The following is a 56,967-nucleotide window of genomic DNA, read 5'->3' on the forward strand; positions in this document are numbered from 1 at the left end:
TCCGGGCTTGTTTTGTTCTCTGGTAGAGCAGAACAGGCTCAGGGCTACTGAAAGCCCGCTCCGTACCGCTTAGCGGTCGGAGCCGGGTAGTTTACTCCCAACAGCACCCACCCACTTACCCTGCGGGTGGCTCAGGACATCTACAACGGCAGCGGCCAATTGGCGATTCCAGCAGGCAGCGAGGTGCGAGGCAGCTTGCGACCGACTCAGGGAGGGGCCAGGTTCTTCGGCACAGCTTTGATTGCCAATGGGCGACTTTACTCGGTGCAGATGTCTTCTGATTTGATCCACTGATTTGATCCACACTGAGAAAGACCCGCGCCACTATTCTGCCGAAGCGATTGCTCAAGATGCAGCCATTGGTGCTGTGGGGGGTACGGTGCTGGGCTTGCTCACAGGAGGCGTTTCTGCCTTAGGGGTCATTGGCGGAGCCGGAGCCGGAGTGGCGGTGGGCAATATCACAGCACCTCAAGTCGTGGTGTTGCGCCCTAACCAAACGATTAACTTGGCTTTGGACAGTCCGGTGCGTCTGTGATCGACAAATTTTTGATCTGGTTTTGATTTGGTTTGATCTGGAAGCAAAAAGGATCCCGGTTTTAGGCCGGGATCCCTGTTTGGTTTTAGGGATTTTTTCGAGGAACACCACCTTCAGTGCAAGTAGGTGTAGGCCCGCAGATTGTCTTCAAAGTGCTGCTGCAAGGCGCGGGCTTGATCCAGCGTGATCTGCCCCCGTTGTAGGGCGGCTTCGGTGGCGTGGTGGAGGGTCTCCACCAGATCTTCGCTGTTGTACTGCACCCAGCTCAGCACTTCGCCAATGGTGTCCCCCTTGATGACTTGGGAAACGTGGTAGCCGCCGGGGCGGGAGCGGATATGCACCGCGTTGGTATCGCCAAACAGGTTGTGCAGATCTCCGAGAATCTCCTGGTAAGCGCCCCCCAGAAACACCCCCAGCAGGTAGGGATGTCCGTTGGGGTCGTGCAGCGGCAAGACCGAGGTGATCTGCCCATCTTCGCCGAAGAAGCGGTTGATCTTGCCGTCGCTGTCGCAGGTGAGATCCGCCAGGGTGGCCCATTGGCGTGGCTCCTCATCCAGACGATGAATCGGCATGATGGGGAAGACCTGGTCGATGGCCCAGCTATCCGGCAGGGATTGGAACAGGGAGAAATTGCCGTAGTAGATGCTGGCCAACATTTCGTCCAGATCCAAGAGATCCACCGCCACCGGATGCCCCGCTTGGTGCTGCTCGTAGGCCAAGGTGCAGATCTTGTCGGAGCAGTTCCAAAACAGGCGTTCCACCTCGGCCCGCTCCTGCAAGCTGAGGGATCCCTCGGTGAACTGACGCAGGGCGGCCTCCTTCAGCTCCTGACAACGGCGATAGTTGACCACCAGAGTATCGGGCTGGATTTGGTAGTAGAGCTGGTTTAGCTTCTGGATCACCTCTGCATCGGAAGTAAGCTGGGTGGGCATGGGGTAGGGGCTGGCGGCGTTGACATCTTGCACGTCAAACACCAGCACCGACTGGTGGGACATGAGGGCGCGTCCGCTTTCGGTCACCAGTACCGGCGGCTGGATCCCGTGGGGTTCCAGGGCGGTCAGCACGGTCTGCACCACGGTGGCGGCGTAGTCCTCCATGCTGTAGCTCTGGGAAAAAGGATTGGGGGACTGGGATCCGTCGTAATCGACCCCCAAGCCGCCGCCGATATCCAGGTAGCCCATGGGGGCCCCCAGCTTGACCAGCTCGATGTAGATTTGGCTGGCCTCCCGCACGGCCCGTCCATGCACGCTCACCATCGAGATCTGGGAGCCGATGTGGTAGTGCAACAGGCGTAGACAATGCAGCTTGCCCGCTTCCCGCAGCCGTTCCACCACTTGCAAAATCTCGGTGGCCGTGAGGCCGAACTTAGCCCGATCCCCAGCCGAGGTGCCCCAGCGTCCACTGCCCTGGGCGGAGAGCTTGGCCCGTACCCCCAAGATGGGGTCGATGCCCAGTTGGTCGGCAGCCTCCAGCACCAGCTCCAGCTCTTGCAGCCGCTCCAAAACGATGATCGGGGTGCGCCCCAGCCGCTGGGCCAAGAGAGCCGTCTCCATAAAATCCCGGTCTTTGTAGCCGTTGCAGATCAGCAAAGCCCCGGGAGTATCCAGCAAAGCTAGGGCAATCAACAGCTCCGGCTTGGATCCCGCCTCCAGGCCAAAGTGGTAGGCGCGACCGTGTTTCACCACTTCTTCTACCAGGTGGCGCTGCTGGTTCACCTTAACGGGGTAAACCCCCCGATAGACGTTGGGGTAGCCAAAGCGCTGGATGGCCTGCTGAAAGCTCTCGCAAATTTGCCGCATGCGGTCGGCCACGATCTCGGGAAAGCGAATCAAGAGGGGCAACTGCAGGCCCCGCGCCACCAGATCCATCACCAAGTGGTACAGGTCAATGCCCGGTTCCTGCTGCTGTAAGCCCTGTGGGGTCACCTCCACATGACCGGCGGCGTTGATACGGAAGTAGGGATCCCCCCAACCTGAGATGCGATAGAGCTTTTCGCTGTCTCGCAGTGTCCAGGGAGAACGAGTCAAAGTCGGCATAGTAGTCCCCCAGATACCGAGATGTGAACAGCGCAGGATTTCTGCACAGAATCCACAATATATTGCCATATTCCAGAATATGTCAAGATTTTTCTGGTGCGGGGGGACTCAGGCCCAAAAACCGCTAAGCCTTGCCAGACAAGGCTTTGGCTTGAGGATCTCTGTGCAACTGCCGCAGAACTCAGCTCGCTCAATCTCTTGTTTTCACTGTTTTTCTTGATTTTTCTCTTGAATTCTCCGTTTTCCGTCTCTCCTTTCTGAGCTTGGGTCGGATCCCGACTTTTGCTGGGAAGCGTAGCGAGGAATACGGGGATGGCGCAGAGGGAAAAGACAGCCACCTGGGGAAAGTGGGCCACGCACGGGATCCCAAGAGCTCTCGCCGGCAACCCTTGACAGGGCCCCGTGGGCAAGACAAGGATCGGGGCGGTGACCTCGGAGAACCTGAACCATGGCTCAACTGCCCCGCTTCCGTCGCCGAGAAGTGTTGCTTTCTTTATTGGCCACCGGCGCTACCTTGAGCGCCTGCCAAAGGGGATCCCGTTCTGACCAACCCAGCGGCAGGGATCCTGTTCCTGCCTCCCGCAGCCAGCCCGCCGACAAAGTTTTGCTGATCAACGGAGCCGGGTCCACCTTTCCGGCTCCTCTTTACTTGCGCTGGTTTTCCGATTACCGCCAGGTGGATCCCAAGGTGGAGATCAATTTCCAACCGGTGGGCAGCGCCGCTGGGATCCGGCAATTTATTGACCAGACAGTGGACTTTGGCGCCAGTGATGTGGCCATGACCGATGCCGAGATCGCCGAGGTGAAGCGGGGTGTGGTGATGATCCCGATGACCGCAGGCAGCATTGCCGTAGGCTACAACCTGCCGGGGATCCCTTCTGGACTCAAGCTGTCTCGACCCGTTTTGGTGAAGATCTTTCGCGGCCAAATCGACCAGTGGCGGGATCCGGAGATCCTGGCCCTGAACCCGGAGCTAACCATTCCCGATCTGCCCATCACCGTCTGCTACCGCTCCGATGGCAGCGGCACCACCGATACCTTTACCCGCCACCTGGCGGCCATCGATCCGGCTTGGGCCTCGGAAGTCGGTGCTGGCATGTCGCTGGAGTGGCCGGTGGGCATTGGGGTGAAAGGCAACGAGGGCATGAGCGCCCAAATGCTCCTCAGCGAAGGGGTGATCGGCTACGTGGAGTCGGTCTATGCCCGCGAGCTGGATCTGTCGGTGGCAGCTCTGGAGAACCGCCGCGGCGAGTTCATTCTCCCCTCCCCGGAAGCCTCGGCCCTGGCCTTGAGCGAAATTGAGCTGCCGGAAAACCTGCGGGCTTTTGTGCCGGATCCCGCTGGCCCTGGAGCGTATCCCATCGTCACCTACACCTGGATCCTGACCTACCGCCGGTACTCGGATCCCGCCATGGCCGCCGCCCTGCAAGCTGTGCTCGGCTGGGCCCTTACCGAAGGACAAGCCCTGGCCGAGGAGATGGGCTACCTGCCCCTGGCCGCAACCGTTGTGAACCGCGGCCTGGAGGCGCTGCAGCTTATCCAGAGCTAGCCTGGCAGCAGTCCCCCAAGAGTTGCCAATAGCTGCCAACCCAGGCCATACCCCAAGCGGCACCGAAAGCAAGGCTGCTGCAGGTACGGAGATCCGTAACCGGTTTGCCCTTCAGCCCCGAGAAATGGGCGGCATTCTCGCCCTGGCCTCGCCAACCAGCTGGTTAGGATCGACCCAGGAAGTGACCAAGCATCTGCCGGATTTTCACAGATTGGCTGCCCAAGCTACTTCACACAGGCTGGCGGCGGTAACCGAAGCAATGTACTCAAGAAGAGGAGAATAAGGAGCCGATGGGAAAAGTTGTAGGAATTGACCTGGGCACAACCAACTCGGTTGTCGCCGTAATGGAGGGGGGTGTCCCCACCGTCATCGCCAATGCTGAGGGTACTCGCACCACACCCTCGGTGGTCGCCTTCACCAAAGATGGAGAGCGCCTGGTGGGCCAAATGGCCCGCCGCCAAGCGGTGCTCAACCCGGAAAACACGTTCTACTCCGTTAAGCGGTTCATCGGTCGTAGGTACGATGAGCTGAATGCCGACTCCAAGCGGGTCTCCTACCAGGTACGGCGGGATGAGCGGGGCAATGTCAAACTGTACGCCCCCCGCCTGAACAAGGAATTTGCGCCCGAAGAGATCTCGGCCATGGTGCTGCGCAAGCTAGCGGATGATGCCAGCCGCTACCTGGGCCAACCGGTCACCCAAGCGGTGATCACGGTTCCTGCTTACTTTAATGACTCGCAGCGGCAGGCCACCAAAGATGCGGGCCGCATTGCCGGTTTGGAAGTGCTGCGCATCATCAACGAGCCGACAGCAGCCTCTTTGGCCTACGGCTTGGACAAGCGCAACAACGAGACCATCCTCGTCTTCGACCTGGGCGGCGGCACCTTCGACGTGTCCATCCTGGAAGTGGGGGATGGCGTTTTCGAGGTGAAATCCACCAGCGGCGATACGCAGTTGGGCGGCGATGACTTCGACAAGAAGATCGTCGATTGGATGGCCGAGCAGTTTAAGCAAATGGAAGGGATCGACCTGCGGCAAGACCGGCAGGCGCTGCAACGGCTAACGGAAGCTGCGGAAAAAGCCAAGATCGAGCTGTCCAGCGTTTCCGAAACCACCATCAACCTGCCCTTCATCACTGCCACTGCCGATGGGCCCAAACACCTGGAGCTGAAGCTCTCCCGCGCTCAATTTGAACACCTCTGTGCCGACCTGCTGGAGCGCTGCAAGGGGCCGGTGGAACAAGCCCTGCGGGATGCCAAGCTCACCAAGGCCGACATCAACGAAGTGGTGCTGGTGGGGGGATCCACCCGCATTCCGGCAGTGCAGCGGCTGGTGAGGGAGCTGCTGGGCAAAGAACCCAACCAAAGTGTCAACCCCGATGAGGTGGTGGCGGTTGGGGCGGCCATCCAAGCGGGTGTGCTGGCGGGCGAAGTCAAAGACGTGCTGCTGCTGGATGTCACCCCCTTGTCCTTGGGGGTGGAAACCCTGGGCGGCGTGGCCACCAAGCTCATCCCGCGCAACACCACCATCCCCACCCGCAAGTCGGAGATCTTCTCCACTGCCGAAGATGGGCAGACCTCTGTGGAAATCCACGTGGTGCAAGGGGAGCGGGAGCTGGCCCGCGACAACAAATCTCTGGGCCGCTTCAAGCTGGACGGGATCCCGCCGGCCCCCCGCGGTGTGCCGCAGATCGAGGTCACCTTCGACATCGACGCCAACGGCATCCTCAAGGTGACGGCCAAAGACAAAGGCAGCGGCAAAGAGCAGAGCATCTCCATCACCGGCGCCTCTACTTTGGATAGCAAAGAGGTGGAGCGCATGATTGCTGAGGCAGAAAAATACGCTGCCGAAGACCGGGCCCGCCGGGAGAAAATTGAGCGCCGCAACAAGGCCGACTCGCTGGCCTACCAAGCCGAGCGGCAGTTGAAGGAGTTGGGCGACAAGATCTCCTCCAGCAAACGCAGCCAAATCGAGACTCTGGTGCGAGAACTGCGGGAGGCCATCCAGCGGGAGGACGACAGCGCCATCCAGAGCAAAGAGCGGGAGCTGCAAGAGGCTCTCTACGCCATGAGCAGCGAGCTGTATCAACAGCCGGGGGCCTCCTCTGGCTCCACTCCCGGCTCAGGGAAAACCTCCGGCGGCAGCGATGATGTGATCGATGCCGACTTCACCGAGAGCAAGTGACTGCTCAGGGATCCCTCCGTGGGCCGCGGGCCCAGGGCGGATCCCGCCCTTACTTGTAGCGCCGATAATGAGGAGGGACGGGATGGGCGATGGCGTCTAGCCCGCCTCCTCATTTTCTTCAGTAGGTCGGAGGGAAGGAGCCCTTGCCGGGGACGCCTAGCCTCGTGGTTTTCTGCCCACTCTCAGCGATTTGCCTGCGGACGCCTCCATGCAAAACTTTAAGGACTACTACAAGATTTTGGGGGTCAGCAAAACGGCCACTGCCGATGAGGTGAAACAAGCCTATCGGCGCCTAGCCCGCAAGTATCACCCAGATGTCAACCCCAACGACAAAGCGGCTGAAGAGAAATTCAAAGACATTAACGAAGCCTACGAAGTTCTCTCGGATCCCAGCAAGCGCAGGCAATACGACCAATTTGGCCAATACTATCAGCAGGGCGGGTTTCGCTCCAGCCGCGATGCCTACACCTACAGCAGCAGCCCCTTCAGCCAAGACTTTGGGGGGAGCGGATTTGGGGGGAGTGGCGTCGATTTCAGCCAATTTGATGATTTTCAAGACTTCATCGATCAACTGCTGGGCCGGGTGCGCAGCCAAACCACAGACCGCAGCAGCGGATTTTCGGGATCCACTGGCAACACCAGTTACGATGCTGAGGCCACCATCCAGATCAGCATTCCAGAAGCTTTTGAGGGGGGCAAGCGCCGTCTGCGGGTGGGCGGGGATCGCGTGCTCGAGGTAAACATCCCGCCGGGAATTACGCCAGGGAAGCGGATTCGCCTGCGCGGCCAAGGCCACCCCAACCCCAACGGCGGTGCCGGTGATCTGTACCTTAAAATTGAGCTGAAAGACCACCCCTTCTATCGCCTAGAGGGATTCGACGTTTACTGCGATCTGCCCATCAGCCCCAGCGAAGCGGTTTTGGGCGCCCAGGTGGAGGTGCCCACCTTGGATGGGGTGGTGAAGCTGCGGATCCCACCTGGCATGCAGCCGGGGCGAAAGTTGCGGCTGGCGGAAAGGGGATTTCCCAAAGGCAACGGAGAACGGGGGGATTTTTACGTGGTGGTGCAGATCCATTTGCCCACCCAGATCTCCGAAGAAGAGCGAGAACTTTACGAAAGGCTGCAGCGGGTTCAATCCTACGATCCCCGCGCCACCCTTAAGCTCTAGCATTGATATTCTCCGATATTCTCCCACGGCCAAAGCCTCAAGATTCTTGACAAGCGCTCCGCGCCGCCTGAAAGCAGGAAGCCGCCCTTCTAGCTTGCTTCCGGTAGCGGTAGGGCGGGGCTGGAGGCCCAGCCTTGGGGTCAAGATGGGGTCCTGCTGGAATCTGGTTGCGTCGGCGGGACGGGAGCTGCATTTGCTTCCAGAGGTTCCTGACGAGAGCATCCCTGGCTCCATTGCAGTTGCCGCAGGATCCCGCGCAACAAGGCCACCTCGGCTACGGTCAGGCCGGCTCGCTGGAACAGGGCGCGAAACTTGAGCATTTTGCGGCGGGCTGTGTGGGGGTGCAGGTAGCCAATTTGCAGCAACAGCGCTTCTAAGTGGTCGAAAAATCCCTCCAGCAGCTCGAAGGGGGCAAGCCTTTGAGGCGAGGGCATAGGAGGAGCAGGGGAAGGGCTCTGGCAGACGAGGGTGTACAGCTCATAGCAACAAATGGCCACGGCTTGGGCCAAGTTTAAAGAGGGATAGGTCGCATCGGTGGGGATCTGGATCTGGCGATGGCAAAGGGCCAGCTCCTCGTTGCTCAAGCCGCGATCTTCGGGGCCAAACACGAGGGCGGCAGGGCCGGCGGCCAGCAGAGCGGGAAAGGCTTGGCGGGGGGACTGAATTTGCCATTCGGGTGGGTAGGTTTGGCTGCGCCCCGTTGTCCCGAAAACCTGCACACACCCTTGCAGGGCTTCGGGCAAAGTTTGCACCTTCTGGGCTTGATGGAGCAGGTCTGCCCCATGCACGGCTGTGGTGATCGCTTCCATATCGAGGGGATCGCATTGGGGATCCACCAGCACCCACTGCCTGAAGCCCATGTTTTTCATCACGCGGGCAATGGCGCCGAGGTTGCGCGGCCCAGCCGGCTGCACCAATACAAGCCGTACCTGCGCCAGTTGTTCAGGGCCAGAGTGGGGTAATATCGGCATCAGGTTGGGATCCCCCAGAGTGCCTAGAGTAGAGAAGAGGAGCTTGATTTTGTCATAGATTGCATCCATGGGATCCGCATACCGTTGTTGGCTGAGCTTGATTTGTCTGGTGTTGGTGGGATGCTGCTGGGGATCCCCGGCGTTGGCTGACCATTCGTTGCCCTCCACAGTGGCAGAGGCGGCTCAGGTGTCGCCCCAGCTCGCTCGCGATGGGGGTATAGAGCACCTTTCCCTGACCGTAGCGCGGCAGCGGCTGGAAGCCATTGCCGAGGCCATGCGCTCAATTCGCCTGTGCAACCGGCCCAACTGCCGCTACCGAGATATCGCTGTGGACGTGTGGCCTGTGGACATATCCATCCCCAATGGTGGTGCCGAGCCGTTCTACGAGGGCAGCATCGACGCCATTATCGACCGTCCTTCCGGCAGCTTGGATAAAGCCCACTACCGGCTGCAGTTTCGCCAGGGGCGCTGGCAGTTGCTGGGGGGCGAAGAGGTGTCCGATGTCTCTTCCTTTTTCTTTGAGGGAGATACCTACGAGGTGTTCAGCGCCTACGGCACCCGCAGCCACAAAGCCAAGTTGGCAGATGCCAGCAGCAACCTGCGCGTGGGCTATCGGGAGCTGTATTACCGCGTTTTCGACCAGGGCCAAGAGCGTTTGCACTAGCGCTGCGGAGCACGATGAGAGGCCGGCAACACACCTTAGCCAGCTCTATTGCCCTAGAAGGCGTTGGCCTGCACACCGGCCTGCCAATTGGCTGCAGTCTGCATCCAGCTCCTGCCGGCAGCGGTCGGGTTTTTGTGCGGGTGGATCAACCGGGATCCCCTGAGATCCCGGCTCGGTTGGGATCCCTGGCCCCTGCCCATCTCTGCACCCTGTTGCAGCAGGGATCCCCCTCTGTTCAAGTGCAGACGGTGGAACACCTGCTGGCCGCCCTTTACATCCTGGGCATTGACAACTGCCGCATCGAGGTGGAGGGGCCGGAGCTGCCGATTCTGGATGGCTCTGCCCTGCCCTTTGTAGAGGCCATTGCCCAGGCCGGGATCCAGGCCCAAGATCAGCCAGCCCTGCTGGGGGTGATCCAAGAACCGGTCACTGTCTGGGCGGGGGAAGCCTTTGTCAGCGCCCTCCCCCATCCTACAGCCCGCTTTACCTATGGCATCGATTTTGCCGATTGCCCGATTGGAGAACAGTGGCTGAGCTGGAGGGAGAACAGGCCGGATTTTGTCCAGTCCATTGCGCCGGCCCGCACCTTCGCCCGCCAGCAGGATGTGGAGCTGGCCCGGGAACGGGGGCTAATCCAGGGGGGCAGCCTGGAAAATGCCATTGTCTGTAGCCAAACCGAGTGGTTGGGGCCATTGCGCTACCCAGATGAGCCGGTGCGCCATAAGCTGATAGATTTACTAGGAGATCTCAGCCTCCTGGGCTGCCGACTGCAGGGGCACATTGTGGCCTACAAGGCGGGCCATGCCCTGCACCACCGTTTGGCCGAGCAGTTGCTCAAGAGTGGATCCCTGCTGATCCATGAAGAGCAAGGGGGAGAAAGAGATCCGGTTGCGTAGCCACAACCCTGCCATCCTCAGTTGCGACAGCGGTGCGGAGCACTTGTCTTCAAGGGGATCCCCAGGGTGGGATCCGCTTCATTCCCCTCCTTTCCGCAGCTCCCTGGGTGCTCTTTTGGCTGAGTTCTGGCCTGCCGTCCTGATACATTTACGCTGAACACTGCTGAACATCACTGTTCAACTATGCAGCGATAGCATTCTGTTTGTTTCCAAACAGAATGGCGGTATCCCGCAAAGCTTTGAGTAGAATACCCAAAGCGCAGTTTCCGTGTCGTCTTACTACCAATTTTCTGCTTTGCTTTGGCTACCATGTTGGCAGACTCGAAAGTAAACAGAAAGATCAACTGGTAGTAATCCGTACTGAACATATTATACATTATTTTCAGTATAGTTGAGCTTATTATTGACTAGAGTCATGCTCCCCGTCCGGGATTTGGTTTTGTCCTCTGCCTCTGTGGGTTCACCATGTCCTCTGATGTCTCCCCTCCTCCCCTCCTCTCGGCTGAGGCAGCCGCTCAATTGGCAACTGCTCCCCCTGTCTTCACAACGGAGCAGATTTTGGAGATCTTGCCCCATCGCTATCCTTTCTTGCTGGTGGATCGGGTTGTGGAGTATCAACCGGGGCAACGGGCGGTGGGCCTGAAAAACGTCACCTTCAACGAGCCCTTTTTTCAAGGGCATTTCCCCAACCGACCCATCATGCCCGGCGTCCTAATCGTCGAGGCCATGGCCCAGATAGGGGGGATCGTGTTGACCAAGTTGCCGGACGTGGCCGGGCGTTTGGCCCTGTTTGCCGGGATCGATGGTGTTCGCTTTCGCCGCCCGGTGCTGCCGGGGGATCAGCTGCTGCTCTCTGCCGACTTGCTCACCATTCGCCAGAGGCGCATTGGCAAGATGTTCTGCCGCGCTCAGGTGGGAGGGCAACTGGTAACCGAGGGGGAGCTGATGTTCTCCCTGGTGGATTGATGGGCCAACAGCGGCCATCCAGGAGGCGCTCCGGTGTGGGTGTTCTCGCAATTGAGATAAAGTGTTGGGATAGAAAGATGGCTCGGGGGCTGCTTGCGCCTTTCTGTCGGGATACGGTAGACATGTTGTCGCGACAGTGGGGCGTAGCTCTAAGGCTCATCTCCCCTGGAGTCGAGTCTTGGTGATCCTTCGCAGGGTTGGGAGCGTAACCACAGTTGCTGGCTAGGTTGGAAATGAGTTCGTTCGCTTCAGCGGGATCCACTCCCAACGCCTCTGCAAGTGCGCCGCACCGCTCACGCGAGCGGATTCATCCCACCGCGGTGATCCATCCGAAAGCTGAGCTACACGAGACGGTGCAGGTTGGCCCGTATGCGGTGATCGGCGAGCATGTTCGTATCGCTGCCCATACGGTGGTGGGAGCCCATGTGGTGATCGATGGCTGGACGGAAATCGGCGAGGACAACCACATTTTTCCGGGAGCAGTTGTGGGCACCGAGCCTCAGGATCTGAAGTACAGCGGCGCCCCCTCTCAAGTGGTGATCGGCAGAGGCAATCGCATCCGCGAGTTTGTCACCATCAACCGGGCCACCAATGAAGGGGAAGCCACCCTGATCGGAGATCACAACCTGCTGATGGCCTACACCCATGTCGCCCACAACTGTGTCATCGAAAATCAGGTGGTGATTACCAATGCTGTCTCTTTGGCCGGCCACATCCACATCGAGTCTCAAGCCCGCATCGGCGGCATGGTCGGGATCCACCAGTTCACCCGCATCGGGCGCTTGGCCATGGTGGGGGCGATGAGCCGGGTTGACCGCGACGTTCCCCCCTACATGTTGGTGGAAGGACATCCAGCCCGCATCCGCGGTCTGAACTTGGTGGGGCTGCGGCGAGCCCAAGGGATGGAGGGATCCCTGCCCTTGCTGCGGCAGGTCTACCGATTTTTGTACCGCTCAGGGTTGCCTTTGGAAAAAGCGCTGCAAACGCTGCGCAGCAGCCTGTGTGTCGTTTGTAACAGCGGTGCGGAGGGAGAGCGCCATGTCCTTTCCCTACAGGGGAAAGAGTGGGTGGACGAGACGGGATCCCTGCAACATCTGCTGCAATTTTTGGAAGACTCCCTCTCGCAGCCGCAACGACGAGGCCCTCTGCCGGCCCTGCGCGGGAGGGGGGAAGATCCGCCGGTGCAGAGCACTTCAGAGCTGGATGACTAAAGATTGGGGTCGGGAGCGTAGCTCTAGTGAGCCACCTGTTCATCTGCACGGGCGAGGTCTCAGGGGATCTGCAGGCCGGCCATCTGATTGAAGAATTGCTGCGCCAGCGCCCTCAACTGCGCATCACAGCGGTCGGGGGAGAGCGCATGGCTGCTGCGGGGGCCCGTCTGTTGCACCGCACCACCGAGATCAGCTCCGTTGGCATTTTAGAGGCTCTTCCCTTTATCGGCCCCGCCCTCTGGACGGAGTGGAAGATTCGCCGCTTTTTAGCCCAAGACCCCCCAGATGTGGCCGTGCTGGTGGACTACATCGGCGTCAACAGCCGCATTGCCCGTCTGCTGCAACGGCGGCAGATCCCTGCCGTCTATTACATTGCCCCCCAAGAGTGGGTGTGGTCGCAGGATGCCCGCCTCACCTACCAACTAGCCCAGCAGATGCGGCTGATGTTGGCGATTTTCCCTGAGGAAGCCCGCTACTACGCGGCGGCAGGAGCCCATGTCCAGTATGTGGGCCATCCCCTGTTGGATATTTTGGCCGCTGTGCCCAGCCGTGCTGCCGCCAGAGCCCAGTTGGGGATCCCTGCCGAAGCCACGGTGGTGGTGGTGGTGCCGGCTTCGCGTCGGCAAGAGCTGCGCTCGGTTCTGCCTGTCTTGCTCAAGGCGGCTCAGTTGTTGCAAGCTCACCTGCCTCAGGCACAGTTTTGGGTGCCCCTGGCCTCGCCCCGTTTTGCTGCCCCGATTGCGCGGGCTGCCCGCCGCCTTGGGCTCAACCTCACCCTTTTGGATCCCCAAGCTCTGCCCTTCTTCTCCCCCCACAAAGCCCATCACCTCGCCTTGGCAGCGGCTGATTTGGTGTTGGCCAAGTCCGGCACGGTGAACTTGGAGACGGCTATCTTGGGGATCCCCCAGGTGGTGATCTATCGCCTTAACCCCCTCACCTTCTGGATCGCCCGCCATTGGCTGAGGGTGTCGGTGCCCTTCATGTCTCCGCCCAACCTGGTGCAGATGCGCCCCATTGTCCCGGAGTTGCTGCAGGAGCAGGCCCAGCCGGAGAAGATCGCCCAACTGGCGCTGGAGTTGCTAACTCGGCCCGAACGCAAAGCCCAACTGCAAGCCGACTACGCCGCGATGCGGGCAGCCCTAGGAGAACCCGGCGTTCTGGCTCGCGCTGCCAAGGCCATCCTAGAGGTGTTGGATGGCGCAGCCGGCCCCCAGCGGCATCCCTTTTGCCGCTAACTCCGGTGACCCAGCACCTGAGGCACCGCCCGTCCTCCCGCCAAGGCTGCTGTTGAATCCGCCTCTTCCAGATACTCAGCATCTTGGTTGACCCGCCACCCATCGTAGCGCCGTTCCCCCGCCACAATGTTGCGAGCGGCCAAAAGGCCCGTCATCATGGCGTGATCCTGGTTATTGTAGCGGTGCATGCCGTTGCGGCCTGCCACCTGCAAATTGGGCAGTGCTTCTTCCAAAAAGGTTCGAATGGTCTGGATGTGAGCTTGATAGCCGTGATTGTAAACCGGGTAGGCTTTCGGGGCGCGAATGACTGTGCCGCCCAAAACCTTTGCCTTCCCCAGCAGGCCCAACCGCTGCAATTCCAGCGTTGCCAAGGCCATCAAATCCTCATCGGTTTGTCCCCAAAAGGGATCCGTCGCTGAGCAAAAATACTCCAAACCCAAGCAGGTGACCGAGGGATCCGGAACCATGTCCGCGCTCCAATTCTTGAAGTTTTGGATACGCCCCACCCGCACCGAGGGATCGTGAATATAGATCCAGTGATCTGGAAATAAGTTGGGCTCATCCACCAGCAAAGCCACCGTCAAAAAATCCCGATACCGCAGTTGTTCGGCAGCCTCTCGCACCGGCTCCGGTGCTGCAGGTACCAAAGCCCGCACCAGAGAGCGCAGCGGCATGGTGGAAATGAACTGCTCGCCGGTCACCCAAAAGGTCTCTCCCCCTTGAGAACAGGCTTGTACAGCTTGAACTCCGGCCCGGTTCCAGTGGATTGCCGTAACCTTGCGATCCAGTTGTACCGGCTGCCCGGCTTCTGCCAGCAAGGTTTGAACGCGCTCCCACATCTGGCCTGGCCCTAGGCGAGGATAGCGAAAGCGATCGATCAGGGTTTTGATCACCCCCTCTCGGTTGGGGAAAAAGGTTTTACGGATCAAAGAAGCCATCGACAGACCCTTGATCCGCTGGGCTGCCCAGTCGGCGCTGATCTCGTGACAAGGGATCCCCCACACTTTCTCGGTGTAGGTCTTAAAAAAAGTGCGATACAGCCGTTCCCCAAATTGGTTAATGACCCAATCTTCAAAAGATACAGGATTGGGCCTGGGAAAGAGGCGCGCCTTTAGGTAACTGAGCAGACAGAGGGTGGTAAACCCTGGCCCCAGTTTGGCAAAAACATCCGTAGGTCGAATTGGATAATCAAAGAAAACACCTCGGTAAAAAATGTGGGAAAGCCGACGGCAAACCTGCATTTCCGAGCCCAAAATCTCCGTCCACAGAGCCTCAATTTCCGCCGACTTGGAGAAAAAGCGGTGTCCACCGATATCAAAGCGATAGCCTTGGTAGGTTACAGTGCGGGATAGCCCCCCTACCTGCACCGGATCCGCTTCCAAAACCGTTACCGGGTAGCCCTGCTTGTTCAGCTCGTAGGCGGCACTCAATCCAGCTGGCCCCGCCCCGATCACCACTGTGGACTGCACTCTGGATAGCTGCCTTGAGGTACCATCTGGTAGTGGGGTCATTTCCTCAGAAATGTTCTCAGAAACAGTCATGGCAACTTCTCACACCACCTCGTCAATCCTAACGGAAATAGGTCTGTTCAAGGGATCCCCGGCCTGGGCGCGAAAGTGCTATGCCTACGGCACCCCGTCGGGAACCGCACCGCTAACGCGAAAGATTAAGCTGGAGACAGATTAGAGATCCCTTTTGTGTGCAAAGAAAGCCTTGGTGCTTCGCACCGCCGTCGCGAATGGCCGACTCTGTGGAGTGAATTTTGTGCAATCTCCCCCCATCCCCAATCCTGGACATCTGCTGACAAATGCTTCGCCGACAGTACTGTTGGCCGATGACGACCCATGCATACGCGGGTACTTGACCCACCTGTTGGTTCATGAAGGCTATCAAGTGGCAGAGGCTGAAGACGGCGACCAAGCCTTGCTGCTCTTCGGTCAAACTCAGCCTCAAATTGCCCTGCTGGACGCCCTCATGCCCGGCACGGATGGGTTCGAGTGTTGCCGCCGCCTGCGGGCTTTGGATGCGAATCTGCCCTGCTTGATGATTACCTCGCTCGAGGATCAAGCTTCCGTAGACAAAGCCTTTGCTGCCGGAGCCAGCGACTACATGACCAAGCCCATTCACTGGCCGATAATGCGTCAGCGCATCCAACACCTGATCAAGGCCCGCCAGAACTTGTTGAACCTACGCCAACAGGCGGCCCGCGAGCAAGCCCTGAACCGCATCGTCCGAGCCATTCCCACTTCTTTGCAGTTGGATCAAATCCTTGCTGCCGTCACCCGCGAGATAGGCCATCTGCTAGAGGCGGATCGGGTAAGCATCAGCATCTATCAGCCTCAGCAACAGCATTGGCGTATTGTCTCCGAGTACAGCACTCAACAGGATGGCTACCTGGGCTGTCTCATTCCCGATTCCGAAAGCCCCATTGCCCAGCAACTGAAGCAGGGGAAAGTGATGTTGCTGGAGGCAGCCGACCAAGCCAAAGGCTGGGTCTACATCTCCGCCATGGCCAAAGCCTATCCTGGCAGTTGGCTGCTGGTACCGCTCTACGGCGGCGAAAGCCCCGAATCTGACTCGGCCCACCCCACCCTTTGGGGCAGCCTGTGCCTGCAACTGAAAACGGCACGTCCCGGTTGGCTGGCCACCAATCAGGATCTGATCTTGGCCCTGGCCGATCACCTCTCCATCGCCATTCGGCAGGCGGAATTGCTCCAACAGGTTCAGGAGCTGAACCGCACCCTGGAAGAAAAGGTACAGGCCCGCACCGCCCAACTGGATCGCCAGATACAGGAATTGCAGCGGCTGGATCGCCTGAAAAATGACTTCCTTAGCACGGTGTCCCACGAGCTGCGCACCCTTCTTTCCAACATGAAAATGGCCATCCACCTGCTCAGCTCCGTCCTGCTGCCTGCCCAGGGCGCTCCCAGATCCCCGGATCTGGCCAAAATCTCTCAGTACTTGAAGGTGTTGGACAACGAATGTGAGCGGGAGATCAGACTGGTCGAGGATCTGCTGGAACTGCAGCAGTTAGAGGTGCTCAAGGGACTCCGTCCCGCTAACGCGAACGGTTCACAGCGGCCCTGCTGGTTGGAGCTGCAAGAGTGGTTGCCCCAGATCGCGGAGCCCTTTGCTCAGGAGGCCCATAGCCGCCATCAGCGCTTCAGCCTTGGGATCCCTTCAGGACTGCCTGCCATTTTTACCCTGCCGGGAGTGCTAAAGTCGGTGCTGGCGGAATTGCTGAAAAATGCATGTAAATTCACCCCTGCTGGGCACCTGATCAGCCTTCAGGCCACCTGCCATTCCGACCACCTGGACATCCAAGTCCTCAACACCGGCGTAACCATTCCCCTGGAAGAGCAAAAGCGGGTATTTGAGAAGTTCTATCGGGTGCCCAGCGCGGATCCCTGGCGGCAAGGGGGGACAGGGTTGGGGTTGGCCCTTGTGCGGCAGGGGGTAAGCCTGTTGCAAGGAAGCATTCACCTCAACAGCGAGGCCAACCACACCTGCTTTACCTTGCGGCTGCCTCGGGTTCTCCCTGTCTTTGGCCAAGGCAAGCCAGCTCAGCCTAGGGTGTAGGCGTCGGGGTGGCCGGCTTTGGAGAGTTGGAAGCTTCCCCTTCCTGCAAAACTTCTTGCAAGCGGGCCCGAACCCGCTGGTTGAGAACAGGATTTTCGTTCGCCAAGGTCATCAATTCGCGGTATTGAAGCACTGTCAGCCCTTGCTCCTCGACAATGCGGCTGGCTTGGGTTTCTGTGCGCTGCATAATTTGCTCGTACTCCTCCTCGTTCTGGGTTTCCCGCAGTTGGGCGCTCGCTTCCCGAATCAGGGGATCCAACTCCAACAGAATCCGCACCAACTGTTCCACCTGGGCATCGGTGACTTGCTCTGGGGTCAGAGTTGGAGATGCCACAGGGCTGGGAGTTGCTGTGGCCGGAGCCCCCCCCGAAGTCGGAGAAGCAGTTGCAGCAGGGCCGGGCGACGGGGTTGCTCCCTGTGCCCAAGCCGGCAGGGATCCCAAGCTGAGTCCCAGACCCATCAGCAACGCGAATTTCATCATGCCCAAAACTCCCCAAACCCAGACAAGATAGACCTAAGCCCTTGAGGTGCAGCCAAACCTGAAGCCAGACTAGCAAGATGCCTGAATTCCGTCTAATCGGTTCAACGCAGTCCTGGCAGCCCATCAAGCTCATTCCAGCTTGCCAGCACCTGAGGCGGGATCCATCCAATCCCTACGGTACCAGAACTCCTCACTCCAGGGCTCCCAGGATGAACTCGCGAAAGGGCTGTGTGGACATGCTGGGGATCTGCAGTGGATCTCTTGTAGAAACAAGAAGTTGGTTGTACAGTCTTACATGCGCTGTTCAACGGTAGCCCGGCACCGGAGTGCCCCTTTCTCTCCTCGGTTGAGCAGCTCCAGACTTGCAGCATTGGCAATTGACTTAGCACTTCAGCCCAAAGGGGGTTGTCTTGAAGCTGAGCTTAGGTATATGTTCTGTTGAGTATCGTTTTTGTTAATGTTAGGCTAGGGGCCAGATTTGATGCGGATCTCCCACATCGGCATCTGACTTTCTTCGCAGGTGTCAGAGCCCGTGGATCCCCTATCAATATCAGCAGTCAACCTAGCAAACGCCCAATCGCCAGCTCTCTTTGCAGGCGATTGTTGGAGGATTTTTTGTTCGGAGAAAGGTTCCCGATTAGATTTTTTTGGGCGCGTCCATAAGTAACCCTTCAAGGGCTTTGAGGGCGACTGCTGTCTTTATTGCCTTTGTAAAAGATGATAACAAAAATGGGTAAAAGTTATTGCTTTTCTTAAGCAGCGCTGATATATTCTTTGCGGTTGCGGTTGTTCGGTCATCCTTCTACGGGAGGCTTACATTGGTTAGGAGAAGAAAGCGTAAGAGTCGCCGTCGTCTGGAAGGGCGCAAAATTTTAGATCACATTCCTCAATTTAATTTGGACAGTGGTGAAGAGAAGTCTGTAACCGCTGCTCGAAAATATATTCAGGAAAAGTCTATTCAGCCCCCCGCACTTATTTTGGTGCGACGAAATGAACATACAGTTGATCGGTTTTTCTGGGCGGAGAAGGGGTTGTTCGGCGCGCAATATGTCGAGGAGAACCACTTCCTTTTTCCCAGCCTGCGAGCTTTGTTAGCAGAGGTTGCGGCTGAAAAGCCAGAGAAAAAATCCTCGAAGACCCTTGCAACTGCCGCTCGCTAGCTTCTGGCCAGCTTTTCCTACAGCAGGAGCCCAGGAAACAGCCCCCCTACCCTGGGGGGTTTGTTGCAGCCGCTCTCAGAAAATCAAGAAAATCAAAAGAACTGACCCTATTTAGGGGATCCCTTTCACTCAATGGGTTGAGCTTCTGATACCTCACTCCCCATGCTGGATCTGCTGGCGGCAGCGAGGGAGCCACGCGCTACCCTACAAGGGATCCCGTCGGGAGATGCCGGATGAGCCGACTGCCTCAGACCACTGCCCACATCCAAATTACCCGCCGCTCTTGGCAAGAGGGTGCCATTGAGGGGGAAGTCAATGCCAATGGTTGGGTTTGGCGCTTTTGCTGGCGCTTTCGGGCCGGGGAACTCAGAGTGGAGCCTTCTGTGGGGCGAGCTTTGATTTGCGAGCCCTTGAGCCGCTTTCTGGAAAAATCCGACTATCTGCTGGAACCGGGCAGCAACTACTCGTTTGTGATTCGCAGCAGCTTGTGAACTCTCAATCTGAGCAGATCTGAGCAGAGCTTTTGCCCAGCACCAAAGACCGGGGCTGAGCAATGGAAGGCACCTGCTACGGTGACCCAGAAACCAGGTCTCAAGCCCCGTGGGCGAAGAGTGCCTCCCCTCTCACTCCTGTCGCGCCCAAGCTGTTCGCACTTGAAAGAATCCTCGCCCTCTAGGCAGGGGGGTAGTCAATAAAGCTGCAGCAGCCTTTGGTCTTCGGCGGGGGAGGAGGCACATCCAGAGCTGGGTTGCACTCAAAGAAGCCCAGGGGCTTGAGCATAAAGCCGATGTAGCTAACCGGCATCACCGGCCAGTCTTCGGTGCGGGGGAAGTGATTGCAGCCAAAGCTATACCAGAGCACCAGACGGGTGTTTTCCAGGGATCGGTTCGCTTGCGTCCATTTCACCAGCCCTTCGCCACCGGGGTGTTGGTTGGGGTAGTCCCCTGCTGGGAACTTCTCGCCGGGATGGTAGGGCGTGGCCCAGAGGTGGTGGGCCAGATAGCCCGCCCGTCGGTGCAGCCAAGAGTTGGGGTGGGCCAAAAGCTGGACGTTTTCCCCCGGCATCAGTTTGTAGGCCACCGGCTGTCCCAGGCGGTTGTGGCGATTGGGGTTGACAATCTTCCAATAGCGGCCCCGCAAGGGATCCACCGTTTGCTTAGCCTCCTGCTCGGTTTTGAGCAGGGTGGAGCGGGCGCGAAAGGCGTTGCCGTGAGGGTTATCCGGCCCCAGAGGCAGAGGTTCTGCATGCACTTCATAGAGGGAGTTGCACGGCCCATCCACCGCCATATCCAGGCGAACGGTGAAAAAGTGCTGGTGGTTGAGGCCGGACAATTGGGGTGCCACCAAGACGCCGAACTCCGGCTCTTCCCCCGGCAACGTAGCGCAAGTGTTGATAATGCCGGTGAGCTTGGCTTCAAACTCCAGCGTGCCGTCTTGGTAGAAATACCAGAAAAAGCCGTAGTCGTAGTTGCCAATGGTGGTGAAAAAGGAAAGCACCAGCCGCCGCGAGCGCCGCACCTGCGCCCGTTCCGTGCGCCAGTCGGTGTGCTTCCAAAGGATGCCAAAATCCTCCTCGTGCATGCAGACGGCATTTTTCAAAAGCATGGGCTCACCGCTGTTAGTGGGCAGCCAGGCATCGAAGTAGTAGATTTCCCCCAGACAGTCGCAGCCCAGCTGCAGGGAATTGGCCTGCATGCCAATGCCGTATTCCCCCACATCAAAGGCATTTTTGCGGAAGTGGGGATCCCGCGGATCCCCGTAGGGCACCACCATCTCGGCTACCGAGGCGCGGTAGAGAATGGGGCGAAGGCGGCCTTGATCCTCGTAGCTCACCTGGTGGAGGACGAGCCCCTCTCGCGGGTTAAAGCTGATGCGCAGATCCCACTTCTGCCAGCGGATGTGGTGCCCCTCCACCTGGAAGCTCACCCCTTGGGGCTGGGTAATTTCTAGTGGCTTCAAATCTTGGCGAAAATCTTTGAAAAACAGCTCGTCGAAGTTACCGGACTCCGGCGGCAAGGGCCACAGACCCCGATCCTCCACCTTGACAACTTGCATGCGGTTGAGGTCAATCCAGGGGTAGAGCCCCTCGATGGGGCGGGCATAGCCGTTGTCGCAAGGGGAAGTACGTAGGAAACAAAAGCCTCGCACCAGCCGCCGCCCTTCTTCTTCCGGGATCCCAAAGTAGCCCACCGTCCAGTAGTCCACCATCACCAAATCCACATCGGCAATCCCCCGCCGCTGCAGAGCCGCCAAAAATTGGGGATCCTCCTTGAGCAGGCGGTCGCAGGCGTACACCTCATCGTCGAGCAGAGGGGGCTGCACGCCCGCAATGAGCTGCCAAGAGCGCACCTGCTGTGTTGACAGAGAGACCACGGCTTCGTAGGTGTTGCCACTGGCCGGATCCAACAGCACCACAAAAGCCTGCCGATCCCACGGCTGCCCCGGCTGCCAAGTTTCCATCCAAGGCCGATCCGGCTCGTGTAGCTGGATGGTCACAAAGCGCCCCTGAGAACTGAGGGGCCGTTGCCGGCGCAGGATCTGCACCACCTGCCGCATTTCCTCGGCGCTAAGGGGATCCAAGGGGTGGCCTTGGGGCAATGCAGGTTCGCTCGACTGATGCTGTCGATGCAAACTGGGAGAAACTTCACAAACCACAGCAATAACCTTGAATTCTTCGGTTGGAAAATGATTGAGCTGAGTAGGAGAAAATGGAGAGAAGTCTGTTGGGAACGGCCAAACGGATCCCTTTCCCCGCCATGCTGCGGGCCAAACCTAGGAAATCCAAAAGACCTGACAGCAGACCGGGCGGCCTATCTCGTGGCCATTGTCAAGATGGTCAACCTTGGAGGAGATGGCCGGAAAAATGAAAGGTAAGGTCGGGTAAGAGCTCAAGGAAATGCAGACAACCTCGGCTCTGCCCATTGTCCAGATCTGGAAATCTTCCTACTTCCCTGCCCGCTAACCAAACGAAGAGGGCAACGGCACCTTGAGAAGCCGCGCCAGGGCGAACAGGAAACCGTCAACCCATCGGGAAAATCTGAATACAGGTCTTACTACAGATAAACCCAAACTCGAGAGCAGGAGAAGTTTTCTGTGATTAAACGTCAGGCTTAACGTTGCACAGGAAAGCATAAAAAAGAGAAAACGCTTCACGCAGGCTAAGGGCAGGATCACACCGAGAAAGCTCAACGCAACGTCAACTCTCGCAAGAGCGCAAAGACATCTCGAAGCCTGCCCTGACCCTACCTGCCAGGGGGATCCCACCACTTGGGATCCGAAATGCAACTGACGATACTATAGCAGAGGCACCCCCCTTTCCCACAAGCCCGGCCCAAAGCCTCCCGGTCGCATCAGCAGGGTGTGACCCTAGGCCTTCTCCCCGTGAAGTTGAAGTCCAGCTCCAGCTCAAGTTGAAGGTTTGGTGTCGGAGAACACATATCTAAGAGTTACCCTGAAGCCATGCTTAAGGTTAGGAATTTCTAACAGTTCGAATAGTAGGATCCCTCACGTCTCCTGAAAATCGTCCACAATGAGGCAGGGCTCATAGAATCTGGTGAGGGAGATGGCTTCAACTCGATACCGCCTGGTGCCAGTGCGGCCAGGAGACGGCAGCTTTTATCCAGAGCATCTCTATTTGGCCTTAGAAGCCACCCAACTGGGCTATTGGCAACTGGATTTGCGCACCTGGAAGTTGAGTGCCTCTCCCCAATGCAAGGCCAAATACGGGCTGGATCCCGGCCAAGATTTCACCCTGGAAGTGTTTTTGCAGCACGTTCACCCGGAAGATCGCCAAAGGGTGAGAGAAGCTTTTCAGACGCTTGGGCCCAAGGCAGTAGAGGGAGATCCCAACTTTTCGGTGGAATATCGGGTTTACCAGGCCGACGGCCAGATGCGCTGGCAGCTTTCCCAGGGGGTTGTCCTGCTGGGGCCGAAAGGGGATCCCGGCCAGGTTGTCGGGGTGACCCTGGATATCAGCGAGCGCAAGCAATTAGAGATCACCTTGGCTGAGCGGGAGTGTCGCCATCGCCAGATCCTGGAAGCTCTGCCCGACATGCTGCTTTGTCTGGATCGCCAGGGCCGCTGTCTGGAGTTCAAGCCGCCCAGCCATTTTTCTGTCCCCCATCCCCCTGCCTACTATTTGGGCAAAACCCTTGAAGAGCTGTTTCCTGAGGTCGCCTGCGCCGGTGCGGCAGAGCCCACAGCCCAAGCCATTCGCGAGCATCTGGAGCTGGCCCTAGCAACCCGGCAAGCTCAAGAGATCGAGTACCCCTGCCCAGAGGGATCCCCTCAGCCCCAATATCGGCAGGCTCGCATCGCCCCCTATGGGGAAGATCAAGTCCTGATGATCATTAGAAACATCACCCCTCGTAAGCAAGCCGAGCTGAAGCTGCAGCGGCAATTGCAGCGAGAAAGACTGTTTAATCAGCTCATTCAGGCCATCAACACCTCTCTGGACTTACCCACCCTATTTGATGTGGCGGTGCGGGAAGTGGGGGCAGTGTTGCAGGCAGCACGAGTTACCCTTTATCAGTACCTGCCCGCTGAGGCCGTGTGGTTGGGCATTGCCAGCCATAGCCGATTTCCTAATTTGCCCAACAATCTGAACCTGCGACTGCCGGATAGCAGGGATTTTATGGTTTTCGATCATTTGAAACGGCTGCAAATTTTTCATGTCCAGGATCCGGAGCAGATTGCCGATCCCTTTGCCATTTATGAGAAGCGAGAATACCAACTGGGCCCTTGGCTGGTGATCCCGGTGGCTTGTCAGGAACAAATGTGGGGCGGGCTATCGCTGCGGCGCCTGACCTCAGATCCGGATTGGCAAACCGACGAGATCGAGCTGGCCAAGGCTATCGGGGAGCACCTGGCAGTGGCCATTCAGCAGGCAGAACTTTATCAAAAGCTGCAGCAGGCCAATGCTGAATTGGATTACCAAGTGCGGGTGCGCAATGCAGAGCTCGAACAAGCTTACAACGACGAAGCGCTACTCCAGCTCATCACCGAAGAAATTCGCTCCACTTTGGATGAACAAAAAATCTTGGAAACGGTGGCCCGAGAATTGGCCCTGAGCTTGAACCTATCCAATTGCACCATTGCCCTGTATGACCCAGAGCGGCAGGTCAGCGTTTTGGCGGTGGACTATTTGGCCGGAGAAGGGATCCGGCGCTTCCCCCTGGAGGTTTCGTTTGCGGATTTCGCCCATGTGCTTCGTCAGCTCCAGCGCGGACAGCTTTGCCAATTGAGCAACTTCCATCACCCCTGCTGGCCCAACCACGACCGCTACACCCTGATCATCGCTCCCATTTGCGACAAAAGGGATCTGACAGCTCAACACGAGGAACTGCTTGTTTTGGGGAATATTTGTGGATCCCGTCCACCGGGGCAGATATTTACCGAGCGGGAACAACGGCTTATCCAACGGGTAGCCGGCCAATGCGCCCTTGCCATTCGCCAAGCACGTCTTTATCAAACGATCCAGCGTCAGGTGCAACAGTTGCAGGAGCTCAACCAACTCAAAGATGAGTTTCTGCACATGGTCTCCCACGAAATGCGCACACCTCTCACCAACATGAAGCTGGCCATTGGGTTTTTATCCAAAGCCAACCTAACCGAGCGGGAAAGGCGCTACTTTCAAATTTTGGAGATGGAGACCAACCGCGAGCTGGAGTTAATCAACGACCTGTTGGAATTGCAAGCCCTCGAATCCGGAAACAAAGTCCTCAGACTTACCTGTTTATCTCCCCAGGAATGGATCCCCAATCTTGCCGAGCCCTTCCGGCTGCGGGCTGCGCAGCAAGGCCAACAGTTTCAGGTGGAATGGGATCCCGACCTTTGGCCCCTCTACACAGATGAGAGCCTCTTGTCGCGGGTGGTCAGCGAGCTTTTAAACAATGCGTGTAAGTACACCCCCACTGGGGAAAGCATCTATTTGAGTGTGAGCCAGGCTAACTCCAATGGCCGTCCCGGCTGGCTGATCACGGTGCGCAATACAGGGGTGGAAATTCCTGCAGAAGCGTTGCCCCGCCTTTTTGAAAAGTTCTATCGCCTCCCCCAGTTGGATTGCCGCAACGCCGGGGGAACCGGCTTGGGTCTATCGCTGGTTCAAAAGGCAGTGGAGCTGCTGCAGGGATCCCTGCGGGTAGAAAGCCACTCTCGGCAGGTGATGGTTCAGGTGTGGTGCCCCCATCAGGGCAGCTTGTCGGAAACCCCAAGCAAGGCTTAGAGGGCAAGGCCAGCGCCTTGCGCAGGACTCGAACCTGCAACCATCGACTTAGAAGGTCGGTGCTCTATCCATTGAGCTAGCAAGGCCGAAGAAAAGGATGCAGAGCCATTATATCCCCGACCCAGTTCCCAATCCCCAACCCTGCCCACCTGCCTCTGGCTTGGATTTCCGCAGTGTTGCTTGGGCAAATCGCGCGGTTTGCCTTGGGGAGCCGGGTCGGGATCCCTTCACCGTGGGAATGTTGGTTTTCGCTCAGGATATGAACGTCAAAGAGATCGTCTGCCAAGCTCTTGGAACGGGACGTCTGGGCGTCTCTCAGGAAACTTGACTGTACGGATAAGGAAGACTTGCAGACGGCAGATGCTTTGAGCAGATGCTTTGATCAGTGCCTTTTTGGATGGCGCTGTGCAGCGGGAGAGCCACAACTGGGCTCCCTGTGCATCGATCCCTTAAAATGGGCGAGCCGAAAGCAGAAAAGTACTCGTTTGAGTTCGAGGATCCCATGCAACCGAGCTATTGCGTCGGAGATAAGTCCAAAATGGGTGCTGAGGTGTCGAAAATTGGGATCCCCATGCCCTTGCTCCCTGATCCTGGCTCAGCTGCGGAAAAGAAAGCTGCCTCTGGCACTCAAGCTCTGTCTCCGGCAGCCAAGCGCCTGTTGCGCCTCTACCACGGCGGTAGCTTCATCTTTCTGGGCCTGTTGTGGCTGGTGGTCGGGATCCCTAGCCTTTGGGCTTTGCGAGCGGATATAGCCCGCCTGTGGGATTACTTTACTTGGACGGGCCTGCGATATGCCTTGTTTCACCGCCCAGGATGGCCGACTTTGGGGTTGTTGCTCTGTGTCAGCTTCACGATGGGGATCCTGATTGCCCAAAGCCGCTATGAGCTGTTCGGCCTGTATCCGGTGGAGCGTCTCATGCTGGAGCAGCAATCCCGCTGGATCCTGTCCTTGCCGGTGTGGCATCCGCTGCGGCGCTGGTTGGTGCGCAGGTTGGATACTCAAGATTAGGTTTTGGCTGCTACTTGGGATCCCTGCCGGCACCGAGGCAAAATCTCGTTTGCGTGCGGCTGAAATCCCGCACAAGCACCACTTCCAAAGCAGCAGGAGAATTCAACCATGCTCAACCAAAGCCTCAGCCTGGGATTTTTCCGAGGAAGCCACAGACAGCTTCACAATCCGGGCCAGCCGAGCCTTACGACGAGCGGCTGTGTTTTTGTGCAGAACGCCGGTTTTGGCAGCTTTATCAATGCGGCTGAAAGCAGCACTCATAGCCGCCTGGATTTCCTGCAGAGTTTCTTGCTGTGGGTTGGCAGCGTAGGCAGCCGAGAGGGAGATCACTTTCTTCATCAGAGCGCGCACCATGGCTTTGGTGGCTTTATTGCGCAGCCGATTCCGCTCTGCGATCTGAACGCGCTTGATGGCAGATTTGATGCGTGGCATGGTTGAAAGGGAAGTTCCAGCGAAGATCCAGCATACCATCAGAGCTGGAAGCTCCACCAGTTCCTATTGTTCTCCGATGGGATCCCCATGTTCCAAGATTGCAGCTCGCAGATCCGCTTTAACCCACCTGCCCTTTTCTACGGGGTTGCCGCTTGCGATTTGGATCGGGATGGGGCCTTTGAGCTGTTTGTGTGCGGGTTCCGCGGCTCCAATCGAGTCTTGAAGTGGGATGGGCAAACCCTGGTGGATCAAGCAGACGACACCCTGGCCGATGCAGGGCGCATGGCAATTGGGGTGGCTGCCGCCGACTTTGACGGGGACGGGCAGGAAGAACTTTATGTCTTGAACACCGATACCTTCGGCGGGCGCAAGCGCTTTGGGGATCGCCTCTTCGACTGGCAGGGATCTCGCTGGGTGGACCTGTTCTCCCTGCCGCAAAACCAAGATGCCCTCAACTTGACGGCAGGTCGCTCTGTAGCTTGTGTGGATCGTCTTGGCCAGGGGAGCTATGGATTTTTCGTAGCCAACTACGGCGGCCCTATGCGCCTCTACGAGTTGGGCCCTAACCAAATGATCGCCGATGTGGCGCCAGAAGCGAGACTCAATCGGGTGACGGGCGGGCGGGGGTTGGTGGCCGTGCCCTTGGTCTCGCAGCGGATGGACATTTTTGCCGTCAATGAGCAGGGACCTAACTTTCTGTTTCGCAACCGGGGAGATGGCACCTTTGAAGAGATTGCCGCTGAGGTGGGCCTAGCAGATCCCGACGAGCATGGGCGCGGCGTGGCAGCGGTGGATCTGGATGGGGATGGACGGCTGGATTTGCTCTATGGCAACTGGGAAGGCCCCCATCGCCTCTGGATCCAGACCCCCAGCGGTTTTTTTAAGGATGTAGCCCCCCCTGAGCTGGCCAGGCCCTCTCGCATTCGCACGGTCATTGCTGCCGACTTCGACAACGACGGCTACCCAGAGCTGTTTTTCAACAACATCGGCGAGCCCAACCGTCTGTTTGCATGGCGCTCAGGCCGTTGGCAAGCCATTGACATTGGAGATGCTGCCGAGCCGCAGGGATTGGGGACAGGAGCAGCAGTGGCCGATGTGGATGGGGATGGTCGTCTGGAATTGTTGATTGCCCATGGGGAGTCTGGCGCCCAGCCTCTCAGCTTCTATCGCCCTCAGGCCAATGCCAACAACTGGCTGAGAGTTCTGCCCCTCACCCGCCAGGGAGCCCCGGCCCGCGGCGCGTTGGTAAGGCTGCTCACCTCCACCCGTACCCAGATCCAGGCCATCGACGCCGGCAGCGGCTACCTCTGTCAGATGGAGCCGGTGGCCCACTTTGGCCTGGGATCCGAAACAGGGGTCAAGGAAATCCAGATCCAGTGGCCGGATGGGAAACAGTTGCAGGTGGCCCACCCACCGGTCAACCAGCTTTTGCGGATCCCTTATCCCCGCTAGCCGCCAATCTGAGACATGGTGCGCCGGTAGGATCCCTGGCTGCCGGTGTCCCGTCCTTTGAAGTTGATGTCCGGCTTGATGTCCAGCAGTTCTCGCACCTGCTGTCTTAGCCTTTCGGCAGGGATCCCAGCTCGCAGCGGATCCCGCAGGTTGATTTGGCCGGATTCGTTGAGCAGGCAAGGGCGCAGCCAACCGTCGCTGGATAGCCGCATGCGGTTGCATCGATCACAAAAGCACTCCGACATCTGGCTGATAAAGCCCAAGGTGCCTTTTGCCCCTGGGATGCGAAACACATCTGCCGGCCCATTGCCGGCCACAAACCCAGGTTCCAGGCCAAAGCGAGCGCGAATTCGCTGTCGCAGCACCTCAGACTCTACCCAGCCGGTCTGCTGGAAGAGGGCAGCATTGCCGATGGGCATAAACTCGATGAAGCGCACATGCCATTGCCGCTCCAGGGTAAGGGCAGCCAGATCTTCCACTTCCGATTCGTTGAGCCCAGGGATCACCACCACATTCAACTTGAGGGGATCGAACCCCACTTGGTGAGCAACTTGGATCCCGGCCCAGACCTGCTGCCAGCGATCCCGCCCCGTGATCAGTCGAAAGGTCTCGGGGTTGAGGGAATCAAAGCTGATGTTGATGCGGCGCAACCCCGCTTCATAGAGGAGTTGAGCTTTTTGGCTGAGGTTGAAGCCGTTGGTGGTAAGGGCCACATCTCTCACCCCAGGCAGGCTGCATAGAGCCCGGATGAGGTGCTCCAGCCCCGGCCTGAGCAGGGGTTCGCCGCCGGTGAGGCGAAAGCAATCGATCCCCAACGGCAAAAACACCTCTCGAACCAACGTGAGGATTTCCTCATCCGTTAAACGCTCTGGGGCTTGCAGCCACGTCAACTCCGCCTCGTCAGGCATGCAGTACTGGCAGCGGAAATTGCAGCGATCGATCAAGCTGATGCGCAGATAGTTAACGGTCGGCATGGCAACCTAGGCCAGAAACAGATGGGGCACCCCTCCCCCCAGAGTGCCGAGCAACGCCGAGGACCCTTTCCGTTGCCTCTGGAAAACCTCCCAGCGTCTCCATCCGCAAAGGCAGCGGGGGAACTGTCCCGAGGCTTGCAACTTGCAGTGGCCACACCTCCAGTTTGCAGGATACTACGAAGATTGAGGTGCAAATCTCTACTCGGCAGAGCCAGGGATCCCTGCCCATTCCGGCTGAACGGGCCGCTGCCAGCGTTCCCACCAGGCCAGCACAGACTCAGGTGGGTGGCTGTCGTGGCTGCCGTTGGCATTGGCGGGGAGGGGGGGAGAGGGAGGTGGGGCCGGCGGTGTCAGCCAACTGACAGGCGCGGGGATCAGACAACTGGGGTGGAGAGGGCGCAGATCGCGGTAGTGGCTGCTGCGAATGGCCAGGATCTCCTGCTGAATGATGTCTGGGGGTTCTCCCAACTCCAGCAACACATGGCTGCACAGCCCCAGGCTGGCCTCAAATTCGGGGTGGACGACTTCTCTGGCCCCCAACTGATAGAGCTGTTCGATGTCTTCCTTGTCGGTAGCTCGCACCACCACATCCAATTGCGGCGCCAACTCCAGAGCTCGTTTCAGGCAGAGGCGGATGCTCATGCGATCCGGCAGAGCAATAACCAGGGCGCGGGCCTGGGGCAGGCAAGCTTTCTCCAGCACCAACGGGCTGGCCGCATTTCCGTAGAGGTAAGGGATCCCACGGGAACGCAGGTGTTGGATCACCCGTTCTGATTGATCAATGACCAAGAGGGGGTGACGACGGGCTTCGAGAATGCGCACAATGTCTTGCCCCACCTGCCCATAGCCGCACACCACCACGTGCCCCTGTTGAGGAGCATCGGGGGCCAAAGCGCGGGGCCGCTCGCCCGATTCCAACCAGCGGGCCAAGAAGGGGATCCCGTGTAGCCCGGAAAACAGTCGAGGAGCGCCCCTCAGCAGAAAGGGAGTGAGCAGAAGGGTAACGGCTGTGGTGCTGACAATCAACAAATAGATCTGCCGCGACACCAATCCCAAAGCCTGCCCCTCGCTGGCCAGCACAAAGGAGAATTCGCCGATTTGCGATAGGCCCAGCCCCACCACCACCGCTGCCGGCAGAGTGTAACCAAACAGCCGCGCCAAGGGAGCCACGATGCAAAACTTGCCCACCATCACCAGACCCACCAGCCCCAGGATCAGCAACAGATGGCCGAGGATAAAGCTGGGATCGATGAGCATGCCGATGGCCGCAAAAAAGAGAGCAGCAAACACATCTCGCAAAGGCTCTACATAGTCCAGGGTTTGGTCGGCGTACTCCACCTCCGAGATCATCAGACCGGCAATGAAAGCCCCAATCTCGCTGGAAATGCCCAGCCGCTCCGTCAACAGGGCAATCCCCACGCAGAGGCTGATCACCCCCAGCAAAAACACCTCTTTGCTCTCCTGCTGAGCCAAAAGCCGCAAGAAGGCCGGAACGAGCCAAATGCCACTCACCACTGCCCCCAGCCCCACCAGGCCAATTTCCGCTACCGACTTGACCAGGGATCCCGCCAGCTCCGGCAAGGGACAATCCAAAGCCGGCAACACCGCCAACATCAGCCCCACCGCCAAGTCCTGCACAATCAGGATCCCCAGCATGGCTTGGGCTTGGGGAGTGCCCATTTGGTTGGTCTCAGTGAGACTTTTCAGCACCACGGCAGTCGAGGACAAGGAGAGCACGGCCCCCAAAAAGATCCCTTGCACCGGCGTCAACCAGCCGCTGACCACTGCCAGCACCGCCGTGATGAAAATCGTCAGGCCAATTTGCAAAATGCCTCCGCCAACGGCGATCCCCCGCACTTTGCGCAATTCTTTCAGGGAAAACTCCACCCCCAAGGTGAACAGCAAAAAGGTCACCCCAAACTGGGCCAAGGTTTCCACCTGAACCAACTCTTTGATCCACCCCAACCCGGTTGGCCCCACCAAGATCCCGGCCAGTAAGTAGCCGAGCAACACCGGCTGCCTCAGCAGCGAAGCCAAGAATCCACCTGCTGCCGCTGCCGCCAATACCGTCACAATGTCCAAAATCAGACGAAAGTCTTCCTGCACAGGGCACCCACCAAGGAATGTGAACTTTTGTAGCCAATCCTGAGGATTCTTCCACGATAATGCTTCCTCTGGCATCTCGGACAGAGTGGAGAACCTGGCCCCAAGCCCTGCACCTTACTTCCCCCAGGGATCCCGGCTGGCCCAGCCCGGATTCAGATCCAGCCTGGATTCAGAGGAAGCTGGACGGAAACTCAGTGGAAATTTTTGTTAAAACTTGCTGGCAATACCTCAAAACCGTAGCTTATAATACAGAATGTAGATAGAAATCGTTCATCCTCTCGCGTGCTGGGCGGCTCGTTAATGTAGGTAGAGCGACATCACGGCCAGAGGACGGAAGTAGGGAGATATCCCGAAGGAACGCGCCTCAACTCTTCTGGTAACCGTGTGGCTTCTCTTGTCTCTCAGGAGAAGGCGAACGGATGAAAACTCAACTCATTGGAGGCGAAGATCATGGCACTCTTTTACCGTGGCGTCGATTACACCCCCTCTTCTGCAACTGCAGCGGTTTCTCCCGGCAAAGTGGGGGGTCGTTACCGGGGGCTGGACTGGCGGTTCCGCCACCTGAGCAAGCCGGTGGTTTTGCCCACCAACCTTGACCTGCTCTATCGAGGTGTTGCTCATCATCTCAAGGCGGCCGAAGGGCCGGCTCAACCCGTTCAGACGGCAGAGGCATCTGCCCCGGTGGCTGCCAATGGCCGTTCTCATGTCTTGGATGAGCTGTCTCGCCGCTTGATGATGAGCCATCAACGCTTGATTCGGATTCGCCAGCAATCCATGCTGCTCCGCGGTACAGAGCAGATTGGCCTGCATGTCAACGTGCGCAACTTCTGGAACCGCATCCAAGGAAAAGTGCATCCCACCTTTCGGCTCAACTACGACCGTAGCCGTGTCAGCATGAGCTGATCTGCCCGTAACTGTTGATGCTCTGGCATGAGCTCAGCGAGAAGGGATCCCGGCTGGGGATCCCCTTTTGGTTTCTGGGTTGAGCTTCCTCAGGTCGATGGACGGCACAGGACGCTTCAACGCTGGCACGAGGTGCTGTTGACCAAAAGTAGCTAAGTTGCCCAAGGGATCCACAATTGAGGGGTGCTATTTCCTCGGAAAAAAACGGGATCCCATCAGGGATCCCGCTGCAGAATCGGCCACACCGCTTAGGCGTCGAAGTAAAGGGCGAACTCGTAGGGGTGAGGCCGCAGATTGATGGGGTTGATCTCGTTGTCGATCTTGTACTCGATATAGGTCTGGATCAGATCTTCGGTGAAGACGCCTCCCTCCAGCAAGAAGGCATGATCCTTCTGCAAGCTTTCCAGGGCATCCAGCAGGGATCCAGGCGTGGAAGGGATCTTGGCCAGCTCTTCCGGCTCCAGATCGTAGATATCTTTGTCCAAGGGCTCGCCGGGATGGATCTTATTCTTGATCCCGTCCAGACCTGCCATCAACATGGCCGAGAAGGCGATGTAGGGATTGCAGGTGGCATCCGGGCAGCGGAACTCCAGACGCTTGGCTTTGGGATTGTTGCCGGTCACCGGAATGCGAATGGCAGCGGAACGGTTGCCCTGGGAGTAAGCCAGGTTCACCGGCGCCTCGAAGCCGGGCACCAAGCGCTTGTAGGAGTTGGTGGTGGGGTTGGTGAAGGCCAGGATTGCCGGGGCATGCTTGAGCAGGCCACCGATGTAGTAGAGAGCTGTCTCGCTCAGGTTGGCATAGGTGCCTTCGCTGTAGAACAGGGGCTGGCCATCCTTCCAGAGGGACTGGTGGGTGTGCATGCCAGTGCCGTTGTCGTTAAATAGGGGCTTGGGCATGAAGGTGACGGTTTTGCCGTGCTTGCGGGCCACGTTCCGGAGCACGTATTTGTAAACCATCATGTAGTCGGCAGCCGTGATCAGATCGGCAAAGCGATAGCCCAACTCCCCTTGCCCGCCGGTAGCCACCTCGTGGTGATGCTTCTCGATGGGCACCCCCAACTTGCCCATGGTCAGCAGCATCTCGGTGCGGATGTTTTGATGGGCATCGGTGGGCGGGGCCGGGAAATAGCCCTCTTTGTAGCGAGGCTTGTAGCCCAGGTTGCCACCTTTCTCCTCGCGGCCCGAGTTCCAGCGACCTTCGATGGAATCCACGAAGTAGTAGGCCGAGTTTTGGGTTTGGTCGAAACGAACATCCTCAAAGATGAAAAACTCTGCCTCCGGCCCGAAGTAGGCAGTATCGGCAATGCCCGTCGATTGCAGATAGGCAACGGCACGGGCGGCAAGGCTGCGGGGACAACGGCTATAAGGCTGGCCGGTGCGCGGCTCAACAATGCTGCAAGTTATGCTGAGGGTGGGCACCTCCAGAAAGGGATCGATCCAAGCCGTCTTGGGATCCGGCACCATGTACATGTCCGACTCGTTGATCGCTTTCCAGCCCCGGATACTGGATCCGTCAAAGGGAAGCCCCTCGGTGAAGGTTTCTTCCTTGATCATCGAGGTGTGGAAGGAAACATGCTGCCAGGTGCCAAAGATATCCACAAACTTGAGATCCACTATCTGGACGTTGTTGTCCTGGATCATCTGAAGCACTTCTTGGGGCGTGGATGCCATTACTCTCTCCTGATTGGGTTGCGGTTAAGACTGGGGGAACTGTGGCTGAAACAAATGGGATCCCAGCAGGTGATCCCCACGCTTCGACCCAGACAGGCCAAAAACGCTCACTCATCCTAGAAAGGCCAACACGGGCATTTTGTAGTTTCTGATACAAAATTGCTTTGAGCCTGGCCTTCTGACCCACTTGCTGGCTATCTCGGACACCGCTTTTTCGCTCATCGGAGTCGCTCCCCTTTCCCTGTTGGTTTTGGTCAATCCAGATGGGGTGTTGGGGATCCAGAACTTGAGCAATGGCCGCCACCCTGCCAACCTCTGGGCAGAAATAACCGGATGGGGCGGGCAAAACCCTGCCCCGGTTGCCTGAGGCGAGCGAAAATTAGGATCAGCAGGCCCCCAGCTCGCCCGGTTTGCCAAAGGGTGTTAAGCTAAAGCGTAGTCGTTATGAGTTTGACTTTTAGTCCTGTTGCAGAAGGAGAGACATCGGATGACAGAGCAAAGTCGGGTTGAGAATGTGGTGATTATCGGCTCCGGCCCTGCTGGGTTTACAGCAGCCATTTACGCTGGGCGTGCCAACCTGAAGCCGGTTGTGTTTGAGGGGTTCCAGGCGGGCGGGATCCCGGGCGGGCAACTGATGACCACCACCGAGGTGGAAAACTTTCCGGGCTTTCCCGAGGGCATCACCGGCCCCCAACTGATGAAGAACATGCGGGCTCAAGCGCAGCGGTGGGGGGCAGAACTTTACACCGAAGATGTCACCTTTGTGGATTTAAGCCAGCGGCCCTTTGTCGTCCGTTCTGACGAGCGGGAATTGCGCACCCACAGCCTGATCATCGCCACCGGGGCCACAGCCAAGCGCCTACACCTGCCGGGGGAGGAGACCTACTGGAACCGGGGCATGTCAGCTTGTGCTGTCTGCGATGGGGCTATGCCCATGTTCAGAGGGGTGGAATTGGTGGTGATCGGCGGCGGCGATACTGCCTGTGAGGAGGCCACCTACCTGACCAAGTTTGGATCCCACGTGCACATGCTGGTGCGCAGCGACAAAATGCGGGCCAGCAAGGCCATGCAGGATCGTGTTCTCAACAACCCCAAGATCACTGTGCACTGGAACACCGAGGCGGTGGAAGTGATGGGCGACGGCCTGCGCCTGACCGGGGTGAAAGTGCGGAACAACCAAACCGGCGAAATACGCGAGATGTCAGTGGGTGGCCTATTTTATGCCATTGGCCACAAGCCCAACACCGACTTGTTCAAAGGACAACTGGAACTGGATGAAGTCGGCTACATCGTCACCCGCCCGGGATCCGTGGCCACCAGTGTGGAGGGGGTGTTTGCCGCCGGCGACGTGCAGGATCACGAGTTTCGTCAGGCGATTACCGCTGCCGGCACTGGCTGTATGGCGGCCATGTTGGCAGAGCGCTGGCTCTCGGAACACGGCTTGGCCCAGGAGTATCACGTCCTTCCCCAAAGCCATCCTGAACCCAGCCCTGCTGCGACTTCTGCGGCAGAGTCTGCTGGGGATCCTGCTGTTGAGGAGGCCAGCTTTGAGGAGAATGGACAGGATGACTTAGACTTCAGCAAGACTTGCCATGAGGGGAGCTATGCCCTGCGGCGACTCTACCACGAAAGCGATCGCCTGCTCATGGTCAAGTACACCGCCCCCACCTGTGCCCCTTGTCATGCCCTCAAGCCGATCTTGAACAAGATCATCGATGAGTTCTCGGACAAGCTGCACGTGGTGGAGATCGACATCGAGAAAGATCCGGAGATTGCAGAAGCAGGGGGGGTGACGGGCACCCCAACGGTGCAGTTTTTCAAAGACAAGGCCCTGGTGGCCCAGTTGGTCGGCGTTAAGCCCAAATCCCAATATCGAGAGGTGATCCAGGCAAATTTGTGTTAGGACATTTTCCCCGTCCTCTTCAACCCCTGGCTTTAAGGGGTGGTCGTGGGTTATGCCTTGGTTTGAGCTATTCCCTCGCCGCCGATCCCTTTCCCAGAACGAGAGGAGGGCTAGGGATAATCCAACGAAGCAGTTTCATTTGGATTGGAAATAACTGGGGTCTGGATGGTCTGCAAAGGCGCCGTGATAGGCGGCCTGCATTGCCGCCAAAGACACCACCAGTAAGGGATCCTCTTCTGCCGTCCTTAAGAGCAGGGGATCCGCAGGGGATCCCACCTCTCCCAAAAGCTGCCACTGGCCGGCAAGCTGCGCTTCTAAGTAGGCTTCCCAAGCAAAGCGCTGGGCCGGATCCACAGAAACCAGGATGCGGCTGGATCCCTCGCCAAACAGGGCCTGATCCCAGCGCAAGGATCCAGGAGCCAGGGAGAGGGTTGCGCCGCGGCCTCCGCTCAAGCAGGCTTCTGCCAAAGCCACAGCCAATCCCCCCTCGCTGCAGTCGTGGGCAGAGCGCACCCAGCCCTGGCGGATTCCATGGCGACAGGCAGCTTGCACCCGCTTTTCCAATTCCAGATCCACTGGCGCGGGCCGGCCCGTAACTTGCTGGTGGATGACCGCCAAATACTCGCTGCCCCCCAAGCTGGTGAGGGCCTGGGATCCCAGGAGGTAAATGAGATCCCCTGCTTGCTGCCACCCCTGGCCACAGATGCATTTCAAGTCGGGAATGAGACCCACCATGCCAATGACAGGGGTAGGGTAGATAGCCTGCGATCCCTGGGGGGTGAGGGTCTCGTTGTAGAGAGAAACGTTTCCCCCCGTTACCGGCGTACCGAGGGCACGGCAGGCATCTCCAATCCCCCGACAGGCCAGGGCCAGCTGCCAGTACACCACCGGGTTTTCGGGATTGCCAAAGTTAAGGTTATCGGTAACAGCTAGGGGATCGGCCCCCACACAGGTGAGGTTGCGGGCAGCTTCCGCCACGGCTGCCTTGGCCCCCTCGTAGGGATCCAAATACACCCAGCGGCCATTGCCATCCAGGGTGGCAGCGATGGCCTTGCGGGAAGCTCGCAGGGGCGGCACCTCGCCCACGCCAAACTTTTGGGAACGGATGCGGATAACCGCCGCATCTCCCTGGCCCGGCCAAAGGACGGTGTTGTTTTGCACCTGGTGGTCGTATTGGCGATAGATCCAGGCTTTGCTGGCCAGGGTGGGGCTGGCCAAAAGCTGCAGCAGCACCTCTTTCCATGCCAGCGTTGCCTGAGTGAGGTGGATCCCCTGGCAATCACAAGGGGGTAGAGTGGCGGGATCCCATTGCCACGCTGCCTGCACGTAGGCTGGCGGCTCTGGCAACACCGGACGGACATAGACGGGGGTGTCTTCGGCCAAAGCCCGCGCCGGCACCTGCACCACGCAGGATCCCTGGTGCCAGATCTCCACCAGCGGCTCGGCAATGACTTCCCCGGCCACACTAGCTTGCAAACCCCAGCGGTGGAAGATCTCCATCACCTCCGCCTCGCGGCCTTTTTGCACCACCAGCAGCATCCGCTCCTGGGATTCCGAGAGCAGGTATTCCCAGGCAGCCATGCCGCTTTCCCGCGCCGGCACTCGGTCGAGGTCAAAGCGGATCCCCACCCCTCCCTTGGCGGCCATCTCCGCGGTGGAGCAGGTGATCCCGGCTGCCCCCATATCCTGGGCAGCCACCACAGCTCCTGTGGCAAAGGCCTCCAGACAGGCCTCGATGAGGCACTTGCCCAGGAAGGGATCCCCCACCTGCACTGCCGGCCGATCCTGCTGCGCATCCTCCTTGAGCTCGGCGCTGGCAAAGCTGGCGCCGCGGATGCCATCCCGCCCGGTGGTGGCGCCCACGTACAAGACCGGGTTCCCCACCCCCCGCGCTGCCGATTTCACCACTGCCGGCGTCTCCAGCAGCCCCAGAGCCATGACGTTGACCAAGGGATTGCCGCTGTAGCAGGGATCCACCGCCACTTCTCCCCCCACTGTGGGTACCCCGACACAGTTGCCGTAGTGGGCGATCCCTTCCACCACCCTGGCCATGAGGCGGCGGTTGCGGGGATCGGTCAGCGGCCCAAAGCGCAGCGAGTTAAGCAGGGCAATGGGACGGGCGCCCAGGGTAAAGATATCCCGCAGGATCCCTCCCACGCCGGTAGCTGCCCCCTGGAAGGGCTCCACTGCCGAAGGATGGTTGTGGGACTCGATCTTAAACGCCAGCCAATCCCCCTCCCCCAGATCCACTACGCCGGCATTTTCCCCCGGCCCCACCACTACCCGCTCTCCGGTGGTGGGAAAGTTTTTCAGCAGAGGGCGGGAGTTTTTGTAGCAGCAGTGCTCTGACCACATCACCCCAAACATGGCCAGCTCGTTGGGGTTGGGATCCCGGCCCAGCTGCTGCTGGATCTGTTGATATTCCGCCGGGGAAAGGCCGTGGGCTTTTAAGTCTTCGAGAGTATAGGGCATAGTGCTGATACATTTACGCTGAACACTGCTGAACATCACTGTTCAACTATGCAGCGATAGCATTCTGTTTGTTTCCAAACAGAATGGCGGTACCCCGCAAAGCTTTGAGTAGAATACCCAAAGCGCAGTTTCCGTGTCGTCTTACTACCAATTTTCTGCTTTGCTTTGGCTACCATGTTGGCAGACTCGAAAGTAAACAGAAAGATCAACTGGTAGTAATCCGTACTGAACATATTATACATTATTTTCAGTATAGTTGAGCTTATTATTGACTAGAGTCATGCTCCAATTGCCCCTAGCTTAGGTCAACAACCCAGGGCCCAAGAGACGGGCCTGACGCTCTTCCAGTATGCGGCTTAAGGGGGGCCAGCGCTTCAGGTCGGGGTCTTGGACAATAAGCTGCTCTGCCGCCTGGCGGGCCAGCTGCAGCACCTCTTGATCCTCCATGAGACTGGCCAGGGCAAAATCCGGCAGCCCCGACTGGCGGGTGCCCATCACCTCCCCTGGGCCGCGGAAGCGCAGATCCATCTCGGCAATGAAAAACCCGTCGTGGGACTGCTCCAGCACCTTCAGCCGCCGCAGGGCCTCCTCGCTTTTGGATCCTGTCATCAGGATGCAGTAGGCTTGGTCAGATCCCCGTCCTACCCGCCCCCGCAGTTGGTGCAGTTGGGAGAGCCCAAAGCGCTCCGCATGCTCCACCAGCATCACCGAGGCATTGGGCACATCTACCCCCACCTCCACCACCGTGGTAGAGACCAGAATATCCAGCTCCCGCCGGCGAAAGGCCGCAATGACAGCTTCCTTCTCGCTACTGGTCAAGCGCCCGTGCAGCAGGCCCACCCGAAATTGGGGGAAGACCTTTTCCTGCAGACGCTGGTGTTCCTCGATGGCGGATTTGAGATCCAGCTTCTCCGACTCCTCAATGAGAGGCAGCACCACGTAAGCCTGCCGCCCTTGGGCAATTTCCCGCTCGATAAGCCGCATCACCTGCAGGCGATCCCCTGGCCGGGCTACCAGGGTGTGCACGGGCTTGCGCCCCGGCGGCAGCTCGTCAATTTGGGTAACATCCAGATCCCCATGCAGGGCCAGGGTGAGGGTGCGGGGGATGGGGGTGGCGGTCATGGTGAGCACATCGGGGTGATCCCCTTTCTGTTGCAGGGCGGCCCGCTGCTCCACGCCAAAGCGGTGCTGCTCGTCGATGACCACCAAGCCCAGGTTGCGAAACTGCACTGCCGGCTGGATGAGAGCATGGGTGCCCACCACCAAGGGCAATTCCCCAGTCTGCAACTGCCGCAGGATCTCCCGGCGTTTGGCGGGAGGGGTGGAGCCGGTCAACAGTTCGACGGGCACCTGTAGCTGGCTGAGCCATTCCACCAACTTGCGGTAGTGTTGCTCGGCCAAGACCTCGGTGGGAGCCATGAGGGCCGTTTGCCAGCCGGATTGAATGGCTGCCAGCAAAGCCGCCACCGCCACCACGGTTTTGCCGGATCCCACATCTCCCTGCAAGAGGCGGTTCATGGGCAAGGGATCCCGCAGATCCGCTAGGATCTCGTCGATGGCCCGCTGCTGGGCAGCCGTGAGCTGAAAGGGCAGGATTTGATAGAAGCGATCCAATAGCTCCCCTCTAGCCGGCTGGTAACGGGGCACGGCCTGGGCTTGGGTGCGGTAGCGCTGCCGCCGCTGCAAGAGGCCCAATTGCAGGTAGAAGAACTCGTCAAACACCAACCTTCGCCGCGCTTGGGCCAGACATTCTGCCGTCTCGGGAAAATGAATCTGCTGCAGCGCCGTGGGCAGATCCAACAGGTGAAACTGCTGTTTTAAGTCGGGGGGCAAGGGATCCTCCACCAACGCCGCCGCCGGCAGGGCCAGTTGCACCGCCTTGCGCACCAGATCGGCGGGGATCCCTTCTGAGAGAGGGTAGACGGGCAGGATCTTGCCAACCCCAGAACTGTCCTGCAGGCTGCCCTCGCTGGCCAGTACTTCAATTTGGGGGTTGTCCAACGTCAGGCCCAGCCTACCCTTTTTCACCAAGCCACTGGCAGCCACCACCGCTCCCTTGGGGTATTGCCGCTCCAGAGAAGCTTGCCAACTGCGCTGGGCAAACTGCCGCCCGCTGTAGAAGCGGCTGAGGGTGAGGGTGCCGCTCTTGTCGGCGATTTTCAAGTTAAAGATGGTCAGGGTGGGGTTTTTGGGGCTGGTGAAGCAGGTGCAGCTTTTAACCGTCCCCACCAGAGTCACGGTTTCTCCCACCTTGGCCTGGCGGATGAGCACCTGCTGGGAGTAGTCCAGGTGATCCCGGGGAAAGTAGTACAGGGCATCCCGCACGGTGTGCAGGCCCAGTTGTGCCAGCTTTTCCGCCGACTTGGGGCCAATGCCTTTGAGAAATTGCAGCGGCTGCTCCAGGCTAAGGCTGGCGGGGAGAGGCGGGGAAATGGGGCTCTGGGAACCCCACCGCTGTTGCGACGAGGCCGCCAGCGGGCTAGGTGGGTGGGAACGAGGGCTCCGCCCCGTTGGTGCGAACGGTTGGGGCTGCTCTTGCTGACGTCGGACTCGCTCCAGCCAGCGGCGAGTTTCGGCCACCAGGTGCTGGCGTTCGGGCAGCTCCAGCTCGGAATACAGGGTATAGCGGGATCCCAGTTCTCGCCACCGCCGCCGGTCATCTCCATTCAGCACCCAGTCGGAGGGGGGATCCTGTCCGAACACGCTCCCCAAAAATTGGGAGAAGGTCTGCTCTCGCCCCCGCAGGTCGGTAAACCCCACCTCTGCTTCTAGGGAAAGGGCGCGCTGAAGCCGCTGTAGATCCACCTGGCTCAAGTTGCTTGGCTGCCGGGAGTGCTCCTTATCAATCCAACTTTAGCCAACAACGGCAGGACAACCGAAGGAGTGCAGCAGCGCAAGCCACACTTTCCATTCCTTGATAAAGAAAAAAGCCTGCCTTATTACTCCGCAACACTGTCGTGACGGGGCAGGCCGAAGGGATCCAGAGGCACTTTTTGGGAGATGCAGGAGCTTTAGCTGCGGGCCAGGGCGGATCCCAAAAGCAGAGCCATCACTGCCGGCACCAAGGCAATCGCCAGGATGGTGAAAACTTGTGCGTCCGTCATAACCAACTCCCTAACAGTGGAATTGCACAAAAGTCAGCCCCCTCACTCTACCGTAGCTTGAGGGGTAGCCTTGACACCGAGAAGAAAAGCTCAACATTCTTTACAAAGCAGCCCTTGCCCATCCCGCTTGACCGTGGCTCCCAGATCCTCTGCTTGGATCGATGTTGCTCCGCAACGCTGTCGCGACTGACATTCTCCCCACCCCTAAAGCAAGGGATTCTTTCTCAGTTTTGGGGCTTTACCCCAGGCAGAAAGGCCGGGGCCTGCGCTGCTGGTTTGCGGGTCATGCTACGATGTTGCTCCGCAACGCCGTCGCGACGGCGAAGCAGTTCTTGCCCATTCCTCCTGCGAAGTTCGGTCTTGGCGTCATCATGGTAGCTGCTCCACAAAGTCTGACCACCCTACGGGATAACCTGGCCATCCTGGCGGAAACGGATCCCGTTGTTTACCGCCTGATCCAGCAAGAGCTCAACCGGCAGCGGGATCACCTGGAGATGATCGCCAGCGAGAACTTCACTTCTCCTGCTGTCTTGGCCGCCCAGGGCTCGGTGCTCACCAACAAGTATGCAGAAGGGCTGCCGGGCAAACGCTACTACGGCGGCTGTGAGTTTATTGACGAGATTGAACAGCTGGCCATTGACCGGGCTAAGCAATTGTTCGGGGCAGCCCACGCCAATGTGCAGCCCCACTCGGGGGCGCAGGCCAATTTCGCTGTTTTCCTGGCCCTGCTGCAGCCAGGAGACACAATTATGGGCATGGATCTGGCCCACGGCGGCCACCTTACCCACGGCTCCCCGGTAAACGTCTCCGGCAAGTGGTTCCGCGTGGTGCACTACGGGGTGCATCCGCAGACGGAGCGGATTGATTTTGACCAAGTGCGGGATCTGGCCCTGCAGCACCGGCCCAAGCTGATCATCTGCGGCTACTCTGCCTATCCGCGGACAATTGACTTTGCCGCTTTCCGCGCCATTGCCGACGAGGTGGGGGCCTATCTTCTGGCCGACATTGCCCACATTGCCGGCTTGGTGGCCACTGGACATCACCCCAACCCCGTGCCCCTCTGCGATGTGGTGACCACCACTACCCACAAGACGCTGCGAGGGCCGCGCGGGGGACTCATTCTCACCCGCGACCCAGAATTGGGCAAAAAGCTGGATAAGGCAGTGTTCCCCGGCAGCCAGGGGGGGCCGCTGGAGCATGTTATTGCTGGCAAGGCGGTGGCCTTTGGAGAAGCCCTGCAGCCCAGCTTTGCCCAGTACTCGGCCCAAGTTATCGCCAATGCCCAAGCCCTGGCGGGATCCCTGCAACGGCGGGGCATTCGGCTGGTTTCCGGGGGCACCGACAATCACCTGATGTTGCTGGATCTGCGCTCGGTTTCGGCGGTGCTGGAAAAAACTGGGGCGGCGGATCCGGTAATGACGGGCAAACGGGCGGATCGGCTGATGGGGGAGATCCACATCACCGCCAATAAGAACACCATTCCCTTCGACCCACAGCCGCCCTTTGTAGCTAGCGGCCTGCGTCTGGGATCCCCAGCCTTGACCACCCGCGGCTTGGGGCCAGTAGAATTTGAGGAAATTGGGGAGATCATCGCCGATTGTCTGTTTCAGCCTGAGGAGCCTGCTGTATTGGAAGAGTGTCGCCAGCGGGTGGCTCAGCTCTGTCGCCGTTTCCCCCTCTACCCCCACTTGGGATAACCGCAATCCTCGCCACGGCTTGCTATGCCCTACTTGGTTGCCTTTCTGGCTGCTGCCTGTGTGGTTCTGTGGGCAACCCCGGTGGTGAAGGCGGTCGGGATCCGCAGTGGCCAGTTGGACTTTCCCGACGAGCGCAAGATCCACCGGCAGCCGATGGTACGCCTGGGGGGGGTTTCCATCTTTTTTGGGAACTTGGTGGCCCTGCTGTTGCTCTGGGGAGCCGGAGCTTTTGGGGGCTTGCGCACCGAGCAGGAGTACGAGATTTGGGGGGTGACGATCGGTGGGGTTTTGTTTTTTTTGATTGGCCTGGCGGACGACCTGTTTCACCTGTCGCCTTTTTCCCGCTTGTTGATGCAATTCGGCGTGGCTGCTGCCGCTTGGGGAGTAGGGGTGCGCATTGAGTTCGTCAACCTGCCCGGGAGAGGGATCTGGCCCTTTCCGGTGTGGTTGAGCCTGCTGATTACCTTGCTCTGGCTGGTGGGGATGGCCAACGCCATCAACTTCATGGACGGGCTGGATGGGCTGGCGGCAGGGGTGTCGGGAATTGCGGCAGTGGTGATGCTGATCGTAACCCTGCTGCTGGATCGACCGGCGGCGGCCATGCTGGCGGCGGCTTTGGCGGGAGCTTGCCTAGGCTTTTTGCGCTACAACTTCAACCCAGCGCAGATCTTCATGGGGGATGGAGGGGCCTATTTTTTGGGCTTTACCCTGGCTGGGATTGGGGTGATCGGGGTGGCCAAGGGGGTGACCACGCTGGCAGTAGCCCTGCCTTTCTTTATCCTGGCGGTGCCGATCCTGGATATGTCCACCGTGATCCTCAAACGGCTGGCCAGGGGGAAGTCGCCTTTCCATCCCGACAAAGGCCACCTGCACCACCGTCTGCTCAAAGCTGGCCTATCCCATCGGCATTCAGTGCTGCTCATCTACGCCATGACCCTCTGGGGGGGATCCCTGGCCTTGGCCTTGGCGGGCTTGCCGGCAGGAGGCACCTACCTGGGCGGGGCCTCGCTGGTGCTGGGGGGGGTGGCCTGGGGGGCTTGGCAACGGCATCGCCAACGGCGACGAGCTTTGCCCTCGGAGGACAGGCCCGAACAGGAATATGTTGCTCCGCAATGCTGTTGCGACCAGGAATGTAAAGAAGATTGAGCTGGGCTTGTTCTCCATCGCTCGCCTGCCTAGACTGGAGGCGCTCTATATTTGTTGTTTTTTGTTTTGTTGTTTTTTGTTTAGCTCTGTGTTGCCTCATGCGCCCCACACCTGAGTTGGCAGCTCTCCTGCGCCGCACCGCGGATCGTATCCAATCCCAACACTGGGGCTTCTGGGACTGGGAGTACTGCTGGCGGGACAGCACCCGCTGCAATTGCGGCCTGTTGGTGCGAGAAGCCCTGGGCTGGGATCGGCAGCAACTCAGCCTGCGCATCCACCGCGGCACCTGGCGCTCCATCGCCCAAACCGCCTACCGAACTGTTGCCCTGGCCTTGAGGGATCCCTGGCAACCGGAAGGGCGCTGCGAGTCCACCGGCCTGCGGCTGGGGTATGTGTTCGAGAAAATGGCAGAGCTGGGGTTCGACCAACCGGAAGACTTTGCCGCCCTGGAGGAGCTGAGCGATCCCGTAATTCTGGCCCGCCTGGCGGAAAAAGGTGTGGAGCCAGCACAGCGCGACCAGGCGATCCATGTGGCGCTTTACATGCGGGAACTGGCGGACTGGATTGACGAACAACTGCAGGCGCAGGCTCAGATCAGCCGCTTGAGCCAACCTTTGCCCAAAACACCAGGGATCCTCGTCCAACAGTCGGTGCACCTTACTTGAGGAACTCAGTTGCCTTCCTCTACCATCACCACATGGGCAGGGATCCCAGGGGGAAGAGCCTTGCAGCCGGACAAAAAGGCCAGCTCGATTAAGAAGGCAAATCCCCCCACCTCAGCGCCGCTCTGGGCCACCAATTGGGCGGTGGCAGCGGCTGTACCCCCGGTGGCAATGACATCATCCACGATCAACACCCGCTCTCCAGGCCGCAGGGCGTGGGCGTGCAGTTGGAGCTGGTCTTGGCCGTATTCCAGGCTGTAAGTCTGGCTGAGCACCGGCGGCGGCAGTTTGCCTGGCTTGCGAACCGGGACAAAGCCCAAGCCCAGGTGTTGTGCCAAAGCAGCCCCTAAAATGAACCCCCGCGACTCGATGCCGACCACATAATCTAGGGATCCCATGCCGGTGGTGCCGGCGGCCAACTGTTCAATAGCCGCCCGGAAGCCTGCCGGATCCTGCAGCAGGGGGGTCATATCCCGAAAGAGGATGCCGGGTCTGGGAAAATCGGGCACCAAGCGAATGAGGGCTCGCAGATCCATCCTGTTTTCCTCGCTGGCCAGTGGCTTGCTGTTCGCGCTATTCGGACGGAGTCCTCAAAGGACGCTCCAAGCAACCCATCATACTCGGTTAGCTTGTGGGCAGATGGGATCCCTTTTGGTCAGTCGAGCAACGGGGAAGATTTTCTATAATTGGCAAGGCTAGGGGCCGCGGCTCACCTGGTCACCCATCTGTGAACTCGGAGACTTCTCATGCGTTATTACATGGCCATCGACTCCAATCCCCTAGCCAGTTTGCCGCTGGCTCTGTTTGGGGTGAGCAGCGAGGCGGCCTATGTCGATCTGCTGCAAGACAAGCTCATTGTGCGGGCGGGCAGCCTGTTCAACGAGACGTTCTCCCTGAGCGAGTTGGGACAAGGGGAGCGCTTCCCCTGGCCTTGGTACTACGGACTGGGCGTGCGCACCGATTTTCAGGGGATCGTTGGCCCGGTCACCAGCACCCAAGGGGTGATCGCCATTCCACTGGTGCAGGAAAAGCCTCTTTTTATTCCGTTGCTGGGGCCGGTGGGGCTGCAAGTGCCCTGCAAAAAGCTGGTCTTCAGCCTCAAAGATCCAGACACCTTCCTGGCCAACTTCAATCAGGGTCGCCCAGAGGTGAACGCCGGCCCGAAGAGTGTGGTGATTGAGTAGATGGGGATCCCTGTGAAACCTGAGAGACGGCGGCCTGTCAAGAGCCTACAGAGATCCCCCAGGGGTTGGGGTGACAGGCCCAGAAGCAACGCGGCTTATGCGACGCAAGCCCGGCAAGCCGGCATCCACCACCACCACACTGCCATCCGCTAAGACTACCAAGCCGGCAGGTTGATCGAACCGGGCCACCGAGGTGGGGCCATCCTGCCAGCCGGGCTGATTCTGTCCGGCCAAGGTGGAAACTTGTCCCCCAGGCTGAAGACGACGAATGCGATGGTTATCTCGGTCGGCCACCCAGAGGTTGCCTGCCGCATCGAAGGCCAGCCCCCCCAGGGTTTGAAAACGGGCCTCTGCCAGGGGGCCATCCCGATAGCCTGGCTCTGCCCCGGAGAGGGTGGTCACTCGTCCGCCAGCAGAGAGCCGGCGCAGGCGATGTCCATCGGCAATCCAGAGGTTCCCCTCCTTATCCACCGCCAGAGCCGTGGGCTGCAGGAGCTGGGCCTGTTCTGCTGGGCCATCGACGGATCCCGGCTGGCCCGTGCCGGCAACGGTGGTCACCTCACCGGCAGGGGTGATGCGGCGGATGCGGCGATTGGCGCGGTCGGCAACGTAGAGGCTGCCATCTGAACCCAAAGCCAGCCCAGATGGCTCCCGGAACTGAGCTCGGTCAAGCCCCCCATCTCGGTATCCCGCTATACAAGTGCCGGCAAAGGTGCTCACCTGTCGTTGCAGGTTGATATAGCGCAGGCAATGGTTGCCGCTGTCGGCTACCCACAATCCCCCCTTGGGATCCCAGAGCAGCCCCTGTGGGGAGTCAAACTGAGCTTGATTGGCTGCTCCGTCGCGGCGGCCTGCTTGGCCTGTGCCGGCCCAAACTTCCAATTCCCCCTCTGGAGACAGCCGGAAGATGCGGTGCTGGGCTCTATCGGCTAAATAGAAGGCTCCTTCAGGATCCACAGCAATGCCGCTGATTTGCTGCAGGTAGATCCTGGACTCGGTGCCGGTGTTATCAGGGGCGTTGCCGACAGGATCTGCCGCGGGCGAGGTGCGGCCATCCAGCAAAGTTTCCACCACCCAGGCCGATGCTGCCGGAGCAGTGGGGGTGGGAGAGGGGCTGGGGGAAGGAGTAGCGGCAGGCCAATCGTAGACCAGAGTGCCCAACCCTTGCCCGGAAGCATCCGCAACAGCAACCCAAACTGAGCCGGAAAGAGAAGAAGGCGGCATCACCACCAAACGGTCACCGCTGCGGGAGCGAATTTCCCCCCTCAGGATGCGCTCGGGATTGGCTGCTGCAGCAAAGAGAACTGTTTCCACCCGCTCCAAATTTTCCCCTGAGAGCAGCAACGGCTGGCCAAGGGTGGGCGCTGCCGAGCTGGTGTGCAGCAGCGGTACCCCCACCTCAGAGAGCACCAACATAGAAAGGCGGCGCTGGCGCTCTGTGTCTTGGGGAGGACGATTGACACTGCCAGAACTCCCAGAGCGGGCAGAAAGGGTCAGGGATCCCTTCCCCTGCGCCAGAGTGGTGGATCCCCGATAGGCAATGGCGCTGAGCTCCGCTTCTCCGGCGGGAGGATTGGTGAAGGTGAAAGTGGCCGGTTGCCCTGGGCGCAGAGGGGCAGTGGCGGTTTGGCGATAAGTGCCCAGGGTAATGCTCAGGTCGATGCCTTCCACCCCCGGCCAGGTGGGAGTGCGAGCCAGCCAGCGATCCACCTCTGAGGCCGGTAGCTGGGCCACCAGATCGGATCCCTGTTCCTGAAGCAGCAGAACAATGCGGTTGCTGGGCACCGACAAGCCGGACTGGCGGGCTTGCTCGAAAGTCAGAGAAAGCGGGGAGGGAGGGAGAGGAGTTGGAGTTAAAACCGGCTGTAGGGCCGCAGGGGGAACAACGCTGGGAGACAGACTAGAAGAAGAAAGCTCGCCACAGCCCGAGAGAGCCAGCACCAAGGCACTCAGCGCAGGCCAAGGTAGCGGTGTCAGGGAAGCCCGTCGTGGCATGATGCAGCTCATCCCCTCCCACAAACTGGGAAATGGCGGAAACCCAAACCCCCACGCTTACCTTCATCAGCGTACAAACCGGCGAGAATTGCCCAGCACCCTCTCTGCCGCAGGAGCCACCTCGACCAATGCCTTGGCCCCTGAACCGCATTCCTATTCATGACCAACCATCCTCACCCGCAGGTGAGTCGCACTCCTCACTCCATCTATCCTTACTCAAATCCCCACCGAAAGACCAGATAGCAGTTTCAGCGGCCAGGAAATCATCCAGGCCATAGCGGTAGCGCTGTAAGTCGATGCTGCCCGCGTTCGCCCGGTTCGGCTATAGAGTGGGGACAGGCCACTCTCGCGGATGAATCAAGTAGACGGTACCCCCGGAGTGCTCCAGCCACAACGACTCTAGCTGTTCGCGGCGGTAAGTACGGCGAACCTCTTCGTTGGTTTTGGCTGCCGGATCGTGGAGGATGGGATCCCCGTGGCTAAACTGCTCCGCACCGCTGCCGCGAGCAAACCCCACCAGCACCGCCAGATGGCCGTTGCTTCTGGGAATTGGCGCCCCTTCCAGTTCTCCCTCACCCCAAGCATAGCTGAGGATCACCGGAACCCCTGCCGCGATCCAGGCTTCTGCTTGAGCCAAGCTCTCCAGCCGCGCCACCACGCCGGACAAACCCTGCTCGGCAGCATGGGCGACGTTGAAAGCCCAGTTGCCATGGCCCTGGTAAACCCGGTCATACACACCGGCCACTGCTGCGCGCACCAACACCTCACAGGGGCGGGGATCCCGCTTCCAGTAGGCCATCACCATCGCCAAAGAGGTGGGGCTACACCAGACCTCTCCCCCATCGGGGTACACCATCTGGGAGCACCAAGGCAGATCCAAGATTTTGCCCCAGCGGCTGGGATCCCCAGGGGATAGGCGGCTGGGCCTGACCGGCTCGTTGGAAATGGCAACTGCCACCTGATCCACAACGGCAGAACGGCCTGGCTCTTGCGTGAACAGGCGCACCCTGACCTGGAAGGCTTCTGCTCCGTTGAGGGTATCCTTGAGCACCAGCAAGTCCGTGTACAGGTTGCCATCCTCATCCCCTTGTCCTTGCACTGAGTGGCTGGCCAGAGTCAAGGGATCCGCAGCCCATACCCCGCCGTGATACCACTTTGTCCAGCGGTCTGAAAGCTTGGCCCGAATCCACAGTTCCAACCAGGTGCCGGGGGGCGTGGTGGCATTCCAGGAAGCGATTGCCCCGACCATAGGGAAGCTGGTGGGGACTGCTGGGCTGGTGGCTTCTCCCACCCAGTAGGGGCCAAGGGGATAGAAAGGGCGCCCCCGTTCGCGTAAGCGGTGCGGAGCATTATCGCGTAAGCGGGACGGAGTCCTTAGCGCCACCTCAGGCTCTTCAAGGCTGACTTCTTGCCGCAAACCCTCTGGATCCAAGACCAATTGCCCTCGGGCGTTCAGGCAGATCCCTTGGGTTGACCAGTCCTGAAACCCCTGAGCTTCTCCCGCCCGCCAGCGCTGAAACCCGGTGCGATAGGTGAAGTGGGTCTGGGATTGCATCGTCAAGAGCATGACTCTAGTCAATAATAAGCTCAACTATACTGAAAATAATGTATAATATGTTCAGTACGGATTACTACCAGTTGATCTTTCTGTTTACTTTCGAGTCTGCCAACATGGTAGCCAAAGCAAAGCAGAAAATTGGTAGTAAGACGACACGGAAACTGCGCTTTGGGTATTCTACTCAAAGCTTTGCGGGATACCGCCATTCTGGTTGGAAACAAACAGAATGCTATCGCTGCATAGTTGAACAGTGATGTTCAGCAGTGTTCAGCGTAAATGTATCAGTCCTGGAAAAGTTGGAACAGGCTGGGCCAACGTGGGCAACCCCAGCAAGAGCAGCACAACCCCGCTGACCAGCCCAGGCAGCCCCTGCCGTTCGCGTAAGCGGGACGGAGTCCTTTAGCCACTGCCTTCTGCGAGCATTGTCCGCCTGCCCCCACTAATAGCGCGACACCGCCGGATGTCCACCAATGTACCAGCGCCAGGGGATCTCGGCTCCTTGGGTGATGCCGATGCGGGTGGTTTGGACGATGGACAACTGCGTTTGCCAAGAGGGGGATCCCTCCAGCCAAATGCCTTCCTGGCCGGCTTCCGCCCGCTCTAGCCGCCAGCCGTTGTGGGATCCGTCGATGCGCAGTGCTTGACAGAGCAGGCCCGGCCCCGCCGCCGCCCGTGCTGGCTGATTCTGTTTGTTGGCCGGGATCCAGTCTGGCAGGCGATCCAACTGAGCTGCCCGAATCAGAACCGCCGCCGGGATCCCTTCTGGCTCGGTAACGATATTTAGACAGTGGTAGAGGCCGTAGATGCGATAGATGTAGAGATGCCCTGGCGGGCCAAACATGACCTGGTTGCGTTGGGTCTTGCGGCGGTAGGCATGGCAGGCCGGATCCCCAGCCGTGTAGGCCTCCGTCTCTACGATCTGGGCCCGCACCTGCAGCCCATCGGCAAATTGCCGCACCAGAACCATGCCCAGCAAGGCAGGTGCCACCAGCGGGGCCGGCTGGCTCAACCACTCCACAGCGTCCACGGCAGGCTTGGCAGCCCTCAGCCCCCAGCAACGGCAGGGACGATGCTCACCTCATCCCCATCTTGCAGAGGGGTGTCACATCCCTTGAGGAAGCGAATGTCTTCGCTGTTCACATAAAAGTTGACGAAGCGGCGCAATTCCCCCTTCTCATCGCACAGCCGCGCCTTAATCCCCGGACAGCGTTGTTCCAAAGCATCCAACAATTCGCGGATGGTGGATCCCTCGCAATTCACCACCCCCTGATCCTGGGTGAGCGCCCGCAGCGTGTTGGGAATCAGCACCTTGACTGCCATAGCCCAATGCCTCGTCCATTAACCAACATCAAAAAACTAGGGTAGCAGCACCCCATCGATGCCGTGAATCACGCCGTTGGAAACTGGAATATCCGCCAGGTTCACGTTAGCCCCGTTGACCCGGATGCTGCCATCGGATCCCACTTGCACCTGCAGCGGCAGCCCTGCCAAGGTGGTCAGAGTGGTCGATTGGCCGGGCCGCAGGTCAAACGAGGTAATCCGCCCCGGCACCACATGATACGTGAGAATGCGGGTGAGCTGAGCCCGGTTGGCCGGCTGCAACAGCGTCTCCACCGTACTCGGCGGCAGTTGCCCAAAGGCCACATCGGAAGGGGCAAAGACCGTGAACGGCCCCGGCCCTGCCAACGCCGTATTCAGGCCCGTCGCCCGCAAAGCTGCCGCCAGCGTCGAGTAGCTGCTGGGCAAAGTTTCCAGCTCAACGGCAATGGTGTTTAGCCCTTGAGGCTGGGCCGCAGGAGCAAAGACAAGCGGGGCCACTACAGCCGCCAACGGGATCCAACGGCGAACAAGGCGTTGAACAGAAGGAAAGATAGGCATTGTGCAAAGCTCCTGAGCCAATAGGTCTACGCCAGGGATCTTAACAGTTCTTCATTAAGATTCTGTTAAGAGGCAATGGAGAGGGTCTTCCCTGCAAACCGAGTTCATACTGATGCCTCCTGCCAGTCCAGCCGCTCCAGGGTGCGGGCCCGCTCCAAAGCCTGTTCAAAGCTCTCCAGCCTGGGCGAGATCACCAGCGGATGGCCTACGTGGGCTTGAACCGCCTCCTGGGTCTTCAGACCGTTGCCAGTAATGTAGGCTACTGTAACCGCCTCCGGATCGATTTGACCGGATTCTGCCAGGTGTTTGAGCACGGCAATGGTGGTGCCGCCGGCAGTCTCGGTGAAGATGCCTTCGGTCTCGGCCAGGAGCTTAATGCCGGCGATGATCTCGGGATCCGTGGCCGTTGCGATCTGCCCACCGGTTCTGCGGGCAATGTCCAGGGCGTAGATCCCGTCGGCAGGGTTGCCGATGGCGATGGACTTGGCGATGGTATTGGGCTTAACCGGAGTGACAAAATCCCGTCCCTCGCGGAAGGCTTGGGCAATGGGCGAACATCCCTGCGCCTGGGCGCCGTGGAAGGTGACCGGCTTATCCGCCACCAGCCCCACCTTCACAAACTCCTGGAAGCCTTTGTAAACCTTGGTGTACAGGGATCCCGAGGCCAGCGGGATCACTACCTGATCCGGCAGTTGCCAGCCCAGTTGCTCCACCACCTCGTAGGCCAGGGTTTTGGAGCCTTCCGAGTAGTAGGGGCGCAGGTTGATGTTGACAAAGCCCCAGCCGTAGCGATCCGCCACCTCGGCGCAGAGGCGATTCACCTGGTCGTAGTTGCCCTCCACCGCCATGACGGTGGGGTTGTAAATCAGGGATCCCAGCACTTTGCCCGCTTCTAAGTCCGCCGGGATGAAGATGGTGCAGTCCAAGCCGGCGTGGGCGGCAATAGCAGCGGTGGAGTTGGCCAGATTGCCCGTGCTGGCGCAGGAAACGGTGGTAAAACCCAGCTCCTTGGCGCGGGTCAGCGCCACCGACACCACCCGATCCTTGAAGCTGAGGGTGGGCATGTTGACGGCATCGTTCTTGATGTAAAGATTTTTCAATCCCAGCCGCCGACCCAGCCGCTCCGCCTTAACCAGCGGGGTCATGCCGGTGCCCACATCGATGGGCTTTTCAGAAGTCACCGGCAGAAAAGGCCGATAGCGCCAGATAGACAGCGGCCCAGCTTGGATGCTCTGCCGGCTGACGCTGTGCCTCAGCCAGTCGTAGTCATAAACCACTTCCAGGGGGCCGAAACACAGCTCACAAACATGCTTGGCGACCGGCTCATACTCGGCGCCACACTCCCGACAGCGCAAACGGCTGAAGCCCACCTTGGAGCTGTGCAAGGCAGAGGCCAACGGGGAATCGGCAGGGCTGAGCGGGCGTTCGGAAAGAGTTTGGGACATGGGCAGCCTCAAGGTGAAGGAAAGGGTGGGCGCTGGATTGAACTTACCTATCGTTGGGGGGAATCTTATCACCCGCAATCTGCCGCGTCAACTAAACCCGACTAAAATAGTCTGGATTAGATCCGGTTGAGGATAATGGAATCGGTGCTTGGCTCTCTCAGGCGGGCTGTCTGGTGTTTGTATGAGCCGCAACATCCCTTGGGCGACTCTGCCCTTTCCTCTGGGATCCCCTGCTATCGGCAGCCTTGGGGGAGCTGATCCCAGCGCCCTGAGGTCTCTTCAACTCTTCAATCAGGTGACTTAGGCTGGGAACTGAGCCTCTACCCAACTTTATTTCCCAGGGCAACAGAAAACTTTCCCTACTGCTCTGCCTGCCTCAGGCCGGTCGCAAATAACCCTATCCGTTGCCGCCATCGCTAAGCTGGATAAGCGAGCTGAAATAACCTGAAAATTAAAAGACCGGGGATCCCGGCTATTCATTTTGGAATTGCCACCTTATGCTCAAAGTTGGACAGGATAGCCTTGATTTTCTCGATCACTACGATGTGGTGGTGGTCGGCGGGGGGCACTCCGGCTGCGAGGCAGCGTTGGCAGCAGCGCGGCTGGGCTGCAACACCCTCATGCTGACATTGAATCTGGACAAGATCGCCTGGCAACCCTGTAACCCCGCCGTCGGCGGCCCGGCCAAATCGCAACTGGTACACGAAATCGATGCCCTCGGCGGCGAGATGGGCAAAGTTACCGACCGCACCTATTTGCAAAAGCGGGTGCTCAACCGTTCGCGGGGGCCGGCGGTGTGGGCGCTGCGGGCGCAAACCGACAAAAGGGAATATGCGCGGGTGATGCGCTCGGTGGTGGAAAACCAGCCTAACCTGACGATTCGCGAGGGCACTGTCACCGATTTGGTGTTGGGGCGCAACGACGAGGTGGTGGGCGTGGTCACCCATTTCGGCACCATCTTCGGCTGTCGGGCGGTGATCCTGACCACCGGTACGTTTTTGGGGGGGCGCATCTGGATTGGTCGCCACTGGCAAGCTGCCGGACGGGCAGGGGAATTTGCCGTGGAAGGGCTGACCGACACCCTGCGCCAACTGGGCTTTGAAACGGGCCGGCTGAAAACCGGCACCCCTGCCCGCGTGGATCGGCGCAGCGTGGATTTTTCCGTCATGGAGCGGCAACCGGGGGATCCCGATGTGCGCTGGTTTAGCTTCGACCCCGAGGTGTGGGTGCCAAGGGAGCAGATGGATTGCTACTTGACCCGCACCACCCCAGAGACCCACCGCATCATCCGGGAAAATCTCCACGAAACCCCTGTCTATGGCGGCTGGGTGGAGGCCAAAGGGCCCCGCTACTGCCCCAGCATCGAAGACAAGATTGTCCGCTTTGCCGACAAGGAAAGCCATCAGATTTTTATTGAGCCGGAAGGGCGGGATCTGCCGGAGCTCTACATCCAGGGGTTCTCCACGGGGATGCCTGAGAAAATCCAGATCCAGATGTTGCGCTCCTTGCCTGGCCTGGAGCGGTGCGTCATGCTGCGGCCTGCCTATGCGGTGGAATACGACTATCTGCCGGCCACCCAGCTCTACCCCACTCTGATGACCAAAAAGGTGCAGGGGTTGTTTTGCGCCGGCCAGATCAACGGCACCACCGGCTACGAAGAGGCGGCAGCTCAGGGGCTCATAGCCGGGATCAACGCTGCCCGCCTGGTTCAAGGCAAGCCCCTGGTCACCCTGCCGCGGGAGTCCAGCTACATCGGCACCCTCATCGACGATCTCTGCACCAAAGAACTGCGGGAGCCCTACCGCATGCTCACCAGCCGCTCCGAATACCGCCTCATCCTGCGCTCCGACAATGCCGACCAACGGCTCACCCCCCTGGGGCGAGAATGGGGCTTGATCGATGACCGGCGCTGGGCCCTGTTCCAAGCCAAGCAAGCGCGCATTGCCGCAGAAATCGAGCGCCTGGAAACGCAGCGGGTGAAGGCCCACGACCTGGCCGGCATCCAACTAAGCCAACTGACGGGGCAGGGGATCAAGGGATCCGCCACCCTGGCCGAGATCTTGCGCCGCAACCAGATTCACTACTCCGATCTCCTGGAACTGGGGCTGGGGGATGCGGAGCTGGATCCCTTTGAGCAGGAGGCGGCAGAGATTGCCGTCAAATACAGCGGCTACATCCAGCGGCAGCAGAGCCAAATTGAGCAGGTGAGCAAGCAGTACCACCGCCCTCTGCCCCCCGATCTGGACTACCACTCCATCCCCACCCTCTCCAAAGAGTCGCGGGATAAGCTCTCGGCGGTGCGCCCGCTAACCGTGGGCCAGGCGGCCCGCATCGGCGGTGTCAACCCCGCCGACATCAACGCGCTGCTCATCTACCTTGAGGTGAGGCAACGTCAGAGGGCGGCGGATCCCGTCTGTTCTTCTCTGTGAGCTCCGCCCCCACCCAGGTAGAGGGAAGGGATCCCTTCTAGGGGCATGCGCGAGGCTACCCCCAGCTCCAGCGGCGAGACCTCCCCCCGCAGCCAGTGGCAGAGCCCAGCTGCCCCAATCATGGCGGCATTGTCGGTGCAGAGGGCTAGAGGCGGGATCACCACCCGCAACCCCTTTTGCCGGGCTGCTTCTGTGAGGCGGGCCCTCAGCTCCCGATTGGCAGCTACCCCTCCCGTCAGCAGCAGCGTCGAGAGGCCCAGCGCCTCGGCGCAGGCCACTGCCTTTTCGGTGAGCACATGGGTCAGACAGGCCTGGAAGCTGGCGGCAATATCGGCAATGGGCAACTCCTGGCCCTCTTGCCGCAACTGCTGTACTAGGCGCAACACCGCCGTTTTTAGGCCACTGAAGCTGCTGTCGTAGGGATGATCCACTTTGCCCTCTGGCAGCGGGAACCGCTCTGGATCCCCCTGCTGGGCCCAACGGTCGATCTGCGGCCCCCCCGGGTAGCCCAGCCCCAACAGCCGCGCCACCTTATCAAATGCCTCGCCGGCAGCATCGTCGCGGGTGCGGCCCACCGTCTGGTAGTCCCCGTAGTCCTTCATCCAAATCAGGCTGGTATGGCCTCCCGATACCAAAAGGCATAGGCAGGGGGGGCGCAAATCGGGCTCTGCCAAGAAGCCGCTGAAGAGATGGCCCTCCAGATGATGCACCCCGATCAGGGGCTTGTCGTAAAGCAAAGCCAGGGTCTTGGCCCCCATCAGCCCCACCAGCAGGGATCCCACCAGGCCCGGCGCACAGGTTACGGCAATGGCATCTACCTCGGCCACCTCCAATCCGGCCTGCTGCAGAGCAGCCTCTAGCACAAAGGGCAGAGTTTCCACATGCTGCCGTGAGGCCACCTCCGGCACCACCCCCCCGTAAGCAGCATGAAGGTCGATTTGGCTGGCCACCACGGAGCTGAGCTGCCGTGGGGCAAATCCCGGCCAGGCCACATCCGCCGCCACCACAGCCACAGCCGTTTCGTCACAACTGGTTTCGATGGCAAGGACGCGGGGCATGGGAGAGCAAGCTGGGCAAAAGGGATAGGAGAGCTTTGGGATACTTGAGATACTTGAATTAAGAATTGTGTGAGCTAAAACCCGGGATCCGTCGGGGCGAGGCGCTCAGGAGTATGATACTAACCGTTTAGTGCCTGTTTCTGCACTTAGCATCCCTTAGCATTTGGACAGATCTTAGACCCCTACCTCAAGGACACATCCTGCTATGCGAACCTTTTTAAGCCTTCTTTTGGCCCTTTGCATCGCGCTTGGCCTCGCCCAATCTGTGCAGGCAGAGCCCTTGATTGGTCTGAAACCTTGCAGCGAAGTTCCCGCCTTTCAGGCTCTGATGAACGAACGCCTGAGCAGCCTAGAGGAGAAGATCCTCAACGCCAGCCCTGCTATGGCTCCCGTCTACCAGCAAAAGCTGGCCCAAACCAGCAAGCGCTTTGAGCGCTACAGCAAGCTGCTCTGCGGCGAAGAGGGCCTGCCCCACCTGGTTACAGATGGTCGGTTGAACCATGCGGGCGAGTTTCTCATCCCCGGCTTGCTTTTTCTCTACATCGCCGGTTGGCTGGGCTGGGCAGGGCGCTCTTATCTGATTGCCGTGCGGAATAGCGACGAACCGGAGATGAAAGAAAGCATCATCGACGTTCCCTTGGCGCTGCGCTGTTTCCTCACGGCTTTGGCTTGGCCTGCTGCTGCTTTCAAGGAGATTGCCAGCGGCGAAATTCAAGAGCCGGAAGCGGCTGTGCCCATCTCGCCCCGCTGAGCCTGGCTTTCCAACTCGATCTGTTCAACTTTTGAGAGGCATCTATGGCTGATTTCACCAAGTTTCTCACCACTGCTCCGGTGGCATTTATCCTGTTTTCCAGCTTTGTTTTTGCCCTGTTCATCGAGATCAATCGCTTCTTCCCCGACATTTTGACGTTCTGAGTGTAGGCCAGGGATCCCCAGCGCAACCTACGCCCGGTGGGATCCCTGCTTTTTTAGGCTTTTTTCCATCCTCCTTTGAACTGGACACAGAGTTGCTGAAATGGTCGAACCCAAT

At 59.2% G+C, this 56,967-nt stretch carries 48 protein-coding genes, 1 tRNA gene, 1 pseudogene and 1 riboswitch (1 of these 51 only partly in view); of the genes and pseudogenes, 29 read left to right on the plus strand and 21 right to left on the minus strand.

All coding sequences use genetic code 11. The features are described from left to right. The first annotated feature begins 126 nt into the window (after positions 1–126). Together ACVWXZ_RS07285 and ACVWXZ_RS07290 are read left to right on the plus strand one after the other, a co-directional pair. Positions 127–294 carry a hypothetical protein gene (locus ACVWXZ_RS07285; protein WP_457403699.1) on the plus strand — a complete coding sequence of 56 codons (168 nt, stop codon included), beginning with the start codon at positions 127–129 and terminating at the stop codon, positions 292–294. Position 295: 1 nt separating this feature from the next. Continuing rightward, positions 296–535, plus strand: a complete 240-nt coding sequence (locus tag ACVWXZ_RS07290) for a hypothetical protein (RefSeq protein ID WP_414329398.1) — start codon at positions 296–298, stop codon at positions 533–535. Between the two features lie 113 nt (positions 536–648). Here ACVWXZ_RS07290 and speA read toward each other — a convergent pair whose 3' ends face one another. After that, positions 649–2,571, minus strand: a complete 1,923-nt coding sequence (gene speA, locus ACVWXZ_RS07295) for a biosynthetic arginine decarboxylase (RefSeq protein ID WP_457403698.1) — start codon at positions 2,569–2,571, stop codon at positions 649–651. A gap of 448 nt (positions 2,572–3,019) precedes the next feature. Between speA and pstS the strand changes: the two genes are divergently transcribed. The 3 genes from pstS to ACVWXZ_RS07310 all read left to right on the plus strand — a co-directional run bounded on the left by pstS (position 3,020) and on the right by ACVWXZ_RS07310 (position 7,471). Beyond that, entirely contained in the window at positions 3,020–4,120 is a 1,101-nt protein-coding gene (gene pstS / locus ACVWXZ_RS07300) for a phosphate ABC transporter substrate-binding protein PstS (RefSeq protein WP_457403697.1), read from the plus strand. A 290-nt stretch (positions 4,121–4,410) separates the two neighbouring features. After that, positions 4,411–6,303 (plus strand): molecular chaperone DnaK, encoded by a 1,893-nt coding sequence (dnaK, locus tag ACVWXZ_RS07305; protein ID WP_457403695.1) that lies wholly within the window; start codon positions 4,411–4,413, stop codon positions 6,301–6,303. A gap of 208 nt (positions 6,304–6,511) precedes the next feature. Then, positions 6,512–7,471, plus strand: a complete 960-nt coding sequence (locus ACVWXZ_RS07310; RefSeq protein WP_414382310.1) for a DnaJ C-terminal domain-containing protein — start codon at positions 6,512–6,514, stop codon at positions 7,469–7,471. Between the two features lie 140 nt (positions 7,472–7,611). Here ACVWXZ_RS07310 and ACVWXZ_RS07315 read toward each other — a convergent pair whose 3' ends face one another. Further along, positions 7,612–8,442 carry an RNA methyltransferase gene (locus ACVWXZ_RS07315; protein ID WP_457403705.1) on the minus strand — a complete coding sequence of 277 codons (831 nt, stop codon included), beginning with the start codon at positions 8,440–8,442 and terminating at the stop codon, positions 7,612–7,614. Positions 8,443–8,509: 67 nt separating this feature from the next. On the opposite strand from ACVWXZ_RS07315, the gene ACVWXZ_RS07320 reads away from it, so the two are divergent. From ACVWXZ_RS07320 to lpxB, 5 genes are all read left to right on the plus strand, one after another. Then, positions 8,510–9,106, plus strand: coding sequence for a hypothetical protein (locus ACVWXZ_RS07320; protein ID WP_457403694.1), 597 nt, complete (start codon positions 8,510–8,512; stop codon positions 9,104–9,106). A 14-nt stretch (positions 9,107–9,120) separates the two neighbouring features. Next, entirely contained in the window at positions 9,121–10,002 is an 882-nt protein-coding gene (gene lpxC, locus ACVWXZ_RS07325) for a UDP-3-O-acyl-N-acetylglucosamine deacetylase (RefSeq protein ID WP_457403693.1), read from the plus strand. A 465-nt stretch (positions 10,003–10,467) separates the two neighbouring features. Then, on the plus strand, positions 10,468–10,968 hold the full coding sequence (fabZ, locus tag ACVWXZ_RS07330) for a 3-hydroxyacyl-ACP dehydratase FabZ (protein ID WP_011434327.1): 501 nt from the start codon (positions 10,468–10,470) through the stop codon (positions 10,966–10,968). A 233-nt stretch (positions 10,969–11,201) separates the two neighbouring features. Beyond that, positions 11,202–12,179, plus strand: coding sequence for an acyl-ACP--UDP-N-acetylglucosamine O-acyltransferase (lpxA, locus tag ACVWXZ_RS07335; protein WP_457403692.1), 978 nt, complete (start codon positions 11,202–11,204; stop codon positions 12,177–12,179). Between the two features lie 26 nt (positions 12,180–12,205). Then, positions 12,206–13,414, plus strand: coding sequence for a lipid-A-disaccharide synthase (lpxB, locus tag ACVWXZ_RS07340; RefSeq protein WP_011434329.1), 1,209 nt, complete (start codon positions 12,206–12,208; stop codon positions 13,412–13,414). Here lpxB and ACVWXZ_RS07345 read toward each other — a convergent pair. Then, entirely contained in the window at positions 13,411–14,925 is a 1,515-nt protein-coding gene (locus ACVWXZ_RS07345) for an NAD(P)/FAD-dependent oxidoreductase (RefSeq protein ID WP_457403704.1), read from the minus strand. The two genes, lpxB and ACVWXZ_RS07345, sit on opposite strands and share 4 nt — an antisense overlap. Before the next feature lie 253 nt (positions 14,926–15,178). Here ACVWXZ_RS07345 and ACVWXZ_RS07350 point away from each other — a divergent pair, with 253 nt between their 5' ends. Further along, positions 15,179–16,993 (plus strand): response regulator, encoded by a 1,815-nt coding sequence (locus ACVWXZ_RS07350; RefSeq protein ID WP_457482339.1) that lies wholly within the window; start codon positions 15,179–15,181, stop codon positions 16,991–16,993. On the opposite strand, the gene ACVWXZ_RS07355 is transcribed toward ACVWXZ_RS07350, so the two are convergent. Further along, entirely contained in the window at positions 16,983–17,474 is a 492-nt protein-coding gene (locus ACVWXZ_RS07355; RefSeq protein WP_414522018.1) for a DUF4168 domain-containing protein, read from the minus strand. The genes ACVWXZ_RS07350 and ACVWXZ_RS07355 overlap by 11 nt on opposite strands. Before the next feature lie 818 nt (positions 17,475–18,292). On the opposite strand from ACVWXZ_RS07355, the gene ACVWXZ_RS07360 reads away from it, so the two are divergent. Both ACVWXZ_RS07360 and ACVWXZ_RS07365 read left to right on the plus strand, forming a co-directional pair. Continuing rightward, the gene (locus ACVWXZ_RS07360) at positions 18,293–18,634 is read left to right on the plus strand and encodes a DUF3155 domain-containing protein (protein ID WP_049749658.1); all 342 of its coding nucleotides are present in this window, start codon (positions 18,293–18,295) and stop codon (positions 18,632–18,634) included. A gap of 233 nt (positions 18,635–18,867) precedes the next feature. Further along, positions 18,868–19,125, plus strand: a complete 258-nt coding sequence (locus tag ACVWXZ_RS07365) for a DUF3146 family protein (protein ID WP_414329773.1) — start codon at positions 18,868–18,870, stop codon at positions 19,123–19,125. 181 nt (positions 19,126–19,306) lie between these two features. Here ACVWXZ_RS07365 and ACVWXZ_RS07370 read toward each other — a convergent pair whose 3' ends face one another. Continuing rightward, positions 19,307–21,289 carry a primary-amine oxidase gene (locus tag ACVWXZ_RS07370; protein ID WP_457482340.1) on the minus strand — a complete coding sequence of 661 codons (1,983 nt, stop codon included), beginning with the start codon at positions 21,287–21,289 and terminating at the stop codon, positions 19,307–19,309. Between the two features lie 907 nt (positions 21,290–22,196). On the opposite strand from ACVWXZ_RS07370, the gene ACVWXZ_RS07375 reads away from it, so the two are divergent. Then, a complete protein-coding gene (locus ACVWXZ_RS07375; protein WP_457482341.1) occupies positions 22,197–24,857 on the plus strand; it encodes a sensor histidine kinase in 2,661 nt (886 codons plus the stop codon). Positions 24,858–24,870: 13 nt separating this feature from the next. Here ACVWXZ_RS07375 and ACVWXZ_RS07380 read toward each other — a convergent pair. Further along, positions 24,871–24,943 (minus strand) — tRNA-Arg (locus ACVWXZ_RS07380). 11 nt (positions 24,944–24,954) lie between these two features. Between ACVWXZ_RS07380 and ACVWXZ_RS07385 the strand changes: the two genes are divergently transcribed. Next, positions 24,955–25,185: a hypothetical protein gene (locus tag ACVWXZ_RS07385; protein ID WP_457482342.1), complete on the plus strand. Its 231-nt coding sequence runs from the start codon at positions 24,955–24,957 to the stop codon at positions 25,183–25,185. A gap of 243 nt (positions 25,186–25,428) precedes the next feature. After that, entirely contained in the window at positions 25,429–25,866 is a 438-nt protein-coding gene (locus ACVWXZ_RS07390) for a hypothetical protein (RefSeq protein WP_414341644.1), read from the plus strand. Positions 25,867–25,968: 102 nt separating this feature from the next. Here the strand turns inward: ACVWXZ_RS07390 and rpsT are convergent, their stop codons facing one another. Continuing rightward, a complete protein-coding gene (gene rpsT, locus ACVWXZ_RS07395; protein WP_414400762.1) occupies positions 25,969–26,298 on the minus strand; it encodes a 30S ribosomal protein S20 in 330 nt (109 codons plus the stop codon). An 87-nt stretch (positions 26,299–26,385) separates the two neighbouring features. On the opposite strand from rpsT, the gene ACVWXZ_RS07400 reads away from it, so the two are divergent. Beyond that, positions 26,386–27,750 carry a CRTAC1 family protein gene (locus tag ACVWXZ_RS07400; protein ID WP_457403685.1) on the plus strand — a complete coding sequence of 455 codons (1,365 nt, stop codon included), beginning with the start codon at positions 26,386–26,388 and terminating at the stop codon, positions 27,748–27,750. Here ACVWXZ_RS07400 and moaA read toward each other — a convergent pair. Together moaA and ACVWXZ_RS07410 are read right to left on the minus strand one after the other, a co-directional pair. After that, a complete protein-coding gene (gene moaA / locus ACVWXZ_RS07405; RefSeq protein WP_457482343.1) occupies positions 27,747–28,724 on the minus strand; it encodes a GTP 3',8-cyclase MoaA in 978 nt (325 codons plus the stop codon). The two genes, ACVWXZ_RS07400 and moaA, sit on opposite strands and share 4 nt — an antisense overlap. 198 nt (positions 28,725–28,922) lie before the next feature. Next, positions 28,923–30,830, minus strand: a complete 1,908-nt coding sequence (locus ACVWXZ_RS07410) for a cation:proton antiporter (protein ID WP_457482344.1) — start codon at positions 30,828–30,830, stop codon at positions 28,923–28,925. Positions 30,831–31,095: 265 nt separating this feature from the next. Beyond that, positions 31,096–31,194, plus strand: a riboswitch (Glutamine riboswitch). 86 nt (positions 31,195–31,280) lie between these two features. Between ACVWXZ_RS07410 and ACVWXZ_RS07415 the strand changes: the two genes are divergently transcribed. Continuing rightward, on the plus strand, positions 31,281–31,733 hold the full coding sequence (locus ACVWXZ_RS07415) for a DUF4278 domain-containing protein (RefSeq protein ID WP_011434342.1): 453 nt from the start codon (positions 31,281–31,283) through the stop codon (positions 31,731–31,733). A gap of 248 nt (positions 31,734–31,981) precedes the next feature. Here the strand turns inward: ACVWXZ_RS07415 and glnA are convergent, their stop codons facing one another. Next, positions 31,982–33,406, minus strand: a complete 1,425-nt coding sequence (gene glnA / locus ACVWXZ_RS07420; protein WP_457403682.1) for a type I glutamate--ammonia ligase — start codon at positions 33,404–33,406, stop codon at positions 31,982–31,984. A 187-nt stretch (positions 33,407–33,593) separates the two neighbouring features. Between glnA and ACVWXZ_RS07425 the strand changes: the two genes are divergently transcribed. Beyond that, entirely contained in the window at positions 33,594–33,773 is a 180-nt protein-coding gene (locus ACVWXZ_RS07425) for a hypothetical protein (protein ID WP_414356529.1), read from the plus strand. A 120-nt stretch (positions 33,774–33,893) separates the two neighbouring features. Continuing rightward, positions 33,894–35,309, plus strand: a complete 1,416-nt coding sequence (gene trxB / locus ACVWXZ_RS07430) for a thioredoxin-disulfide reductase (protein WP_457403681.1) — start codon at positions 33,894–33,896, stop codon at positions 35,307–35,309. Between the two features lie 135 nt (positions 35,310–35,444). On the opposite strand, the gene purL is transcribed toward trxB, so the two are convergent. The 3 genes from purL to psaM form a co-directional block, all read right to left on the minus strand. Next, positions 35,445–37,781, minus strand: a complete 2,337-nt coding sequence (gene purL / locus ACVWXZ_RS07435; protein WP_457403680.1) for a phosphoribosylformylglycinamidine synthase subunit PurL — start codon at positions 37,779–37,781, stop codon at positions 35,445–35,447. A 300-nt stretch (positions 37,782–38,081) separates the two neighbouring features. Further along, positions 38,082–40,586, minus strand: a complete 2,505-nt coding sequence (recG, locus tag ACVWXZ_RS07440; protein WP_457403702.1) for an ATP-dependent DNA helicase RecG — start codon at positions 40,584–40,586, stop codon at positions 38,082–38,084. A 206-nt stretch (positions 40,587–40,792) separates the two neighbouring features. Next, complete coding sequence (gene psaM, locus ACVWXZ_RS07445; RefSeq protein WP_011434349.1) at positions 40,793–40,885, minus strand: photosystem I reaction center subunit XII; 93 nt, start codon at positions 40,883–40,885, stop codon at positions 40,793–40,795. A 371-nt stretch (positions 40,886–41,256) separates the two neighbouring features. Here psaM and glyA point away from each other — a divergent pair, with 371 nt between their 5' ends. The 3 genes from glyA to ACVWXZ_RS07460 all read left to right on the plus strand — a co-directional run bounded on the left by glyA (position 41,257) and on the right by ACVWXZ_RS07460 (position 44,393). Next, positions 41,257–42,582 (plus strand): serine hydroxymethyltransferase, encoded by a 1,326-nt coding sequence (gene glyA / locus ACVWXZ_RS07450; RefSeq protein ID WP_457403700.1) that lies wholly within the window; start codon positions 41,257–41,259, stop codon positions 42,580–42,582. A gap of 24 nt (positions 42,583–42,606) precedes the next feature. Beyond that, positions 42,607–43,728: a glycosyltransferase family 4 protein gene (locus ACVWXZ_RS07455; RefSeq protein ID WP_457403679.1), complete on the plus strand. Its 1,122-nt coding sequence runs from the start codon at positions 42,607–42,609 to the stop codon at positions 43,726–43,728. Positions 43,729–43,826: 98 nt separating this feature from the next. Next, a complete protein-coding gene (locus ACVWXZ_RS07460; RefSeq protein WP_457403678.1) occupies positions 43,827–44,393 on the plus strand; it encodes a hypothetical protein in 567 nt (188 codons plus the stop codon). A gap of 5 nt (positions 44,394–44,398) precedes the next feature. Here the strand turns inward: ACVWXZ_RS07460 and ACVWXZ_RS07465 are convergent, their stop codons facing one another. Beyond that, complete coding sequence (locus ACVWXZ_RS07465) at positions 44,399–44,926, minus strand: adenine phosphoribosyltransferase (RefSeq protein ID WP_011434353.1); 528 nt, start codon at positions 44,924–44,926, stop codon at positions 44,399–44,401. Positions 44,927–45,136: 210 nt separating this feature from the next. Between ACVWXZ_RS07465 and ACVWXZ_RS07470 the strand changes: the two genes are divergently transcribed. After that, the gene (locus tag ACVWXZ_RS07470; RefSeq protein ID WP_457403676.1) at positions 45,137–45,574 is read left to right on the plus strand and encodes a hypothetical protein; all 438 of its coding nucleotides are present in this window, start codon (positions 45,137–45,139) and stop codon (positions 45,572–45,574) included. Between the two features lie 45 nt (positions 45,575–45,619). Here the strand turns inward: ACVWXZ_RS07470 and ACVWXZ_RS07475 are convergent, their stop codons facing one another. Next, positions 45,620–47,569, minus strand: coding sequence for an NHL repeat-containing protein (locus ACVWXZ_RS07475; protein ID WP_457403675.1), 1,950 nt, complete (start codon positions 47,567–47,569; stop codon positions 45,620–45,622). A gap of 322 nt (positions 47,570–47,891) precedes the next feature. Beyond that, complete coding sequence (locus ACVWXZ_RS07480) at positions 47,892–49,124, minus strand: peptidase C39 family protein (RefSeq protein WP_457403674.1); 1,233 nt, start codon at positions 49,122–49,124, stop codon at positions 47,892–47,894. Positions 49,125–49,186: 62 nt separating this feature from the next. Here ACVWXZ_RS07480 and ACVWXZ_RS07485 point away from each other — a divergent pair. Then, positions 49,187–49,370: pseudogene (locus ACVWXZ_RS07485) on the plus strand (hypothetical protein); the annotation flags it as partial. Positions 49,371–49,566: 196 nt separating this feature from the next. Here ACVWXZ_RS07485 and ACVWXZ_RS07490 read toward each other — a convergent pair. From ACVWXZ_RS07490 to thrC, 4 genes are all read right to left on the minus strand, one after another. Then, entirely contained in the window at positions 49,567–50,145 is a 579-nt protein-coding gene (locus tag ACVWXZ_RS07490) for a DNA-3-methyladenine glycosylase (RefSeq protein WP_011434357.1), read from the minus strand. 26 nt (positions 50,146–50,171) lie between these two features. Next, a complete protein-coding gene (locus tag ACVWXZ_RS07495) occupies positions 50,172–50,447 on the minus strand; it encodes a ubiquitin-like small modifier protein 1 (RefSeq protein WP_011434358.1) in 276 nt (91 codons plus the stop codon). 36 nt (positions 50,448–50,483) lie between these two features. Then, positions 50,484–51,005: a fasciclin domain-containing protein gene (locus ACVWXZ_RS07500; protein ID WP_457482345.1), complete on the minus strand. Its 522-nt coding sequence runs from the start codon at positions 51,003–51,005 to the stop codon at positions 50,484–50,486. 104 nt (positions 51,006–51,109) lie between these two features. After that, positions 51,110–52,450: a threonine synthase gene (gene thrC / locus ACVWXZ_RS07505; RefSeq protein ID WP_457445403.1), complete on the minus strand. Its 1,341-nt coding sequence runs from the start codon at positions 52,448–52,450 to the stop codon at positions 51,110–51,112. A gap of 497 nt (positions 52,451–52,947) precedes the next feature. Between thrC and mnmG the strand changes: the two genes are divergently transcribed. Then, positions 52,948–54,879: a tRNA uridine-5-carboxymethylaminomethyl(34) synthesis enzyme MnmG gene (gene mnmG, locus ACVWXZ_RS07510; RefSeq protein WP_457403671.1), complete on the plus strand. Its 1,932-nt coding sequence runs from the start codon at positions 52,948–52,950 to the stop codon at positions 54,877–54,879. Here the strand turns inward: mnmG and tsaD are convergent. Then, complete coding sequence (gene tsaD / locus ACVWXZ_RS07515; protein WP_457403669.1) at positions 54,843–55,937, minus strand: tRNA (adenosine(37)-N6)-threonylcarbamoyltransferase complex transferase subunit TsaD; 1,095 nt, start codon at positions 55,935–55,937, stop codon at positions 54,843–54,845. The two genes, mnmG and tsaD, sit on opposite strands and share 37 nt — an antisense overlap. A gap of 205 nt (positions 55,938–56,142) precedes the next feature. Here tsaD and ACVWXZ_RS07520 point away from each other — a divergent pair, with 205 nt between their 5' ends. The 3 genes from ACVWXZ_RS07520 to ACVWXZ_RS07530 form a co-directional block, all read left to right on the plus strand. Further along, positions 56,143–56,688 (plus strand): photosystem I reaction center subunit III, encoded by a 546-nt coding sequence (locus tag ACVWXZ_RS07520; RefSeq protein ID WP_011434364.1) that lies wholly within the window; start codon positions 56,143–56,145, stop codon positions 56,686–56,688. 44 nt (positions 56,689–56,732) lie between these two features. Then, a complete protein-coding gene (locus ACVWXZ_RS07525) occupies positions 56,733–56,852 on the plus strand; it encodes a photosystem I reaction center subunit IX (RefSeq protein ID WP_011434365.1) in 120 nt (39 codons plus the stop codon). A gap of 100 nt (positions 56,853–56,952) precedes the next feature. Continuing rightward, positions 56,953–56,967, plus strand: partial view of a photosystem I reaction center protein subunit XI gene (locus tag ACVWXZ_RS07530; RefSeq protein ID WP_457403668.1) — the beginning only. The gene runs 474 nt beyond the window's last position; the window shows 15 of its 489 coding nt (coding positions 1–15); its start codon is at positions 56,953–56,955; the stop codon falls past the right edge of the window.

Source organism: Thermostichus sp. MS-CIW-38, from assembly GCF_054058415.1.

Bases quoted from the DNA above. Each gene is read 5' to 3' on its own strand.
- glnA (WP_457403682.1), bottom strand. From the start codon at position 33,406: ATGGCATCCACGCCCCAAGAAGTGCTTCAGATGATCCAGGACAACAAC.
- ACVWXZ_RS07520 (WP_011434364.1), top strand. From the start codon at position 56,143: ATGCGAACCTTTTTAAGCCTTCTTTTGGCCCTTTGCATCGCGCTTGGC.
- glyA (WP_457403700.1), top strand. From the start codon at position 41,257: ATGGTAGCTGCTCCACAAAGTCTGACCACCCTACGGGATAACCTGGCC.
- ACVWXZ_RS07375 (WP_457482341.1), top strand. From the start codon at position 22,197: ATGGCTTCAACTCGATACCGCCTGGTGCCAGTGCGGCCAGGAGACGGC.
- psaM (WP_011434349.1), bottom strand. From the start codon at position 40,885: ATGACGGACGCACAAGTTTTCACCATCCTGGCGATTGCCTTGGTGCCG.
- ACVWXZ_RS07495 (WP_011434358.1), bottom strand. From the start codon at position 50,447: ATGGCAGTCAAGGTGCTGATTCCCAACACGCTGCGGGCGCTCACCCAG.
- thrC (WP_457445403.1), bottom strand. From the start codon at position 52,450: ATGTCCCAAACTCTTTCCGAACGCCCGCTCAGCCCTGCCGATTCCCCG.
- ACVWXZ_RS07455 (WP_457403679.1), top strand. From the start codon at position 42,607: ATGCCCTACTTGGTTGCCTTTCTGGCTGCTGCCTGTGTGGTTCTGTGG.
- moaA (WP_457482343.1), bottom strand. From the start codon at position 28,724: ATGCCGACCGTTAACTATCTGCGCATCAGCTTGATCGATCGCTGCAAT.
- dnaK (WP_457403695.1), top strand. From the start codon at position 4,411: ATGGGAAAAGTTGTAGGAATTGACCTGGGCACAACCAACTCGGTTGTC.
- ACVWXZ_RS07415 (WP_011434342.1), top strand. From the start codon at position 31,281: ATGGCACTCTTTTACCGTGGCGTCGATTACACCCCCTCTTCTGCAACT.
- ACVWXZ_RS07475 (WP_457403675.1), bottom strand. From the start codon at position 47,569: ATGCCACGACGGGCTTCCCTGACACCGCTACCTTGGCCTGCGCTGAGT.
- tsaD (WP_457403669.1), bottom strand. From the start codon at position 55,937: ATGCCCCGCGTCCTTGCCATCGAAACCAGTTGTGACGAAACGGCTGTG.
- purL (WP_457403680.1), bottom strand. From the start codon at position 37,781: ATGCCCTATACTCTCGAAGACTTAAAAGCCCACGGCCTTTCCCCGGCG.
- fabZ (WP_011434327.1), top strand. From the start codon at position 10,468: ATGTCCTCTGATGTCTCCCCTCCTCCCCTCCTCTCGGCTGAGGCAGCC.
- lpxA (WP_457403692.1), top strand. From the start codon at position 11,202: ATGAGTTCGTTCGCTTCAGCGGGATCCACTCCCAACGCCTCTGCAAGT.
- mnmG (WP_457403671.1), top strand. From the start codon at position 52,948: ATGCTCAAAGTTGGACAGGATAGCCTTGATTTTCTCGATCACTACGAT.
- ACVWXZ_RS07525 (WP_011434365.1), top strand. From the start codon at position 56,733: ATGGCTGATTTCACCAAGTTTCTCACCACTGCTCCGGTGGCATTTATC.
- ACVWXZ_RS07355 (WP_414522018.1), bottom strand. From the start codon at position 17,474: ATGATGAAATTCGCGTTGCTGATGGGTCTGGGACTCAGCTTGGGATCC.
- ACVWXZ_RS07310 (WP_414382310.1), top strand. From the start codon at position 6,512: ATGCAAAACTTTAAGGACTACTACAAGATTTTGGGGGTCAGCAAAACG.
- ACVWXZ_RS07460 (WP_457403678.1), top strand. From the start codon at position 43,827: ATGCGCCCCACACCTGAGTTGGCAGCTCTCCTGCGCCGCACCGCGGAT.
- pstS (WP_457403697.1), top strand. From the start codon at position 3,020: ATGGCTCAACTGCCCCGCTTCCGTCGCCGAGAAGTGTTGCTTTCTTTA.
- speA (WP_457403698.1), bottom strand. From the start codon at position 2,571: ATGCCGACTTTGACTCGTTCTCCCTGGACACTGCGAGACAGCGAAAAG.
- ACVWXZ_RS07465 (WP_011434353.1), bottom strand. From the start codon at position 44,926: ATGGATCTGCGAGCCCTCATTCGCTTGGTGCCCGATTTTCCCAGACCC.
- ACVWXZ_RS07365 (WP_414329773.1), top strand. From the start codon at position 18,868: ATGAGCCGACTGCCTCAGACCACTGCCCACATCCAAATTACCCGCCGC.
- ACVWXZ_RS07390 (WP_414341644.1), top strand. From the start codon at position 25,429: ATGCCCTTGCTCCCTGATCCTGGCTCAGCTGCGGAAAAGAAAGCTGCC.
- ACVWXZ_RS07345 (WP_457403704.1), bottom strand. From the start codon at position 14,925: ATGACCCCACTACCAGATGGTACCTCAAGGCAGCTATCCAGAGTGCAG.
- trxB (WP_457403681.1), top strand. From the start codon at position 33,894: ATGACAGAGCAAAGTCGGGTTGAGAATGTGGTGATTATCGGCTCCGGC.
- ACVWXZ_RS07315 (WP_457403705.1), bottom strand. From the start codon at position 8,442: ATGCCGATATTACCCCACTCTGGCCCTGAACAACTGGCGCAGGTACGG.
- ACVWXZ_RS07400 (WP_457403685.1), top strand. From the start codon at position 26,386: ATGTTCCAAGATTGCAGCTCGCAGATCCGCTTTAACCCACCTGCCCTT.
- ACVWXZ_RS07470 (WP_457403676.1), top strand. From the start codon at position 45,137: ATGCGTTATTACATGGCCATCGACTCCAATCCCCTAGCCAGTTTGCCG.
- ACVWXZ_RS07385 (WP_457482342.1), top strand. From the start codon at position 24,955: ATGCAGAGCCATTATATCCCCGACCCAGTTCCCAATCCCCAACCCTGC.
- rpsT (WP_414400762.1), bottom strand. From the start codon at position 26,298: ATGCCACGCATCAAATCTGCCATCAAGCGCGTTCAGATCGCAGAGCGG.
- lpxC (WP_457403693.1), top strand. From the start codon at position 9,121: ATGAGAGGCCGGCAACACACCTTAGCCAGCTCTATTGCCCTAGAAGGC.
- ACVWXZ_RS07500 (WP_457482345.1), bottom strand. From the start codon at position 51,005: ATGCCTATCTTTCCTTCTGTTCAACGCCTTGTTCGCCGTTGGATCCCG.
- ACVWXZ_RS07480 (WP_457403674.1), bottom strand. From the start codon at position 49,124: ATGCAATCCCAGACCCACTTCACCTATCGCACCGGGTTTCAGCGCTGG.
- ACVWXZ_RS07320 (WP_457403694.1), top strand. From the start codon at position 8,510: ATGGGATCCGCATACCGTTGTTGGCTGAGCTTGATTTGTCTGGTGTTG.